At 71.9% G+C, this 44382-nt stretch carries 39 protein-coding genes and 1 riboswitch; of the genes, 26 read left to right on the top strand and 13 right to left on the bottom strand.

Annotated elements, in window-relative coordinates; all coding sequences use genetic code 11:
• Positions 1-219: 219 nt before the first annotated feature.
• The 3 genes from ACZ5PB_RS41360 to ACZ5PB_RS41350 form a co-directional block, all read right to left on the bottom strand.
• Positions 220-621 carry an ATP-binding protein gene (locus ACZ5PB_RS41360; protein ID WP_468698693.1) on the bottom strand — a complete coding sequence of 134 codons (402 nt, stop codon included), beginning with the start codon at positions 619-621 and terminating at the stop codon, positions 220-222.
• A 68-nt stretch (positions 622-689) separates the two neighbouring features.
• Entirely contained in the window at positions 690-1073 is a 384-nt protein-coding gene (locus ACZ5PB_RS41355) for an STAS domain-containing protein (RefSeq protein WP_468698692.1), read from the bottom strand.
• Between the two features lie 200 nt (positions 1074-1273).
• Entirely contained in the window at positions 1274-2239 is a 966-nt protein-coding gene (locus tag ACZ5PB_RS41350) for a GDSL-type esterase/lipase family protein (protein WP_468698690.1), read from the bottom strand.
• Between the two features lie 372 nt (positions 2240-2611).
• On the opposite strand from ACZ5PB_RS41350, the gene ACZ5PB_RS41345 reads away from it, so the two are divergent.
• Together ACZ5PB_RS41345 and ACZ5PB_RS41340 are read left to right on the top strand one after the other, a co-directional pair.
• Positions 2612-4096 carry an amino acid permease gene (locus tag ACZ5PB_RS41345; protein ID WP_468698688.1) on the top strand — a complete coding sequence of 495 codons (1485 nt, stop codon included), beginning with the start codon at positions 2612-2614 and terminating at the stop codon, positions 4094-4096.
• A gap of 18 nt (positions 4097-4114) precedes the next feature.
• A complete protein-coding gene (locus tag ACZ5PB_RS41340; RefSeq protein ID WP_468698687.1) occupies positions 4115-4570 on the top strand; it encodes an Lrp/AsnC family transcriptional regulator in 456 nt (151 codons plus the stop codon).
• 5 nt (positions 4571-4575) lie between these two features.
• Here the strand turns inward: ACZ5PB_RS41340 and ACZ5PB_RS41335 are convergent, their stop codons facing one another.
• Positions 4576-5151 (bottom strand): Repetin, encoded by a 576-nt coding sequence (locus ACZ5PB_RS41335; RefSeq protein ID WP_468698686.1) that lies wholly within the window; start codon positions 5149-5151, stop codon positions 4576-4578.
• Between the two features lie 369 nt (positions 5152-5520).
• Between ACZ5PB_RS41335 and ACZ5PB_RS41330 the strand changes: the two genes are divergently transcribed.
• Together ACZ5PB_RS41330 and ACZ5PB_RS41325 are read left to right on the top strand one after the other, a co-directional pair.
• Complete coding sequence (locus ACZ5PB_RS41330; protein ID WP_468698685.1) at positions 5521-6351, top strand: carbon-nitrogen hydrolase family protein; 831 nt, start codon at positions 5521-5523, stop codon at positions 6349-6351.
• 200 nt (positions 6352-6551) lie between these two features.
• Entirely contained in the window at positions 6552-8246 is a 1695-nt protein-coding gene (locus ACZ5PB_RS41325) for a flavin monoamine oxidase family protein (protein ID WP_468698684.1), read from the top strand.
• Between the two features lie 33 nt (positions 8247-8279).
• Here ACZ5PB_RS41325 and ACZ5PB_RS41320 read toward each other — a convergent pair whose 3' ends face one another.
• Positions 8280-9008: a DUF5995 family protein gene (locus ACZ5PB_RS41320; protein ID WP_468698683.1), complete on the bottom strand. Its 729-nt coding sequence runs from the start codon at positions 9006-9008 to the stop codon at positions 8280-8282.
• Between the two features lie 374 nt (positions 9009-9382).
• Here ACZ5PB_RS41320 and ACZ5PB_RS41315 point away from each other — a divergent pair, with 374 nt between their 5' ends.
• Positions 9383-10501 carry a glycoside hydrolase family 6 protein gene (locus tag ACZ5PB_RS41315; RefSeq protein ID WP_468698699.1) on the top strand — a complete coding sequence of 373 codons (1119 nt, stop codon included), beginning with the start codon at positions 9383-9385 and terminating at the stop codon, positions 10499-10501.
• Between the two features lie 384 nt (positions 10502-10885).
• Here ACZ5PB_RS41315 and ACZ5PB_RS41310 read toward each other — a convergent pair whose 3' ends face one another.
• Both ACZ5PB_RS41310 and ACZ5PB_RS41305 read right to left on the bottom strand, forming a co-directional pair.
• On the bottom strand, positions 10886-12277 hold the full coding sequence (locus ACZ5PB_RS41310; protein ID WP_468698682.1) for a uracil-xanthine permease family protein: 1392 nt from the start codon (positions 12275-12277) through the stop codon (positions 10886-10888).
• Between the two features lie 80 nt (positions 12278-12357).
• Complete coding sequence (locus ACZ5PB_RS41305) at positions 12358-13584, bottom strand: MFS transporter (protein WP_468698681.1); 1227 nt, start codon at positions 13582-13584, stop codon at positions 12358-12360.
• 112 nt (positions 13585-13696) lie between these two features.
• Here ACZ5PB_RS41305 and ACZ5PB_RS41300 point away from each other — a divergent pair, with 112 nt between their 5' ends.
• Complete coding sequence (locus tag ACZ5PB_RS41300; RefSeq protein ID WP_468698680.1) at positions 13697-14860, top strand: ROK family transcriptional regulator; 1164 nt, start codon at positions 13697-13699, stop codon at positions 14858-14860.
• 97 nt (positions 14861-14957) lie between these two features.
• On the opposite strand, the gene ACZ5PB_RS41295 is transcribed toward ACZ5PB_RS41300, so the two are convergent.
• The gene (locus ACZ5PB_RS41295) at positions 14958-17366 is read right to left on the bottom strand and encodes a chitinase C-terminal domain-containing protein (protein ID WP_468698678.1); all 2409 of its coding nucleotides are present in this window, start codon (positions 17364-17366) and stop codon (positions 14958-14960) included.
• A 230-nt stretch (positions 17367-17596) separates the two neighbouring features.
• A riboswitch (FMN riboswitch) is annotated at positions 17597-17727 on the top strand.
• 232 nt (positions 17728-17959) lie between these two features.
• Here ACZ5PB_RS41295 and ribD point away from each other — a divergent pair.
• The 10 genes from ribD (at position 17960) to ACZ5PB_RS41245 (ending at position 26720) form a co-directional block, all read left to right on the top strand.
• Complete coding sequence (gene ribD / locus ACZ5PB_RS41290) at positions 17960-19027, top strand: bifunctional diaminohydroxyphosphoribosylaminopyrimidine deaminase/5-amino-6-(5-phosphoribosylamino)uracil reductase RibD (protein WP_468698697.1); 1068 nt, start codon at positions 17960-17962, stop codon at positions 19025-19027.
• 2 nt (positions 19028-19029) lie between these two features.
• Positions 19030-19671, top strand: a complete 642-nt coding sequence (locus tag ACZ5PB_RS41285) for a riboflavin synthase (protein ID WP_468698677.1) — start codon at positions 19030-19032, stop codon at positions 19669-19671.
• On the top strand, positions 19668-20330 hold the full coding sequence (locus ACZ5PB_RS41280) for a nicotinamide mononucleotide transporter family protein (protein WP_468698676.1): 663 nt from the start codon (positions 19668-19670) through the stop codon (positions 20328-20330). Before ACZ5PB_RS41285 ends, ACZ5PB_RS41280 begins: the two co-directional genes overlap by 4 nt.
• Positions 20327-21733 (top strand): bifunctional 3,4-dihydroxy-2-butanone-4-phosphate synthase/GTP cyclohydrolase II, encoded by a 1407-nt coding sequence (locus ACZ5PB_RS41275; RefSeq protein ID WP_468698674.1) that lies wholly within the window; start codon positions 20327-20329, stop codon positions 21731-21733. Before ACZ5PB_RS41280 ends, ACZ5PB_RS41275 begins: the two co-directional genes overlap by 4 nt.
• A 32-nt stretch (positions 21734-21765) precedes the next feature.
• On the top strand, positions 21766-22251 hold the full coding sequence (ribH, locus tag ACZ5PB_RS41270) for a 6,7-dimethyl-8-ribityllumazine synthase (RefSeq protein ID WP_468698673.1): 486 nt from the start codon (positions 21766-21768) through the stop codon (positions 22249-22251).
• A 35-nt stretch (positions 22252-22286) separates the two neighbouring features.
• Positions 22287-22559, top strand: coding sequence for a phosphoribosyl-ATP diphosphatase (locus tag ACZ5PB_RS41265; protein ID WP_468698671.1), 273 nt, complete (start codon positions 22287-22289; stop codon positions 22557-22559).
• A gap of 75 nt (positions 22560-22634) precedes the next feature.
• Positions 22635-23483, top strand: coding sequence for an ATP phosphoribosyltransferase (hisG, locus tag ACZ5PB_RS41260; RefSeq protein ID WP_468698669.1), 849 nt, complete (start codon positions 22635-22637; stop codon positions 23481-23483).
• A gap of 58 nt (positions 23484-23541) precedes the next feature.
• Positions 23542-24000: a PH domain-containing protein gene (locus ACZ5PB_RS41255; protein WP_468698667.1), complete on the top strand. Its 459-nt coding sequence runs from the start codon at positions 23542-23544 to the stop codon at positions 23998-24000.
• Positions 24001-24255: 255 nt separating this feature from the next.
• Positions 24256-25611, top strand: coding sequence for a hemolysin family protein (locus ACZ5PB_RS41250; RefSeq protein ID WP_468698666.1), 1356 nt, complete (start codon positions 24256-24258; stop codon positions 25609-25611).
• Entirely contained in the window at positions 25608-26720 is a 1113-nt protein-coding gene (locus ACZ5PB_RS41245; protein ID WP_468698664.1) for a hemolysin family protein, read from the top strand. Before ACZ5PB_RS41250 ends, ACZ5PB_RS41245 begins: the two co-directional genes overlap by 4 nt.
• A 348-nt stretch (positions 26721-27068) precedes the next feature.
• On the opposite strand, the gene ACZ5PB_RS41240 is transcribed toward ACZ5PB_RS41245, so the two are convergent.
• Both ACZ5PB_RS41240 and ACZ5PB_RS41235 read right to left on the bottom strand, forming a co-directional pair.
• Positions 27069-28979: an AAA family ATPase gene (locus tag ACZ5PB_RS41240; RefSeq protein ID WP_468698663.1), complete on the bottom strand. Its 1911-nt coding sequence runs from the start codon at positions 28977-28979 to the stop codon at positions 27069-27071.
• Between the two features lie 425 nt (positions 28980-29404).
• Complete coding sequence (locus tag ACZ5PB_RS41235; protein ID WP_468698661.1) at positions 29405-29989, bottom strand: uridine kinase family protein; 585 nt, start codon at positions 29987-29989, stop codon at positions 29405-29407.
• A 228-nt stretch (positions 29990-30217) separates the two neighbouring features.
• On the opposite strand from ACZ5PB_RS41235, the gene ACZ5PB_RS41230 reads away from it, so the two are divergent.
• On the top strand, positions 30218-31630 hold the full coding sequence (locus ACZ5PB_RS41230; protein ID WP_468698660.1) for a peptidase C39 family protein: 1413 nt from the start codon (positions 30218-30220) through the stop codon (positions 31628-31630).
• A gap of 142 nt (positions 31631-31772) precedes the next feature.
• Entirely contained in the window at positions 31773-31925 is a 153-nt protein-coding gene (locus tag ACZ5PB_RS41225; RefSeq protein WP_468698659.1) for an SCO1431 family membrane protein, read from the top strand.
• Between the two features lie 88 nt (positions 31926-32013).
• Here the strand turns inward: ACZ5PB_RS41225 and ACZ5PB_RS41220 are convergent, their stop codons facing one another.
• Together ACZ5PB_RS41220 and ACZ5PB_RS41215 are read right to left on the bottom strand one after the other, a co-directional pair.
• Positions 32014-32973, bottom strand: a complete 960-nt coding sequence (locus ACZ5PB_RS41220; RefSeq protein ID WP_468698695.1) for a DUF6114 domain-containing protein — start codon at positions 32971-32973, stop codon at positions 32014-32016.
• 80 nt (positions 32974-33053) lie between these two features.
• Positions 33054-33611, bottom strand: coding sequence for a DUF6230 family protein (locus ACZ5PB_RS41215; protein ID WP_468698658.1), 558 nt, complete (start codon positions 33609-33611; stop codon positions 33054-33056).
• Between the two features lie 240 nt (positions 33612-33851).
• On the opposite strand from ACZ5PB_RS41215, the gene ACZ5PB_RS41210 reads away from it, so the two are divergent.
• The 4 genes from ACZ5PB_RS41210 (at position 33852) to ACZ5PB_RS41195 (ending at position 39241) form a co-directional block, all read left to right on the top strand.
• Complete coding sequence (locus ACZ5PB_RS41210; RefSeq protein WP_468698657.1) at positions 33852-34493, top strand: TetR/AcrR family transcriptional regulator; 642 nt, start codon at positions 33852-33854, stop codon at positions 34491-34493.
• Between the two features lie 201 nt (positions 34494-34694).
• Positions 34695-35867 carry an acyl-CoA dehydrogenase family protein gene (locus tag ACZ5PB_RS41205; protein ID WP_468698656.1) on the top strand — a complete coding sequence of 391 codons (1173 nt, stop codon included), beginning with the start codon at positions 34695-34697 and terminating at the stop codon, positions 35865-35867.
• A gap of 1034 nt (positions 35868-36901) precedes the next feature.
• Positions 36902-38053, top strand: coding sequence for an Rv3169 family protein (locus tag ACZ5PB_RS41200; RefSeq protein ID WP_468698655.1), 1152 nt, complete (start codon positions 36902-36904; stop codon positions 38051-38053).
• 78 nt (positions 38054-38131) lie between these two features.
• Positions 38132-39241, top strand: coding sequence for a phosphotransferase family protein (locus tag ACZ5PB_RS41195; protein ID WP_468698654.1), 1110 nt, complete (start codon positions 38132-38134; stop codon positions 39239-39241).
• A gap of 6 nt (positions 39242-39247) precedes the next feature.
• Here ACZ5PB_RS41195 and ACZ5PB_RS41190 read toward each other — a convergent pair whose 3' ends face one another.
• Complete coding sequence (locus tag ACZ5PB_RS41190; protein ID WP_468698652.1) at positions 39248-39742, bottom strand: hypothetical protein; 495 nt, start codon at positions 39740-39742, stop codon at positions 39248-39250.
• A 234-nt stretch (positions 39743-39976) separates the two neighbouring features.
• Between ACZ5PB_RS41190 and ACZ5PB_RS41185 the strand changes: the two genes are divergently transcribed.
• The 4 genes from ACZ5PB_RS41185 (at position 39977) to fxsA (ending at position 44174) form a co-directional block, all read left to right on the top strand.
• Positions 39977-40420 (top strand): Lrp/AsnC family transcriptional regulator, encoded by a 444-nt coding sequence (locus tag ACZ5PB_RS41185; protein ID WP_468698651.1) that lies wholly within the window; start codon positions 39977-39979, stop codon positions 40418-40420.
• Between the two features lie 55 nt (positions 40421-40475).
• On the top strand, positions 40476-42134 hold the full coding sequence (locus ACZ5PB_RS41180) for an amidohydrolase (RefSeq protein WP_468698650.1): 1659 nt from the start codon (positions 40476-40478) through the stop codon (positions 42132-42134).
• Positions 42135-42668: 534 nt separating this feature from the next.
• Positions 42669-43436: a polyprenol monophosphomannose synthase gene (locus ACZ5PB_RS41175; RefSeq protein WP_468698649.1), complete on the top strand. Its 768-nt coding sequence runs from the start codon at positions 42669-42671 to the stop codon at positions 43434-43436.
• A 117-nt stretch (positions 43437-43553) separates the two neighbouring features.
• Complete coding sequence (fxsA, locus tag ACZ5PB_RS41170; RefSeq protein WP_468698647.1) at positions 43554-44174, top strand: FxsA family membrane protein; 621 nt, start codon at positions 43554-43556, stop codon at positions 44172-44174.
• The last annotated feature ends 208 nt before the right edge of the window (positions 44175-44382 follow it).

Here is a 44382-nt window from a genome sequence, read left to right as displayed (position 1 = left end):
TTCCCCCCCTTCTGCACCCCCCCAAAAAACCCTCGGGGGGGGCCCCCCCCCCCCCACGACCACCCCCCCCCCCCCACCCCCCCCTCTCCCCCCCCCCCCCCCCCCCCCCCCCCCCCTCCCCCCGGACCTGGGACTCGAACCGACCGGAACCCGAACCGGGAGACGACGACCGGGGGACGACGGGAGACGACTCGGCCTCAGACGGGAGGCGACTCGGCCTCAGCAGGCCGTTCCCGCCGGGCGCAGCCAGATCGCGCGGACCCGCTTCCCCTCCGGCAGTGTGCGGACCTCCACCTGGCCCGCGAGCCGCATCACCATGTGCCAGCCGAAGCCACCGCCGCCGGAGAAGTCCGGTTCACGGGCCACCGGCGGGTCCGGGCTGGAGTCGTCCATCTCGACCACCAGCCTCTCGTGCCCGCCGCGCAGCCGCAGCCGCCACCAGCCGGAGGTGTGCCGTACGGCATTGGTCACCAGCTCGCTGACCACCAGCAGCACCGCGTCGAGATCGGCCCAGGGGCAGTGCTGGGCGAGATACGCGGCGGCGGTGTCCCTGGCCGACGCGCTGTCTCCGCGCGCCCCGCGCGCTCCGTCGGTTCCTTGCGGTGAGTCCAGGACAACCATGGGCGGCTCCTCAGTCATCGACCGCTCGCTTACCCCGACTTCACGAAGTCATGGCTCCTCGGGCCCCCTCAGTTCCGGGCGTGTGCGGCGAACGCCGCCTCCGGGTCCGGGAAGACGCGGAAGACCTCGTCGAGTCCGGTGACCCGGAACACCTTCCCCACCGTCGGGCCGACCCCGCTGACCACGATGTCCGCTCCCGCGGCCAGTGCCACCTTCCGCGCGATGATCAGCATCGTGATGCCGGTGGAGTCGAAGAAGGTCAGCTTCGACAGGTCCAGGACCAGCAGTCTGCCGGGGGCGAGCGGCAGCCGGACCAGGAGGGAGCGCAGCGGGGGCGAGTTGTCGAAGTCGAGGTCGCCGGAGAGGGTGAGCACCACGCCGGTGGGCAGTTCTCGCACGAGGACGTCCAGTTGGCGGTCGGCTTCCGGGGAAATGCCAGGGTTATGGATCATGCGCTGTCCCAGTCCTAGAGGTCGCCGCCGAGGGCGCTGCGGCCGTTCTCCGGGTCGGAGTCCCGGCGGGCGTACGGGGGGCCGGCCGGGCCGGAAGACTCCTGCGGTCCATCCCGTCCCGCCCCGGATACCCCCTGGGGCGCGGCTCATTCGCCCCACCCCACCGGTCATCCCGGAATGCGGAACGCGGAATGCGGCATTCACGGCAGCAGCTTCCCCAGCGCCTGCGCCACCGCCTCCGCGAGCAGCGCGTGTCCGGCGTCGTTGGGATGCAGCCCGTCCGCGAGGTGTCCTGGGCCCAGCAGCCCGTGTCCCGGCAGCAGTGCCAGTCGGTGGTCCCCGGCGGCGATTTCGTCCCGTACGACGCCCTCCAGGGCCTCGCGCAGCTCCGCCAGCGTCGCGCCGAGCGCGTTCGGGGTCCGCTCGGCGGCCGGACGCAGGACGGGGGAGACGACGAGGAGCGGGGTGTGCGGATGGCCCTGCCGTACGAGGGCGAGGAAGGCCCGCACCGTCTCGGTCAGCAGGGGAGCGGTGAACGGGGCGCACCCCCAGCAGTTGGTGCCGAAGGCGAGGGTCAGCGCGTCGGCGGGGACCGCCGCCAGGTGCTGGGCGACCGCCAGCTCGCCCCGCCCGGCGCCCGCGTGGCCCAGGTTCACCGTGTCCAGGTCCAGCAGCCGCCCGGCCGCGGCGGGCCAGGCGTGCGCCGGTCTGGTCGACCACCAGCCCTCGGTGATGGAGTCGCCGTGCACCAGCCAGCGCGGGCGCTGCGGGGCGGGCTCGACGCGGCCCCGGCAGGCCCGGATCCCGAGGAAGTACGGCGACTGCGACTCGGGCGGGTAAACGGTGAACGGGCCGGGGAGCGGCGGGAGTTCGAGACGTACCACCGCCTCCCTGGCCGGTGCGGCCAGCACCTCGGCCACCTGCCGGTCGCCCGCCCACAGCCCGAATCCGTGCGGTACGTCACCGGGTTCCGCGCGGTAGTGCAGCTCGACGGCGTCCGCCCCGTGCGGGACGAACTCCAGCCGCACCCCCACCGGCACCCCGGCGCGCTCCAGCACGTCCCACGGCAGCCGGTCCAGGTCCCCGGGGTCCGCCCGCAGCGGCCGCCCGCCGTCGTCGCGCCACACCACTCCGCGCAGGAACGGCCCGGGATCGAGCCAGGTCATCGACGCCTCCCCTCGGTCCGGCCACACCGGACCCGTGCCCCTCACCCTGCCCGTGCCGAGCGGTGGGCATGAGCGGAACGGCGGTAAAGGCGGGCCGCGAGACCGAGTTGACGTACCGGACAAAAGGGAAATCGAAAGCTGGGGCGCAATAAAAAGCCATCCAAGGCGATTGCGCGCAATGATCATCCGGCAATGCGCAAGGTTGCTGCATTACGGGCGGGAACTTCCGCCTCATAGGCTTCACCGCTGTACGTGGAGTGGCGGGGACCGCCTGCTCGGCGGTTCCCGGGCCCGGGCAGCTTCGTCATGCCCGCGGGACCTGTGCCGCCGTGGTCGCCGCTGCCCGCCCAGGCAGCCAGAAGGAGCCACCCCGTGTTGGATCAAGGCGCAGCGCCACCCGCCGTTCCCCCGTCCGCATCCGGAGCCCGCACCGGATCCCCGCTGATGCGCCGCAAGCCGGTGGAACTGCTGGTCAGTGAGGGTGGCAAGGGCGAGGGGGGCTCGCTCAAGCGCTCGCTGTCGATGTGGCAGCTGACCATGATCAGCATCGGTGCCACCCTCGGCACCGGCATCTTCGTCGTCCTCGGCGAAGCCGTGCCGAAGGCCGGTCCCGCGGTCACGATCTCGTTCGTGATCGCCGGTCTCACCGCGCTCTTCTCGGCCCTGTCGTACGCCGAACTCGCGGGCAGCATCCCGGTCTCCGGCTCCTCCTACTCGTATGCGTACGCAACGATGGGTGAACTCGTCGCCTGGATCTGCGGCTGGTGCCTGGTCCTGGAGTACGGCGTCTCGGTGGCGGCGGTCGCCGTCGGCTGGGGCGAGTACCTCAATGAATTCCTCGACGGGACGATCGGCGTCACCATCCCCGACGCGCTGTCCGCCCCACCCGGCGACGGCGGGATCTTCAACCTCCCGGCGCTCGTCGTGGTGCTGCTCGCGATGGCCTTCCTGCTCGGTGGCGCGAAGGAGTCCGCCCGCGCCAACACGATCATGGTCGCGGTGAAGATCGGCGCCCTGCTGCTCTTCTGCGCGATCGGCTTCCTCGGCTTCAAGTCCGGCAACTACGAGGACTTCATGCCGCTGGGCATGACGGGCGTCAGCGCCGCCGGTGCCTCGCTCTTCTTCTCGTACATCGGCTTCGACGCCGCCTCCACGGCCGGCGAGGAGGCGAAGAACCCGCAGCGCGACCTGCCGCGCGCGATCATGCTCTCGCTGATCATCGTCACCGCGCTGTACGTCCTGGTCGCGGCCGTCGCCGTCGGCGCCCGCAACTGGAAGGGCTTCGAGGGCTCGGAGGCCGCGCTCGCCGGGATCATGAAGGACGTCACCGGACAGGCCTTCTGGGGCACCCTGCTCGCGGCCGGCGCCGTCATCGCCATCGCGAGCGTCGTCCTGACCGTGCTGTACGGGCAGACCCGCGTGCTCTTCGCGATGTCCCGCGACGGCCTGGTGCCGAAGGTCTTCGCCAAGGTCAGCCCGCGCACCAAGACGCCCCGCATCAACACGGTCATCGTCTCGCTCTTCTGCGGCGTGCTGGCCTCGGCGATCCCGCTGGGCAAACTGGTGGACGCGACCAGCATCGGCACGCTCTTCGCCTTCGGCCTGGTCAACATCGCGGTGGTCATCCTGCGCCGGACACGCCCGGACATGAACCGGACTTTCCGGGTGCCGCTGGGCCCCGTCTTCCCGATTCTGGGCTTCGGTTTCTGCGTCTACAACATGTTCGGTCTGGGAACCCCGACCTGGATCGTCTTCGGAATCTGGATGGCCGTCGGTCTCGTGTTCTACTTCGGATACGGCATTCGTCACTCGCGGCTGGCGAAGGGCGGGCCGGAGAAGGTTTCCGCAAACGCGTAGAAAAGTGATCCACCCGCAGTGCGACTGAACGATCTCGACGAGCGCATCGTCCATGCCCTGGCGGAGGACGCCCGCCGCTCGTACGCCGACATCGGCTCCCTGGTGGGCCTGTCCGCCCCCGCGGTGAAACGGCGGGTGGACCGGCTGCGGGCGGACGGCGCCATCACGGGCTTCACGGTCCGCGTCGACCCGGCGGCGCTCGGCTGGGAGACCGAGGGCTTCATCGAGATCTACTGCCGGCGCAACACGTCGCCGGAGGCCATCAACCGTGGCCTGGAGCGTTACCCGGAGATCGCGTCCGCCTCCACCGTGACCGGTGAGGCGGACGCGATCGTCCAGGTCTTCGCCTCCGACATGCGGCACTTCGAACGCGTCCTGGAGCGGATCGCGGGGGAGCCGTTCGTGGAGCGGACGAAGTCGGTGCTGGTGCTGTCGCCCCTGCTGCGCAGGTTCTCCTCGGGGTCGCCCGCCTAGGGTGCTCACCCCATTTCGAACGGGAGCACCTCGAAGTCGCCGGTCTTCGCGTCCACCTTCTCGATCGGCACCGAGCCCAGGCACTTGCCCAGCCCGCGCGGCTGCTCGGTGAGGTGGCCGTTCAGCAGCCAGCTGTAGCCCAGCCGGTCGCCCTCGGGCCGGTCGTCGACGGTGATGCCCACGCGCTTGCCGTACTGCCCCGCGATGTTGCTCTTCGCGACGGTGCCCGTGACGATCGCGACCTTGCCGCCCGTCACCAGGCAGTCCACCTTCACGTCCGCCCACTGCACCTTGCCGTCGGGCCACTGGTGGCGGACGCTGACCGTGCCCTTGGCCTTGTCGGGGAACGCGCCCGCCGGCAGGTGTGCGTCGAAGCCGAACGTGATCACGTGCTCGGGCCGGTCCAGCCGGGCCTTCCCGGTGAGGGCGGCGGCCTCGCGGGGAGCGGTTTGGGTTGGGGTTGGGGCCGACGTGGCCCGGGGAGTGCCGGTGTCCGCTGCCGAGGCGGCGGCGGTTCCCGCCGCTCCGGCCGTGATCAGGAGTGCGGCGGTGAGGGCGGTGAGGCGGGTGCGGCGGTTCATGGCGGGCCCTTTCGGGGTGCGCCTCCGGGGAGCCGGAAGCGTCTTCCTGACACCCGTCACTCTTCCGGTGCCCGGACCGGGGTACGTCGCTCCCGAGGACGGTCGTGATCCGCCGCGCGGGGGAGAGCGGGTACTCCTCGAAGCGGGTGCTCCGTGAAACCAGTGGGCCCGCTTCACCGCATGCTCAGGCCCGCCGGGGCCGTCCAGCCGCAGTCCTTCCCGGCCCCGCGCAACGAATCGCCGCCCCACCCCCCTTCCGCGCAACGGATCAACGGTCGGTCCACAACGCTCGCACCTTGTCCGGGGCGAATCCGCGGCCGTAACGTCATTACGTCTTCCCTCACCCTCCCCACCCGCCCGAGGTCCGCCATGCCGTCGTCCCCTCCGTCGCCGCCGCTCCGCGTCGCCCTGCTCCAGAGTTCCGGGCGTCCCGGGTCCGTGGCCACGAACCTCAAGGTCCTCGACGACGCCGCCGCCCGGGCCGCCGAGGCCGGGGCGGGACTGCTGGTCTGCCCGGAGATGTTCCTGACCGGCTACGCGATCGGCGTGGGCGAGGTCCACCGGCTCGCGGAGAGCGCCGACGGGGAGGGCGCGGACGCCGTCGCCGACATCGCCGTACGGCACGGCCTGGCGATCCACTACGGCTACCCCGAGCGCGACGGCGAGGCGGTCTACAACTCCGCCCAGCTCATCGACTCCACCGGAGTCCGGCTCGCCAACTACCGCAAGACCCACCTCTTCGGCGGCTTCGAGCAGGACGCCTTCACGCCCGGCGAGCGGAGCGTCGTACAGGCCGAGCTCGGCGGGCTGCGGATCGGGCTGATGATCTGCTACGACGTGGAGTTCCCGGAGAACGTCCGGGCCCACGCCCTGGCCGGCACCGACCTCCTCCTGGTGCCCACCGCGCAGATGCACCCCTTCCAGTTCGTCGCCGAGTCCGTCGTGCCGGTGCGGGCCTTCGAGAACCAGATGTACGTCGCTTACGTCAACCGGACCGGCCCCGAGGGCGAGTTCGAGTTCGTCGGACTGAGCTGCCTGGCGAGCCCCGACGGTGCCACCCGGGTGCGCGCCGGACGCGGCGAGGAACTGCTCGTCGGCGACGTGGACGGTGAACTGCTGCGCTCCTCGCGGGAGCTGAACCCCTACCTGCACGACCGCCGCCCGGCCCTGTACACGACCTTGGGCGAGTCCCCAGCCTGATCCCGGCCGAACCGCGCCTGACCCCCGCCCCGCTCGATCCCGGCCGGTCCCGGCCGCCCGGCGGAGGTCGCCACGACTCCCGGCCGGACCACATGCCTCCACGCCTCCCGGGTCCGGCCGGGACCGCACCCGCCCCGCGCGCCCCGTACCCGTATGCCTTCCGCCGCACCACCCCCCGCCCAGCTAGGAGTCCGTACCCCATGACGTCCACGGTGCCCAACGCCGTCCAGCACACCGACGCGCAGCCGCCGATCACCATGTTCGGCCCGGACTTCCCGTACGCGTACGACGACTTCCTGGCCCACCCGGCCGGCCTCGGGCAGATACCCGCGGCCGAGCACGGCGGCGAGGTCGCGGTCATCGGCGGCGGGCTCTCCGGCATCGTCGCGGCGTACGAGCTGATGAAGATGGGCCTCAAGCCCGTCGTGTACGAGGCCGACCAGATCGGCGGCCGGCTGCGGACGGTCGGTTTCGACGGGCCCGAGACCCAGGGGCTGTCCGCGGAGATGGGCGCGATGCGCTTCCCGCCGTCCTCGACCGCGCTCCAGCACTACATCGACCTGGTGGGCCTGGAGACCCGGCCCTTCCCCAACCCCCTCGCCCCCGAGACCCCGTCGACGGTCGTCGACCTCAAGGGCGAGTCGCACTACGCGGTCACCGTCGACGACCTCCCGCAGGTCTACCGCGACGTCGCCGCCGCGTGGAACGCCTGTCTGGAGGAGGGCGCCGACTTCTCCGACATGAACCAGGCCATGCGCGAGCGTGACGTCCCGCGCATCCGCGAGATCTGGGCCGAGCTCGTCGAGAAGCTCGACAACCAGACCTTCTACGGCTTCCTGTGCGAGTCCGAGGCCTTCAAGTCCTTCCGGCACCGGGAGATCTTCGGCCAGGTCGGCTTCGGCACCGGCGGCTGGGACACCGACTTCCCCAACTCCATCCTGGAGATCCTGCGGGTCGTCTACACGGAGGCGGACGACCACCACCGGGGCATCGTCGGCGGCAGCCAGCAGCTGCCGGTACGGCTCTGGGAGCGCGAGCCGGAGAAGATCGTCCACTGGGCGCAGGGCACCTCGCTGGCGAAGCTGCACGGCGGCGCCCCCAAGCCCGCCGTGACCCGGCTGCACCGTACGGCCAACAACGGCATCACGGTCACCGACGCCTCCGGCGACATCCGCACCTACCGCGCGGCCATCTTCACCGCCCAGTCCTGGCTGCTGCTCTCCAAGATCGCGTGCGACGACTCGCTCTTCCCGATCGACCACTGGACGGCGATGGAGCGGACCCACTACATGGAGTCCTCCAAGCTCTTCGTGCCCGTCGACCGGCCGTTCTGGCTGGACAAGGACGAGGAGACCGGGCGGGACGTCATGTCGATGACGCTCACCGACCGGATGACCCGGGGCACGTACCTCCTGGACGACGGCCCGGACAAGCCCGCCACCATCTGCCTCTCGTACACCTGGTGCGACGACAGCCTCAAGTGGCTGCCGCTGACCGCGAACGAGCGGATGGAGGTCATGCTCAAGTCGCTCGGCGAGATCTACCCGAAGGTCGACATCCGGAAGCACATCATCGGCAACCCGGTGACCGTGTCGTGGGAGAACGAGCCGTACTTCATGGGCGCCTTCAAGGCGAACCTGCCCGGCCACTACCGCTACCAGCGCCGCCTGTTCACCCACTTCATGCAGGACCGCCTCCCCGAGGACAAGCGCGGCATCTTCCTCGCGGGCGACGACATCTCCTGGACGGCGGGCTGGGCCGAGGGCGCGATCCAGACCGCGCTGAACGCGGTCTGGGGCGTGATGCACCACTTCGGCGGCACCACCGACGGCAGCAACCCGGGCCCGGGCGACGTGTACGACGAGATCGCCCCGGTGGAGCTGCCGGAGGACTGACCGCGCCGGAGCCGGTCAGTGGTATGCGGCCGGTCAGCGCAGCGGGGTGAGCAGACAGCGGCCCACCAGGCCGACCCCCGCATCCATCCGCTCCGCGAACTCCCGGGCCAGTTCCGGGAGTTCGCGCAGCCCCCAGAGCACCCGGGCCGCCGACCAGGCCGCGTCCCTGGCCCGCTCCAGGCTCCACGTCCCCACCAGATGCGTCAGCGGGTCGGCGATCTCCAGCAGATCGGGCCCCGGCATCAGGTCCTCGCGGATGTGCTCCTCCAGCGCCACCAGGGTCTCGCCGACCCGGTCGAACTCGCCCTCCAGCGCGCCGGGTTCGCATTCCAGCGCCGCACAGGTGTCGACCACCGCCAGGGCCAGGTCGTGCCCGATGTGCGCATTGATCCCGGCGAGCGCGAACTGCAGCGGCCGTACGCCGGGATGACGGCGGTACTGGAACAGCGGGCGCCAGCAGGCGGGCGTGCGGCGCCCCGCGGCGGCGGCGTCGACGGCGGCCAGATAACGTTCCGCGAAGAGCACACCCAGCTTGGCCGCGGCACGGGAATCGGGGAAACCGCCGCCGTCGATCTGCCGGCCGATCTCCTCGGTCACCGACAGATAGACCCGGTTGAAGACCGCGACCCCGTCGGCGGGCGGCCACTCGGCGCGGACCGTGCGCATCCGGTCCACCACGGAGTGCACGCCCGACGGCTGAGTGAGCAGTACGGAGAGCCGTGTACGGTCCCTTTGAACTGCGAAGTGCTCGATCTGTGCCATGGGGGCAGCGTCCCAGTCATAGGCTTTGGGCGATGCAGCCGGGCCGGGGCTTCCCCAGAACGAGGGAACGCGAGCCCCCGGTACCGGGGGGAAAGGGGGGGACAGACACGGTGTCAGGCATACGAGGCCAACGCCGGAAGGACCGCGTCGGAGGCAGACGCGGCGGCAGTGCCGGGAGTACCTCGGGAAGTACGTCCGGGAGCAGTACGTCGACGGAGGCAGTCGGCAGCGATACGGAGCTGCTGGTGAGCGCCGACGCGGGGACAGTGGCGGGCGCGGCCGGGGACGGGCGGGCCGCGCGACGGGCCCGCAAACCGGGCAATTCGCCTGCGAAGAATGACAAACGTGTGAACGCCGCCACCCTGCGCGGCGCGATGGCCGTGGTCGCCTCGGCCGTGGTGGCCGTGGGCACGGTTGCCGGAGTGGTCTCCGCGACGTCGGGCGAGCCGGAGCGCACCACCGCGATCCCCGAGGTCACCAGGACGCCGGAGATGCCGAGGCTCCCCGCGGTGCCGAAGCCGACGGCGGCCACCGCGTCGCCGCTGCCGTCCGCCACCGTGACGAAGAAGCCGGCGCCCAAGAAGACGCCGACGAAGAAGCCCGCACCGCCCAAGAGCCAGAACGCGCCGGTCTCCGGCAGCCTCTACCTGCACCCGGAGTCCCAGGTCCTGGACTGGGTACGGGCGAACCGGGGCGACCCACGCCAGTCGCTCATCCAGTCGAGGATCGCCGCGCAGCCGGCCGCCGTGTGGTTCGCCGAGTACAACCCGGCCACCATCACGAGCCGGGTCCGCGCGGTGACGTCGGGGGCGGCGGCTGCGGGCCGGGTGCCGGTCGTCGTGCCGTACGCGATACCCGAGCGGGACTGCGGCGGGGCCTCCCAGGGCGGGGCGCCGGACTTCGGTTCGTACGACAGCTGGATCAAGAAGTTCGCGGCCGGGCTGGGGAGCGGCGAGGCCATCGTGATCCTGGAGCCCGACTCGATCGCGCAGACCGACTGCCTGAACGACGGCCAGCGCGCCAACCGCTTCGCGGCGCTCTCGCGCGCCGGTCAGGCCATCCACGCGGCGAACCCGAGGGCCCGCGTCTACTTCGACGCCGGTCACTCGGGCTGGCACTCCGCCTCCAAGATGGCGGGCTTCCTGCGCCAGGCCAACGCCGCGACCAACAGCGACGGCATCTTCACCAACGTGTCGAACTTCCACCGCACCGCGGACGAGGTCTCCTACGCCCGCAGCGTCCTGTCCGCGCTGGGCGGTCCGTCCTCCCTGGGCGCGGTGATCGACACCAGCCGCAACGGCAACGGCGCCCCGGCAGCCGGCCAATGGTGCGACCCCTCGGGGCGCGCGCTCGGCCGCCCTCCGACGACGAAGACGGGCGAGTCCCGCATCGACGCGTACCTGTGGGTGAAACTCCCGGGGGAGTCGGACGGCTGCAAGGGGGCGGCGGGGAGTTTCACACCGGACTATGCGGTGGAACTGGCGAACGGGTAGGGGAGGGGGCGGGCTGGGGAGCACCCCCACCTCCTCCCGCCACACGGCACCCGAACCGTTGAACGGTGCCGCGCCTGCGGCGGGCAGATGCCCCTCCCCGCCCCTTCCCTAGACCGCTGGCCGCGGGGCCGGGGGTTCGTTGCGCGCGGGCCGGTGGTGGGTTGCTCGCGCAGTTCCCCGCGCCCCTAACTACGAGTACTCAGGGGCGCGGGGAACTGCGCGGCCAGCCACATCGAACCTGCACATATGACCACCGGCCGTGGCCGGGCCCGCCACCTGCCCTCCCACCCACTCGCCCGTACGGGCCGGGGTCTGGGGCAGCGCCCCAGTTTCGGGAAGGGGCGGGGAGGGGAAAGGCCCGCGCAGCGGACCCCCCCCACCTCGTCAGGGCTTCGAACTCTCGTCGTACGACGACGTCCCCGAATCCAGCAACGGCTCCCGTTCCCCCGAAGCCCCCTTCATATGCGCCGGCGCCAACGCCCTCAACACGTGATACCCCGTGATCACCACGATCGTCCCCAGCGCGATCCCACTCAGCTCAAAGCTGTCCGTGAACTTCAGGCTCACCCCACCGACCCCGATGATGATCCCCGCCGCCGCCGGCACCAGGTTCAGCGGATTGCGCAGGTCCACCTTCGCGTTGATCCAGATCTGCGCGCCGAGCAGCCCGATCATGCCGTACAGGATGACGGTGATCCCGCCCAGCACACCCCCCGGGATGGCCGCCACGACCGCCCCGAACTTCGGGCACAGGCCGAAGAGGAGGGCGAAGAAGGCCGCCGCCCAGTACGCCGCCGTCGAGTAGACGCGGGTGGCAGCCATGACGCCGATGTTCTCCGAGTACGTCGTGTTCGGCGGGCCGCCCACCGCCGTCGACAGCATCGACGCCGCGCCGTCCGCTGCGATCGCCGTGCCCAGCTTGTCGTCGAGGTTGTCGCCGGTCATCTCGCCGACGGCCTTCACATGGCCCGCGTTCTCGGCGATCAGTGCGATGACCACCGGCAGGGCGACCAGGATCGCCGACCACTCGAAGCTCGGTCCGTGGAAGGACGGCAGGCCGATCCAGTCCGCCTTGGCGACTCCGGAGAGGTCGAGGCGCCAGTGCTCGGTGACGGTGCCGCCGACCGGGGAGCTGATCTTGCCGAAGACCAGGTCGAAGAGCCAGGAGATGCCGTAGCCGAAGATCAGGCCGAGGAAGATCGCGATGCGCGAGAGGAATCCGCGCAGCGCCACCACGGCCAAACCGGTGAACAGCATCACCAGCAGCGCCGTCCACTGGTCCTGCGGCCAGTACGTCGTGGCCGTGACCGGCGCCAGGTTGAAGCCGATCAGCATCACCACCGCGCCCGTCACCACCGGCGGCATCGCGGCGTGGATGATCCGCGCGCCGAACCGCTGCACCGCAAGCCCTGCGAGGAAGAGTGCCGCGCCCACCACGAACACCGCACCGGTGACCGTCGCGCTGTCGCCGCCGGTCGCCCGGATCGCCGCCGCCACACCCACGAAGGAGAGCGAACAGCCCAGGTAGGACGGGACCTTGCCCTTGGTGGCCAGCAGGAAGATGGCCGTCGCGACACCCGACATCATGATGGCGAGGTTCGGGTCGAGGCCCATCAGGACCGGCGCCACGAAACTCGCCCCGAACATCGCCACCACATGCTGGGCACCCAGCCCCGCCGTGCGCGGCCAGGTCAGCCGTTCGTCGGGGCGGACGACGGCTCCGGGCGTCGGGGTGCGCCCGTCACCGTGCAAGGTCCAGCGGACGCCGAGGCCCATGGGTACTCCTGTTCAGCTTTGCTTCTGGTCTAAGGTGACCGTTTTCGATCGAAGCAAATGCTATGGCTGAAAAGGAGTGCTCACTTCCCGGTCGTCGGCGTCGATGTCTGCGTCGGCGTTGGCGTCTGTGTCGGCGCCGGTTCCGACGGGGTGGCCTCCCGGCCCGCCCCGCGCAGCACCTGAGCACCCACCACCAGCCCGAACGCCAGCACCGTCACCAGCCCGAACGACACCACCAGCGAGGTCGCGTCCGCCACCGCGCCGATCGCCGACGGGGCGATCAGACCCGAGGTGTACGTGATCGTGGCGACGCCCGCGATGGCCTGGCTGGGATGGGGGCCACTGCGCCCCGCCGCCGCGAAGGCGAGCGGGACGACCACCGCGACCCCGAGCCCCAGCAGTCCGAATCCGGCCAGCGCCAGCGGCACGTTCGGCGCCAGGACCACCAGCAGTCCGCCGACGGTCGCCGCCGCGCCGCCCACCCGCACCGTGGGCACCGGGCCGAACCGGTCCACCACCCTGTCGCCCGCGAGCCGCGCCACCGCCATGGTCAGCGCGAACGCCGTCGTGGACGCGGCCGCCAGACCCGGGTCGGTGTTCAGGACGTCCCGCAGGTAGACCGCCGACCAGTCCAGGCTCGCCCCCTCCGCGAACACCGCGCAGAAGCCGACCGCACCGATGACCAGCGCCGACTTCGGCGGCAGGGTGAAGCGCGGCGGAGCCTCCGCCTCCGGAGCGCTGTGCAGGTCCAGTACGCCCTGGCAGGCGAGCAGTCCGAGCGCGGTCAGCACGAGCGCCGCGAGCAGGTGGTGCAGCCGGGCGTCGCTGCCCAGGTGCGCGGCGAGCGTGCCGCCCGCCGAGCCGATCAGGGCGCCCAGGCTCCACATGCCGTGCAGGCCGGACATGATCGACCTGTTGAGCCGGTTCTCCACCTCGACGCCCAGCGCGTTCATCGCCACGTCCGACATGCCGGCCGTCGCCCCGTACACGAAGAGCACCGCGCAGAGCGTCCAGATGTTCGGTGCCAGCGAGGGCAGGGTGAGGGCCAGGGTCCACAGCGTCAGCAGGCCGCGCAGTGCGTTGCGGGCGCCGAAGCGGTGACTGATCGCCCCGGCCAGCGGCATCGCCACCGAGGCGCCGATCGCCGGGAAGGCGAGCGCCAGACCGAGCTGGCCCGCGCTGATCGAGGTGTGGTCCTGGATCCAGGGGATACGGGTGGCGAAGCTGCCGGTCACCGCCCCGTGGACACAGAAGACGGCCGCGATGGCATACCGCGCCCGCTTCACCCGTTCCGTACCGAATTCCATGAGTCCCCTCTTGTCCCTGCTCGTGTGGTCGATCCGTGGCGCCGTCCCGCCGTATCGCGCCGTAAACTATCAGGAAGCCTGCCTGATAAATAGATCTGAAAGGATCCGGCCCATGCCCGCCTCTCCGAGCACCGCCCGCGCCATCAACGACCGGCGCGCCCTGCACCTGCTCCAGGAGGAGGGCCCGTTGACGGCGGGACAGCTCAAGTCCCTCACCGGCCTCTCCCGGCCCTCCGTGGCCGACCTGGTGGAACGCCTCCAGGACGCCGGGCTCGTCGCCGTCGTCGGCGAGACGGGTACCGAGCGGCGCGGGCCCAATGCACGGGTGTACGGGATCGTCGCCGAGCGCGCCCACCTCGCCGCCCTGGACGTACGGACCGGCAGCGTCGGCGTGGGCGTCGCCGACCTCCTCGGCCGCACCCTCGCCGAGGCGACCCTGCCCATCGCCGGCGACGTACCCACCGAAGCGGCGGTGGAAGCGGCCGTCGCCCTCCTGGAGCGCACCGCCCGCACCGCAGGGGCGCCCGCGCTGCACAGCGTCGGCATCGGCGCACCCGGCCTGATCGACCCGGCCACCGGCGAACTGCGCGACAGCTCCGGGCTGCCCGCCTGGCACCGCAGACTCGTCGCCGTACTCCAGGAGCGGCTGCCCGCCGCCGTCCTCGTCCAGAACGAGACCAATCTCGCCGCCGTCGCCGAGCAGCGGCTGGGCGCCGCCAGGGGCCACGACACCTTCGTGTTCCTGTGGCTGGGAGAGGGGGTGGGCGCCGCCGTCGTGCTGGACGGGAAGCTGCGCAGGGGGGCGTCCGGCGGTGCGGGCGAGGTCGGGTTCCTGCCGGTGCCGGGGACCAAGGGGCTGCCCTCGGCCACCGGCTGCGACGGCGGATTCCACTCCCTCGTGGGCGGCACAGCGGTCTGTGAACTCGCGGCGGCGCACGGGCTGCCGACCGGCCCCGACGCGCCTGCCGTCATCGCCGCCGCGCTGGCGGCGGGGGAGCGGGCCGAGCCCTTCCTCGACGCGCTCGCCGAACGTCTCGCCCTCGGGGCGGCGGCCGTCGTGGCCGTCCTCGACCCGGGCTGCCTGGTCCTCGGCGGCGACATGGGCCTGGCGGGCGGCAAGGCCCTGGCCGACCGGGTCGAGGCCAGGCTCGCCGAACTGTCCCCGCTGCACACGGAGGTACGGGCCGGAGAGCTCGGCGGCGGCGCGGTCCTCGACGGGGCGCTGCTGATCGCCCGCGAGGCGGCCCAGGACGAGCTCTTCGGCCCGGCGTCGTAACCCTTCGGGACTGTGCGGGGCCCGCGGGTGGAAGTAACGCACTCCGCCCCGGCCCGTGCGGGGACGGAGGGCCGGGGCGGAGCGCAGGGGGGAAGCGTCAGCAGGCTCCTAGGTCCTGCCAGACACCCCATTCGCCGGTGGTGCCGGGCTCCGCGCCCTGCGTCCACCACTTGGCCTTCCACTGGTGCGCCTTGTGCGACACCGTGGCTCCGCTGGTGTACGGGGTGGCCGCCGCGTAGGCCGGCGCGGTGCAGGCGCCCGGGGTCGGGGTCGGGGTCGGCGTCGGGTCGGGGCCGGGGCCCGTACCCGTGCCGGGCTCGACGGTCTCCGTGCCGCGTGCCAGGTCACCGGCGAGCGCGTACGAGGTGCCGCCGATGTTCACCGTCCAGTTCCAGGGGGTGGAGACGGGCAGGTAGTAGTTGAAGGACAGGTCGACCGAGGCGCCGGGGGCCAGCGTCTGCCAGGCCGGGAGCTTCAGCGAGGCCCGGTGGAAGTCGCCCTTCAGACCGCCGGCGTTGCTGCCGGTGTGGTCGCTGCTGATCACCTTGGTGCCGAAGCCCGACTGGTCGGACGCGTTGGCCGGGGCCGTCGTCGCGTAGTCGAACTGGAACTCCGTACCGCCCGGCAGCGTCGTCTTCGTGTTGTTGGTGATCTTCAGCTTCGGGGTGATCGGGTAGTTGGAGTCGCCGAGCTTGAACTCGCCGAACTCGACGCCGATGTTCACGGCCTTCTTGGGCAGTGCCTTATTGGAGACCGTGGCGCCGTAGGGCTTGGCCGCCTTGAACTTGTCGTACATGAGCGAGGTGAGCGTGGAGCCGGTCTCGTACTGGCCCTTGGCCGCGTTCCAGCCGTAGTCGCCGGCCAGCTCCCAGATCATGGTGCCGCCGATGCCCCGGTCCACCACGTAGTCGGCCTTGGCGCCGATGGACTGCTCGTCCTCGGTCGACAGGAAGACCTTGTTCTCGGCGTTCCACAGCCACGGCGCGACCAGCGAGGAGTCGTACTTGCGGACGTAGGTGCCCGAGAGCTTGGTGCCGGAGGGGAAGCCGTACTTGGTGACGTAGTCGCCGACGATCCCCTTCTCCAGGTTCTTCGCGTGCCACATCGGGTTGGAGCCCGCCGGGGACTCCTTGCCGTTGTCGTCCTTGTCGTGCCACAGGTTGTCGATGCCGACCGCGCCGTCACCGCACTTGGTCAGGCCCGATCCGGCCGGGCAGCTGGTGGCCGCCGCCTTGCCCCACAGGCCGTCGGTGCCGCCCTGCACGTTCTTGTGGCCGCGGGTGTAGTACGGCAGGCCCACGTTGATGCGTCCCGACGGCATCGAGCCGCGGAAGTAGTGGTACGCCCAGTCGGTGTTGAGGTAGCCGATGCCGCCGTACTGGGCGCTGCCGTAGACGTTGGCGGCGGCCAGTTCGCCGTCCTTGCCGTTGTCGAAGAGCGCGGCGTTGGGGCCGACGTACTCGTTCCAGGCGCCGTGCAGGTCGTAGGACATGATGTTGACGTAGTCCAGGTACTTCTGGACCTGGAAGGTCTCCATGCCGCGCAGCAGATAGCCGGAGGAGGGGGCGGCGACGGTGAGCAGGTAGTGCTTGCCGTCGGTGGCGCCCGCCGTGTCGAGCTTCTCGCGCAGGGTCTTCATCAGCGCCGCGTAGCCCTTGACCAGGCCGCCGCGCCGGGCGTTGGAGATGCCGAAGTCGGCCGGGTGGCCCGCGTCCTTCATCGAGGTCGGGTACTCGTAGTCGATGTCGACGCCGTTGAAGCCGTACTTCTTGATGAAGGAGACGGCCGAGTCGGCGAAGGTGTTGATGCCCGCCTGGTTCACCGAGCCGTCGGCGTTGGTGGCCATCGTGTAGAAGCCGCCGGAGGCGACGCGCTTGCCGTCCTCGCCGAAGTAGCCGCCGGTCTCGGCCCAACCGCCCACCGACACCAGGGTCTTGACGTTCGGGTGCTTCTTCTTGAATTTGTTCAGCAGATTGAAATGGCCCTTGTAAGGGAGCGCCGGGTCCATCTCGGCGCCCGCGACGCCCGGCCAGGTCATCCCGGTCGCGGCGTTCTTCTCGCCGTCGGCGCCGACGGACAGCTTGTGGGAGCCGTCGATGTGGCCGAACGCGTAATTGAGGTGGGTGACCTTGTCCCAGGGGATGTCGGACGCCAGGTAGGAGGGCAGTCCGTCCTTGCCGGTGCGCCAGCCGGTGAAGTAGCCGATGACGCGGCGCTGGTGGTCGGCGCCCATCTTCTCGCGGCCCTCGGTGTCGTAGACCGAGCAGTAAGGGACGTCCACGCCAGGGGTCTTGTAAAGCCCGTCGGGCCGACAGGACTCGTTGTCCACGACGGCTGGAGCTTCGCCGGAGGGCGAGGCCTGGGCGGAGAGGGTGCCGCCGAGGAGGGCGGTGAGCGCGGCGGTCGCGGTGCCCGCGGCCAGCAGCACCGACCGGGCGGAGCGCAAGGAGCGCACGGACCGCGCGGGTCCGGCGTCATTGGATCTTGTACGAGTGGGGGACAGCACGTCAGGTCCTCCTGTGGAGGCTCGGGCGTCACACGACGGAACGGGGATGGGGCCGTGCAGTGCCCGGGGCGTGCGCACACCGTCGGGCTGTCTCCTGGGAGGTGACGCAGACGTTAAGAGGACTAGACCAGCCGGGTCAATAGGTCTGGACCAAATGCTGTGAGTCAGCCCACAAGCACGTTCGGGTAACGCCCGCGATCAGTCGTGGCACACTGGCCGTGTACCAGCAGCAGCGCACTCCGGGGTCGGTGTAATTCCGAACCGGCGGTTATAGTCCGCGACCCGGTCACCTCCAGTGACCGGTTGACCAGGTGTAATTCCTGGACCGACGGTGAAAGTCCGGATGGGAGGCAGTGCGCGGCGGGCCGTCACAGGTCTTTTCGGTACGCCGCCGTCGGCGGGCTCGACCCGGTTTTCTCCCGGGCGGAGCCCTCTTTCCCGGCTCGGCGTGGCCGTTGTCGTACCCCCGTGACGCACCCGTTTTCTCTGTCGTCATCGACAGGCCCCGGAGTCCGTGCCCGAAGAGGCAGGAGGACCCGGTGGCAACCGCCGCAGCCGCAACACCGCCCCACGACGCACCCGACGCGTGGGCCATGCGCCGTGCCGTCGAACTGGCCGCGCGCGGACTCGGCGCCACCAGCCCCAACCCGGTCGTCGGCTGCGTGATCACCGGCCCCACCGGCACCGTCGTGGGCGAGGGCCACCACCAGCAGGCGGGCGGCCCGCACGCCGAGGTGCACGCCCTGCGCGAGGCCGGGGAGAAGGCCCGGGGCGGCACCGCCTACGTCACCCTGGAGCCCTGCAACCACACCGGTCGCACCGGCCCCTGCGCCCAGGCCCTCCTCGACGCCGGAGTCACCCGGGTCGTCTACGCGGTCGCCGACCCGAACCCCCAGGCCAAGGGCGGCGGCGACACCCTGCGTGCGGCCGGCGTCCAGGTCGAGCAGGGCCTCCTCGAAGCCGAGGCCGCCGCCGGGAATGCCGCCTGGCTGACCTCCGTAAAGCTGCGTCGTCCGTACGTCCTGTGGAAGTACGCGGCCACCCTCGACGGCCGGATCGCCGCCGCCGACGGCAGCAGCCGCTGGATCTCGTCGGCCGACTCCCGGGCCGATGTGCACCGGCTGCGCGCCGAGGCCGACGCGGTCGTGGTCGGCTCCGGCACCCTGCGCGCCGACGACCCGCACCTCGCCGTCCGGGGCATCGAGGGCGCGGTCCAGCCGCTGCGCGTCGTCGTCGACACCCACGCCACCGTCAAGCCCGGCGCCCGGGTCCTGGACGACGCGGCACCGACACTGATCGCGGTCGCCGAGGACGTGGCCACCGACCTCCCCGACGTCGTACGGCTGCCCCGCAGCGGCGCCGGACTCGACATCCCCGCCCTGCTCGGCGAGCTGTACGACCGGGGAGTGCGCTCCGTGCTCCTCGAAGGCGGACCGACCCTCGCCGGGGCCTTCGTCGCGGCGGGCGCCGTGGACAAGGTCGTCGGCTACCTCGCCCCCGTACTGCTCGGCGCGGGCCCCGCCGCCCTCGCCGACGCAGGAATCACCACGATCGCGGACGCGTTGCGCCTCCATGTGACCGAGACGGTCCGCATCGGCCCCGACCTCCGTATCAGTGCTGTACCCACCACCGCCGTCCCCACTGCCTCCAAGGAGCGCTGAGCGTGTTCACCGGAATCGTCGAAGAACTGGGTGAGGTCACCGCCGTCGAGAACCTCGGCGACTCCTCCCGCTTCCGCCTGCGCGGACCGCTGGTCACCGAGGACGCCAAGCACGGCGACTCGATCGCCGTCAACGGCGTCTGCCTCACCGTCGTCGAGGCCGCCGACGGCGAGTTCACCGCCGACGTGATGGCCGAGACCCTCGACCGGTCCAGCCTCGGCGCCCTCGCCGTCGGCTCCCGGGTCAACCTGGAACGCCCCATGGCACTGGGCGGACGCCTCGGCGGCCACCTCGTCCAGGGCCACGTGGACGGCACCGGCACCATCGTCGACCGCAAGCCCTCCGAGCACTGGGAGATCGTCAAGGTCGCCCTCCCGGACGGCCTCGCGAAGTACGTCGTCGAGAAGGGCTCGATCACGGTCGACGGCGTCAGCCTCACCGTCGTCGACGCGGGCGACGACCACTTCACCATCAGCCTCATCCCCACCACGCTCGCCCTGACCACCCTGGGCATCAAGAAGGCCGGCGACCCGGTGAACCTTGAGGTCGACGTCCTGGCCAAGTACGTCGAGCGCCTGCTCGGCACCCGCAGCGACACCACGAGCGACACCCGCAGCGACACCTCCGAGGAGACCGTGAAGTGAGCGCCCTGTCCTGGCTCAACTCCGAAGCCTTCACGGCCTTCGGCCAGCACATCCTGTGGTCCGACATGATCGGCAACACCGTCGGTCTGCTCGCCCTCGCCCTCGGCTGGCGGCGCTCCATATGGACCTGGCCCGCCCAGTTCGCCTCCGGCCTCATCCTGGTCGCCGCCTACGCCTCCGTGCACCTCAGCGGCGGCGTCGGCAAGCAGCTGCTGGTCATCGGCGTCGCCCTGTGGGGCTGGCGGCAGTGGCAGCGCGGCAAGCAGCAGGCCCAGGACGGCACGATCGCCGTCCGCTTCGCCACCTGGCGCGAGCGCGGCCTCCTGCTCGGCGGCGCGGCCCTCGGCACCCTCGCCGTCGGCGGGCTGTTCACCCTCTACCCGTCGCTGTCCTGGAGCCCGTGGGCCGACGCGTACATCTTCGTCGGCACGCTGGCCGCGATGGTGGCGCAGGCACGCGGACTGGTCGAGTTCTGGTTCGCCTGGCTGCTGGTCGACCTGGTGGGCGTACCGCTCGCCTTCAGCAGCGGGCTCGCCTTCTCCGGATTCGTGTACGTCATCTACCTCGCCCTCGTCCTGTGGGGCATGCGCGACTGGTGGCTCCGCTCCCGCCGCGCCGCCGCCGCACCCGCACCCGCACTGGAAGGAGCACCGGCATGACCACCGCCCCGCCCCGCCCCGGCGGACCGGCCACCACGCCGTTCCCCGCCCCGTACGACACCCCGGAGGCACCGGTGCACGACGCCCCCAAGAACGACAGGGACGCCCCGGACGACCGGCAGGACCTGCTCCTCGACCCGGTCCAGCGGGCGATCGACGACATCGCGGCCGGCCGGCCCATCGTCGTCGTCGACGACGAGAACCGGGAGAACGAGGGCGACCTGATCGTCGCAGCCGAGAAGATCACCCCCGAGATCGTCGCGTTCATGATGAGCGAGTGCCGGGGCCTGATCTGCGCCCCCATGGAGGGCCAGGAGCTGGAGCGGCTCGCCCTGCCGCAGATGGTCGAGCACAACACCGAGTCGATGCGCACCGCGTTCACCGTCTCGGTCGACGCGGGCCCCGCCCACGGCGTGACCACCGGCATCTCCGCCGCCGACCGGGCCGCCACCCTCCGGCTGCTCGCCTCCGGCGACAGCACACCCGGCGACTTCGTCCGCCCCGGCCACATCTTCCCGCTGCGCGCCCGGCCCGGCGGCGTCCTGGCCCGCAACGGCCACACCGAGGCCGCCGTCGACCTGGCCCGGCTCGCCGGACTGCGCCCCGCCGGAGCCATCGTGGAGATCGCCGACGCGGACGGCGTGATGCTGCGGCTGCCCGAGCTGATCCCCTTCGCCCGCAAGCACGGCCTGACGATCATCTCCATCGAGGACCTGATCGCGTACCGCCGCGCCACCGAGCTCCAGGAAGAGCCCGCCCCCGAGGTGCCCGACCCGACAGTGGTGCGCGAGGCGGAGGTCCACCTCCCCACCTCCCTCGGCGAGTTCACCGCGTACGGCTACCGCGCCACCGCCGACGGCGTCGAGCACGTCGCCCTCGTCCACGGCGACATCGGCGACGGCGAGGACGTCCTGGTCCGGGTCCACTCCGAGTGCCTGACCGGCGACATCTTCCACTCGCTGCGCTGCGACTGCGGCCCCCAGCTGGACGCCTCCATGCGCCGCGTCACCGAGACCGGCCGCGGCGTCGTCGTCTACCTGCGCGGCCACGAGGGCCGGGGCATCGGCCTGCTGTCCAAGCTGCGCGCGTACGAACTCCAGGAGCGCGGCGTCGACACCCTCGACGCCAATCTCGAACTGGGCCTGCCCGCCGACGCCCGCGACTACGCGGCGGGCGCGCGCATCCTCGCGGACCTCGGTGTGCGCAGCCTGCGTTTGATGACGAACAACCCGGACAAAATCACCGCGCTGGTACGGCACGGCCTCACCGTCAGCGCACGCGAGGCCATGCCCGTCACCGCCGGCGAACACAACCTGCGGTACCTGCGCACCAAGCGCGACCGGATGGGCCACGACCTGCCCTGGCTGGACGGCGTCGCCGCCCCCACCTGCGGCAACCAGTAACTTCACACCACCACACAGGAGAGCGAGCAAGCGTGAGCGGCAAGGGTGCACCCGAACTGAGCGTCAAGAACTGCAACGACCTGCGGGTGGCGGTGATCGCGGCACAGTGGCACGAGAAGATCATGGACGGCCTGGTCGACGGCGCCCTGCGCGCCCTGCACGAGCTGGGCATCGACGAGCCGACCCTGCTCAGAGTCCCCGGCTCCTTCGAGCTGCCCGTCGTCGCCAAGGTCCTCGCGGGCCGCGGCTACGACGCGATCGTCGCCCTGGGAGTCGTCATCCGTGGCGGCACCCCCCACTTCGAGTACGTGTGCCAGGGCGTCACGCAGGGCCTCACCCAGGTCTCCGTCGACACCGGTGTCCCGATCGGCTTCGGCGTGCTGACCGTGGACACCGAGGAGCAGGCCCTGGACCGTGCGGGGCTGGTCGGTTCCCAGGAGGACAAGGGGCACGAGGCGGTCACCGCCGCCGTCGCCACCGCGACCACACTGCGCACCGTCGCCGAACCCTGGCGCTGAGTGCCGCAGGGGCACCCCGTACTCTAAGGACCATCATGGCCAACAAGACTTTCGAAGAGCTCTTCTCCGAGCTCCAGCAGAAGGCCGCCAACGGCGACCCCACCACCTCCCGCACCGCCGAGCTGGTGGACAAGGGCGTCCATGCCATCGGCAAGAAGGTCGTCGAGGAGGCCGCCGAAGTCTGGATGGCCGCCGAGTACGAGGGCAAGGAAGCCGCCGCCGAGGAGATCTCGCAGCTGCTGTACCACGTCCAGGTGATGATGGTCGCGCGCGGGATCTCGCTCGACGACGTCTACGCCCACCTCTGAGCACGTCTCTCCTCTCCTCCGATTTCTTCTTCGACTCCTTTCGCACCGCCCTTCGCACCAAAGGAAGCTGACCTCATGCTGCGCATCGCCATCCCGAACAAGGGCTCCCTCTCCGGACCTGCGTCGGCGATGCTCCATGAGGCCGGCTACCAGCAGCGCAAGGAGTCCAAGGAGCTCGTCCTCGTCGACCCGGCGAACGAGGTGGAGTTCTTCTACCTCCGCCCCAAGGACATCGCGATCTACGTCTCGGCCGGCCGCCTCGACATCGGCATCACCGGCGAGGACCTCCTGATCGACTCCGGGGCCGGTGCCGAGCCGATCCTCCCGCTCGGCTTCGCCCGCTCCACCTTCCGCTTCGCCGCCAAGCCGGGCACCGCGACCTCGCTCGAGGACCTGACGGGCAAGACGATCGCCACCTCGTACGAGGGCATCGTCGCCAAGTTCCTCGCCGAGCGCGGCATCGAGGCGTCCGTGGTCCACCTGGACGGCGCCGTCGAGACCGCCATCGAGCTGGGCGTCGCCCAGGTCATCGCGGACGTCGTGGAGACCGGCACCTCGCTGCGCAACGCGGGCCTGGAGGTCTTCGGCGAGCCGATCATGACCTCCGAGGCCGTGGTGATCCGCCGCACCGGAGCGGCGACGGAGGACCCCAAGGTCCAGCAGTTCCTGCGCCGCCTCCAGGGCGTCCTGGTGGCCCGCTCCTACGTGATGATGGACTACGACTGCCGGGTCGAGCACCTGGAGCAGGCCGTCGCCCTCACCCCCGGCCTGGAGTCCCCGACCGTCTCCCCCCTGCACCACGAGGGCTGGGTCGCGGTCCGCTCCATGGTCGCCGCCAAGGAGGCGCAGCGGATCATGGACGACCTGTACGAGCTGGGCGCGCGGGCCATTCTGACGACGGCGATCCACGCCTGCCGCCTCTGAGCCGGCGCGGCACCCGTTGCCGCAGCACCCGTTTCACTCGTACGTACGCAAACGAAGGATGCCGTCCGCCGTGCCGCAGCCCGAACTCCCCGCCCTTCCGGTCACCTTCAGGCCCCACCGGACCCGGGTGGTCCTGCTGACCATAGGCGTGCTGATGTTCGCCACCATCTCGGCGGTCGGCCTTCTCCTCGACACGCTCAGCGGGGGAGAGCGGGCCAGCTTCGTCTTCACCGGCGCGCTCCTGTTCGGCGTGCTGATCCTGCTCAGCAGGCCCAAGGTGGTCGCCGACGAGAGCGGTGTCACCGTGGTCAACCTGACCACCAAGCGGCGGCTCGAATGGGCCGAGATCGTCAAGGTCAACCTGCGTCCCGGTGACGCCTGGGTCTTCCTCGACCTCAGCGACGGCACCAGCCTCCCCGCCCTGGGCATCCAGCCCGGCATCGCCAAGGAACAGGCCATCCGCGACGCCCGCGCCCTGCGCGCGCTCGCCGAGGCACGCGGCACGCACAGCGAATAACCCACCGGGCCGACGGCACCGGGCCCGGCGGATATTCCGCACCGGCCGGTCGCGATACTCACCGGCTGAGCCCCTGCCCCTCACAGGGCAGTCCTGTTTACTCTGAGAGGTGGGGCGCCGAGCGCGCCCCGCCCCGCCCACACGGCCCACTCGGCCGGCGGGGTCGTACCTTCGACCCAAGGAGTGACTCCCTCCAGCAATGGACGGATCGTCCGGCAGTACTTGCGCCGCCCCCTCTCTTCCTGAGGCGGCGGCATGACCATCCCGCTTCTGCTGCTCGCAGCGGCATTCCTCCTGATCCTCGCCAACGGCTTCTTCGTGGCGGCCGAGTTCGGCCTCGTCACGGTGGAGCGTGCGGACGCCGAACGCGCCGCCGCGGCAGGCGACAAACGAGCCGGCCGGGTCGTGAAGTCCCTGCGCGAACTGTCGTTCCAGCTCTCCGGCACACAGCTCGGCATCACCCTCACCTCACTCGTCGTCGGCATGCTCGCCGAGCCCGCGCTCGCGGCGCTCCTCGACGGGCCGCTGACCGCCACCGGTATCCCGGCGGGCGCCGTCTCCGGCATCAGCGTCGTCATCGGCATGCTGCTGGCGTCCGCCGTGCAGATGGTGATCGGCGAACTCGTACCGAAGAACTGGGCGGTCTCCAAACCGCTCCAGGTCGCCCGCTTCGTGGCGGGCCCGCAACACCGCTTCTCGACGGTGTTCCGGCCGGTGATCTCAGCTCTGAACAGGGCCGCAAACAGTCTCGTGAGGATGCTCGGCGTCGAGCCCACCGACGAGCTGGCGTCCGCCCGCACCCCGGGCGAACTGGTCTCCCTGGCCCGCCACTCGGCCCGGGCCGGGACCCTGGAACAGGACACGGCCGACCTCTTCGTACGGACCCTCTCGCTCGGCCACCTCACCGCGCAGCACGTCATGACGCCGCGCGTGAAGGTCAGCTCGCTCCAGGCGTCCGCGACCGCCGCCGACGTACTCAACCTCACCCGGGCGACCGGGCTTTCGCGCTTCCCCGTCTACCGGGAGCGGATCGACGAGATCGTCGGCATGGTGCACCTCAAGGACGCCCTCGCCGTGCCCGCGCACGAGCGGATGCGGGTGCCGGTCGGCCGGATCGCGGTGGCCCCGCTGCTCGTACCGGAAACGCTCCCCGTGCAGCCGCTCCTGGAGCGGCTGCGCAGCGAGCAGCCGATCGCGGTGGTCGTCGACGAGTACGGCGGCACCGCCGGGGTCGTCACCCTGGAGGACATCGTCGAGGAACTCGTCGGCGAGGTCCGCGACGAACACGACGCCGAGGGCGCCGACCGGCCCGAACTGGCCGCGGGCGCCCCCGCCGAGGACGGCAGCCCCAGCTGGGAGGCCGACGGCAGCTGCCGCGTCCTGACCCTGCGCCGGATAGGACTCGACGTGCCCGACGGCCCGTACGAGACGGTCGCGGGCCTGGTCGCCGACCTGCTCGGCCGGATCCCGGCCCCCGGCGACCGGGCCGAACTGCCCGGCTGGAAGCTGTCCGTACGCCAGGTGGACCGCTACCGCGCCGAACGGGTGCGGCTGGTCCGCACGGCACCGGCCGCGCCCGCCGCCAAACAGCTGATGGAGGCGGCCCGATGAGCGCCCTGCAACTCCTCTTCGCCCTCCTCCTCGTCCTCGCCAACGGCTTCTTCGTCGGCGCCGAGTTCGCCCTGGTGTCGGTACGCCGAAGCCAGATCGAGCCGCTCGCGGCGGGCGGCTCGGCACGGGCCAAGCAGGTCATGTACGGGCTGGAGCACCTGCCGCAGATGATGGCGGCGGCCCAGTTCGGCATCACGGTCTGCTCGTTGACGCTGGGCGCGGTCGCGGAACCGACGGTCGCGCACCTGCTGGAGCCCGTCTTCCACGCGGCGCACGTGCCCGATCCGCTGATCCACCCCCTCGGGTACGCCATCGCGCTCGCGGTCGTCGTCTCGCTCCACCTCGTGATCGGCGAGATGGTGCCGAAGAACCTGGCGATGGCGGCCCCGGAGAGGACCGCACTGTGGTTCAGCCCCGGACTGGTCGCCTTCGCCCGCCTCTGCAGGCCGGTGACGGCGGCTCTCGGCTGGTGCGCGCAGCTGATCCTGAGGCTCTTCCGCGTCGAGCCCAAGGAAGAGGTCGAGTCCGTCTTCACGAGCGAGCAGCTCAACCGCCTGGTCGAGGACTCCGGCCAGGCCGGACTCCTCGAACCGGGCGAGCAGGAACGCCTGGAGGACGCCCTGGAACTGGGCAGCCGCCCGATCACGGACGTACTCCTGCGCAGGGCACAACTGGTCACCGTGGACCCGTCGGTCACCCCGCGCCGGATCGAGGACCTGACCGTCCGCACCGGCTACTCCCGCTTCCCGGTCTGCGCACCGGGCCCGGCGGGCGCCTTCATGGGCTACATCCACGTCAAGGACGTCCTGGACCTGGACGAGCCGGAGCGCGCCGTGCCGCAACAGGTGTGGCGCCCGATGACCACCCTGAGGGCCGAACTGCCGCTGGACGACGCGCTGTCGGTGATGAGGCGTGCGGCGACGCACTTGGCGCAGGTGGCGGACGGGGCGGGGCGGGTGCTGGGGCTGGTCGCCCTGGAGGACGTACTGGAAACCCTGGTGGGGGAGGTACGCGACCCGGCGCACAGGTCGGCGCCGGTGGCGGCGGTGCCCCAGGTGCGGCTGGCCCAGCCGAGGAATGAACGGGAGGCGGACTTGCTGGCGGGCTGAGGTCCGCTGCGCGGGGCAGTTCCCCTCCCCGCCCCTTCCCGAAACTGGGGCTCCGCCCCAGACCCCGGCCCGTACGGGCGAGTGGGTGAGGGGGCAGGTGGCGGGCCCGGCCACGGCCGGTGGTCAAGGTGCGGGTTGTTAGTGGCTGGCCGCGCAGTTCCCCGCGCCCCTGAGTACTCGTAGTTGGGGGCGCGGGGAACTGCGCGAGCAACCCACCACCGGCCCGCACATCCGACCCCCTGGCCCCGCGGAGCGGTTTAGGGAAGGGGCGGGGAGGGGCAAAGCCCGCCGCAGGCGCGACACCGCCCGACGCCTCGGGTGCCACGCGGCGGCAGCCGCAAAGTCCGGCTACAGCCCCCCGCCGCCCGGCGGTTCCACCACGCCCGGGCCGCGGCCCGACAGGACCTCCCCGTACGCCTGCATCAGGTCCGGCAGCCGCAGCGTCGCCAGGTCGTCGCGCGTCGGGGTCGACGCGTACCCCGACAGCCTCAGGTCCCGGTATGCGCAGCTCTTCTCGTAGAGGGTCCGCAGGAAGCGGCCGTTGCCGAGTTCGTCGATCCAGCCCTGTTCGACCACGTGTCCGCTGATGCTCCGGAGCTCCTCCAGCGACTCCTCGTCCCACGCGTCGCCGTTCTCGCCGGCGAGTACGTCGCCGATGCTGGTCAGCTCCAGCGGGCGGTAGCTCGGGAAGTCGACCCTCGTGGTGAAGCGGGAGGAGAGGCCGGGGTTGGCGGCCAGCAGACGGTCCATGCCCTCCGGGTAGCCGGCGAGGATGACCACCAGGTGGTCGCGGTTGTCCTCGGCGCGCTTGAGGAGGACCTGGAGCGCCTCGTCGCCGTACGCGTCGCCCTTGCTGTACCCGGAGTTGGCGAGGCTGTACGCCTCGTCGACGAAGAGCACGCCGCCCATCGCCGAGTCGATGAGCTCATTGGCCTTGACCGCCGTCTGGCCGAGGAACTCGCCCACCAGGTCCGCCCGTTGGGCCTCCACGAGGTGGTCCCCGCCCAGCAGCCCCAGGGCGTAGAAGACCCGGCCGAGGATCCGGGCGACGGTCGTCTTGCCCGTACCGGAGGGGCCCGAGAAGACAAAGTGACGTTTCGGCGGCTGGACCGGGAGGCCCTGCCCGGCCCGCAGCCGCGCCATGTTCAGCTGGGCCGAGAGCGCCCGCACCTGGCGCTTCACCGGCTCCATGCCGACCATCCGGTCCAGCTCGCCCAGCGCCTGTTCGAGGAGTGCCGGGTCGGAGGGGCCGGCCGGGAAGGGCGGCAGTCCGGCGGGGAGCGGCGGGCCCGCCTTCTCCCGTACGCCCATCGGCGTTCCCGGGGGCACGGTCCCGCCGAACGGCAGCTGTCCGTCGCCGCCCATCCGCAGGTCACCGCCGCTCTCCAGGGAGTCCAGCTCGCCCTGGGCGTCCAGGCTGTCCTGGCCGAGGCCCGCGGTGCCCGCCATCGAGACCGCGGCGAGCCCGGCCGCCGACTCGTCGTACCCGTCAAGACCGTCGCCCTCGGCGATCGCCGCGAGCCGGGCCGCGGTGTCCATGAAGGCCGGGTCGACCCGGTGCACCGCCCGGTACAGCGGAAGCGCCGCGGCACTGCGCCCGGTGCCCTCGTGCGCCCGCGCGAGCCAGTAGCGCAGCTCCTTGCGCTGCGGCTGCTCGCTGCGGCAGCGCATCAGGGAGGCGGAGAGCAGCGGCTCCGCCTGGCCGTACATTTCGAGGCGCACCCGCGCCATCCCGCCGAACAGCCCCGACTCGATGCCGAGCAGCGGATCGTCGACGAGCGGGTCCGTGAGCCGGACCAACTGCTCCCAGTCCTTGACCAGATACGCCCGGCAGGCGTGCAGGAAGCGCACCTGCTGGTCGGTGTCCACCGGCGGCAGCCCCGCCAGCGCCCGGTCCAGCTCCGGCACGTGCCGCCCGTCCAGCCAGTGCGAGGCGTGCGCCAGGAGCAGGTCGCGCGGGCTCTCCAGTACCGGCTGGACCCACCAGCCCAGCCAGTACCAGGAGTTGAGCGTTCTGCGGTGCCGGGTGCGCTGCTCGCCGAACCGCTCCCGGTGGCGGTACATCCGTAAGAGCGCCGTCGTGGTGTCGATGCGCAGGGCGTGCAGGCCGAGCCAGCCGTCCGCCATGCCGGGATCCAGTCGTACCGCGGTCCGGAATTCCTCCTCCGCCTGCGGATACGCCCCCATCGTGTAGGCGTCCACGCCGCGCAGCCAGGCGAGGTCGGCCGGGGCTCGCGTGCCCTGCGTGCCGAAGTCCATCACGTCCCCCACAGACCGTGCCCCCCGTGATGTGCCGACGGGCGAGTGCCGGTGGCTGTTTGCCGTTGGCATTTGCCCGAATCGCTGTGTCCCGGACGGGAATTGACCCCACCGAAGGGCATCGTACCTGGGCAGGGGGCAGCTGAATAAGGGTGGCGCGGACCCCGCACGGATGGTCACCCTGGGTGAGCGATCCGGGTCTACGCGCGCCTCGCTGGGCGTGGAGAGGGCAGAACGAAGCCCCCGATCACGGGGGAACAATCGGGGGCTTCGTGTCTGCGGGCGGCTTCGAAAAACCGCACAATGAGAACGTAAGACCTGTACGCCCCCTGGGTCAAGCAGAGTTGGGGCACTGACAGGGGCACTTTTCCGCCCTGTTCGCAGGGGCGGGGCAGGCGATTACGGAACGTGACGGATCGGTTCGCTCACGCGGTCGCGGAGGCCCTCTGCTGCCACTCGTATCCCTCGGGCACCTGCCGTACCAGGGTGTCGGCGAACGGACGGGACGGGTCCGCCGAAAAATGTTCCGACTCCGCCTTCGTCCAGCCGTCCCAGAACGCGGACTGGGCCGTTCCGTCCCGCTCCCGGCCGCGCCGCCACGAGGATTCGGCGTCCATGTCCATCCAGAGGAGGTGCGCGAGGAGGGGGCGCAGCGCGCGCCGCCCGGCGCCGACGCCCTCGACGAGGACGACCGGGGCGGGCGGCAGTTCGTACGCCGCGGGGCCGAAGCGGCGGAGGTTCCAGTCGTACGGTGCGTACCGCGCGCTCTCGCCGCGCGACAGCGGCCCGGTCACCTGGGTGAGCAGCCGCTCCGTCCACTCGAAGAGCTCGTCGTGGGTGGCCAGATCGTCGAGGTGCAGTACGGGTGCCCCGCCGAGCGCGTCGGCCAGGCGGGCGGCGAAGGTGCTCTTGCCGGAACCCGCGTGCCCGTCGACGGCGACCAGCCGGACCGGGCCGCAGGACGGCGGCAGGGCGCGGAGCCGGGTGGCGAGGGGGGCGATGCTGTTCATCCGGCCCACCCTAAGATCCGGCGCCCGGGGCCGCCCGGCGAGGGCCCGGTCCGCGTGCCGTCGCGGGTCGAGGGGTGCGGGGTCGCAGTATGGGGCGGACCCGGGGTGCGGGCCGCCGCCACGGGGTAGCCATAGCGACTGCTGCCTGCTGCCCGTTTGCCCGCTGTCCGTCCGCCGCCCACCGCCCGATGCGACCGTGACCACTTCAACAGACTGGGGTCCTCGACCATGGCCAGACCCGATGAGTACCGCACCGATCAGCACGGCACCGAGCCCGCGCACACCCCGCGCCGAGCCGTCCTGACCGCCGCCGCGCTCGCGGCCGGCGCCGCTGCCGTGCCCGTGCTTCCGTCGTCCTCGGCCGCTGCGGCGGCCCCTGCGCCCGCCCGTGAGGAGTCCCGTCCCGTCGGTATCGACAACCGCTTCTGGACCACGTACACCGACTGGCGCTCCGGCACCGGCGCCGGCACCCGTGCGGTCGGCGGACGGCGGCCCGGCCTGGTGATCGGCGCCCCGGACGGGCTGACGGAATACCGCGACCCGCACACCGGGCGGACCGCGGCCTACGAGTACGCCGTGTGGACCTCGCCGCCGCACCACAGCCGCGTGCCCGCCACCGAGATCATCGCCTCCTGGAACGCCGACACCCCGCCCGGCACCTGGATCGCCGTCGAACTGTCCGCCGAGTACACCGACAAGACCCGTACGCCCTGGTACGTGATGGGCCGCTGGACCGCGGGTGACGCCGAGGCCGACATCCGGCGCACCTCCGTCGACGACCAGGCCGACGGCCGCAGCGCCGTCTCCACCGACACCCTCGGGGTCACCGACCCGGCCTCCGGCAACCGGCTGACCTGCTACCAGCTGCGCCTGACCCTGTACCGGCCGCCGGGCTCGGACAGCACGCCTAAGGTGTGGCGGCTCGGGGCGATGGCCTCCGACGTCCCCGACCGGTTCACCGTCCCCGCCTCCGCCCCGCGCCCCGCGCGCGAACTGCGGGTGCCGCGCCACTCGCAGGAGATCCACAAGGGCCAGTACCCGGAGTACGACAACGGGGGAGAGGCGTGGTGCAGCCCCACCTCCTCCCAGATGGTCCTGGAGTACTGGGGCCGCAGGGCCACCCCCGAGCAGCTGGCCTGGGTCGACCCCTCGTACGAGGACCCGCAGATCTGCCACGCCGCCCGTCAGACGTACGACTACCAGTACGACGGCTGCGGCAACTGGCCCTTCAACGCCGCGTACGCCACCACCTACCGGGACATGAACGCGGTCATCACCCGGCTGGGATCGCTGGAGGAGCTGACGGTCCTGGTGAGGGCCGGCATCCCCGTCATCACCTCTCATTCCTTCCTCAAGGAAGAGCTGACGGGCGCCGGGTACGGCACCGCCGGGCACCTGATGACCGTCATCGGCTTCACCGACGCGGGCGACGTGATCGCCAACGACCCGGCGGCCCCCACGAACGACGCCGTCCGCCGCGTGTACCGCAGGCGCGAGTGGGAGAACATCTGGCTCCGCACCAAGCGCCACGGGGCCGACGGGAAGATCAAGAGCGGTCCGGGCGGGGTCTGTTACGTCTACTGGCCCGTCGACCCGACCCCCGCACAGCGCCACGCCCTGCGGAGGACCGGGCTGCTCTGAGGGCCCGCAGGTCTCGGGGCCCCGGGACGGTGACCAACGTCATCTGTACCGGGGCCCGCCCCGCTGGCAATGTGGAAGCAGTGGTTCCGTCCCGGGCCCACCGTTCCGGCCTCCGGCCTCCCTCCTGCCTCTGCGAGTCCCCATGACTGCCTCCGCCGCCGCCCTGCCCGACCGTATGCGTGCCCGTACCGGCGGCCCCGGCGACCTCGACGGGCCGAAGCTGCTGGAGCAGGTGCTCGGCTGGACCCTGGTGGTCGTGCTCGCGATGCTCGTCACGGGTGCGGGTCTGCTGTGACCCCGTAACCGCCACGGGGCCCCGAGGGCCGGTCTGCCGGTGGTGGTGCGGTCGCGGTGCGTGCGGTCGCGGTGCGTCCGGTCCCGGATCAGGACGCGCCGAGCGTCAGGCCGTTCGTGACGATCGAGTCCGAGGTGACCATGGCCTGTTCGGCGCTGACGTCCGTCATGAAGACGAAGGGCGGCACCACCGGCGGCACCGGCAGCCGGTCCGGCGTGAAGGTCAGACAGAGCAGCCCCTCCAGGCACCCGCTGAACTTGGTGAGGTAGAGGGTGACGTTGCCGCTGAGGTCCAGGGTGTCGGCGCCCAGGGCGAGTTCGTTCCTGCCGTCGCGGGTGCTGAGCCGGTAGTCGGTGAGGGAGGCGGCCTTCATCCTGAGCACCATCACCTTCAACGGGCCGTCGGCGGTGCGGACCTCCTGCACCCCGGCCAGCAGGAATCCCTGCGGGGCGAAGAGGGTGGTGGTGACGGTGGGCGGGACCCGGGGCGCCGTCGGCCCGGCCGGAGCGGCCACCGCTTTCTGTACGGGCGTGCCCAGGGCGGCCAGCAGGACCACGGGCAGCGCGACGGCGAGGGTGCGCGGGCCCTGCTGCCGTACGGGAGGGGGCTTGCGCCCGCCGACGCCGGACTCCCCGGAGCGCTCGGCGGACTGCTCTCCCGACTGCTCTCCCGCCCCCCTCGCGGGCTCCCCCTCCGGCAACGGCTTCCAGCCGAAGCCCATCGCACTGCCCGCGATGCCCAGCAGCGTCCCCACCAGGAACCCGCCCAGATTGGTCGCCGCGAACGAAAGCACCGACAGGATCAGCGCGTTGATGCTCACGTAGTGCCGGGTGTGCGGCAGGAACCACAGGAACAGCGCGGCCGCGATCAGCGCGAGCCCGATGCCGAGGGCCGCCAGCCCGCCCAGCCCCAGACTGACCAGGATCGTCAGCGGCGACAGCGGGACGAGCAGCAGCTCGGCCCCGGCGCAGGCGAGCAACACCCCTGCCCAGAAGGGACGTCGGCGCCGCCAGCTCCGGAACCGGTGCCGCCGCTCCTGCCAGGGCAGCCACTGGTCGAGCCGGCCACGGAGATGCGGGCCGCGTCCGCCGCCGTCGTTGTCGCTGTCATCGCCCTGGCCGCCGCCGCTCAGAAGCACTTCTTGCCGTCCAGGCTGACGTCCAGCTTCAGGCCGCGCAGCCGGAAGTTCCCGCCGGTCGCGGACCAGGCGTGCGACCGTACGCCCACCACCTCGATGTTCCCGGCCTGGAGACCGAACTTGCCCGCCTCGCCCTTGATCCCCGGCACCGCGTCCAGCGTGGAGGCGTCCCGGCCGATCTGCGCCGTGCCGAAGGTGGCGTCGCCGGTCAGGTCCTCGCCGTCGATGATCAGGTTGCTGGCGGTGACCTCGCCCGCGTCGCCACCCGCCGTCAGCTTGAACACCACTGTGCCGACAGGGGTCTTGACCTCCGCCGACTGACAGATGTCGGAGAGCCGTGCGTTCCCGATGCCCAGCAGGGCCACCGGATGGCCCTTGCCGTCCACGGACCGGTCGGTCTGGACGTACGACGACAGGCCGCTGCTGGTCAGCTTGCCCGAGGAGACCTGGAAACTGGTGCCGGAGACGGCGAAGGACGCGGCGAGCGCACCCTGCCCCATCAGTGCCGCCATCGTCCCGACGGCGAGCACCGCGGGAACGGCCAGCACGGCACTGCGCCGCCAGGCCGTTCTGCCTTCGGGCAGTTGTTGCGGGGGTTGTTGCCGGGGCTGCCGTGGGGACCTCTGTGCGGACTGTTTTCCGGCCGGTCGCCGCCACGGCTTGTGCGCTGCGCTCACTGGGTCCTCCCGTACGTCGCAGACATTGCGCAGGGGGAAGTGCATGAGGAGCGGAGGGCGGCCCGTGGAATACTGCGGCCATCCTTCCGGAGTGGGAGACTAGGGCCTAATTTGAATAAGAGTCAACAGCGCGGAGCGACCGGGAAATCCCAGGCGCGCAGAGCCGAACTCATCGCAACCGGGCGGAAGTTGTTCGCCGACACCTCCTACGACGCCCTGTCCATGGACGACATCGCACGCCACGCGGGCGTCGCCAAGGGCCTCATCTACTACTACTTCACCAACAAGCGCGGCTATTACCTGGCGATCGTCCAGGAGTCCGTCGCCGACCTGGTCGCCCGGGCCGGCAGCCACCCCGAGCTCCCGCCCGCGCAACGGGTCAGACGCACCGTCGACGGCTATCTGCGCTACGCCCAGCACCACCGGGCGGCGTACCGCACGATCGTCACCGGCGGGGTCGGCTTCGACGTCGAGGTCCAGTCGATCCGCGACACCGTCCGCGAGCAGCTGATCGCCACCCTCGCCGAGGGGGCGTACGGCCACAGCGGCGTCCCGCCGAAGGCCAGGCTCGCGCTGCTCGGCTGGATGACCGGTGTCGAGGGCATCACCCTCGACTGGGTGGGCGACGACCGGGCGCTGCCCCGGGAGGAGGTCTGCGAGCTGCTTGTCAGGCTGCTCCGTGCCACCCTGGAGACAGTCGCCGAACTGGTTCCGGAGTGCCCGGCACCGCCGCTGGACGACACGGTCGCGTAACACCGGCCCGCCCTGTCCGGCCTGCGGCTTTTCGACCCGTGACGGAAAGGGCGGGATCCGGCATACTCAGCCGCCTCAGCCCCGCACATTCCGCTTCCGTAACCCGGAGCGGTGGTTCAGGCTGGCAGGAGATACACCCGGCGGCGCCGCCACACCCTGCGCGCGCGCCCGCCGCCGCGCCCGACAGGGAGGACGCCGCACATGCCCGACCGCGCTCCGCAGCCGGTGGAACGACAGCTGCCCACCGAGGAGTCCCGCGATCTGTTCGCGCTCGTACGCGACATGATCCAGCGGGAGATCGCTCCGCAGGCCGCAGCGGAGGAGGACGCCGGGCACTTCCCGCGCGAGGTCTTCTCCCTGCTCTCCGAGTCCGGCCTGTTGGGCCTGCCGTACGACTCGGAGCACGGCGGCGGCGACCAGCCCTACGAGGTCTACCTCCAGGTGCTCGAAGAGCTCGCGGCTGCCCGGCTGACCGTCGGCCTCGGCGTCAGCGTGCACAGCCTCGCCTGCCACGGGCTGGCCGGTTCCGGCACCAAGGAGCAGCAGGCCGCCCACCTGCCCGCCATGCTCGGCGGCGGCCTCCTCGGCGCGTACTGCCTGTCCGAGCCGGCCGCCGGCTCCGACGCGGCCTCGCTGCGGACCAAGGCGGTCCGCGACGGCGACGACTGGGTCATCACCGGCACCAAGGCGTGGATCACCCACGGCGGGATCGCCGACTTCTACACGGTCCTCGCCCGTACGGGAGTGGATGGGCCGCGTGGCATCACCGCCTTCCTGGTGCCCGGCGACGCGGCGGGGCTGAGCGCCGCCGCTCCCGAGAAGAAGATGGGCATGAAGGGCTCGCCCACGGCCCAGCTGCACTTCGACGGCGTACGGGTGCCGGACGCGCGCCGCATCGGCGAGGAGGGCCAGGGCTTCGCGATCGCCCTGTCCGCGCTGGACGCGGGGCGTCTGGGCATCGCGGCGTGCGCGATCGGGGTCGCGCAGGCGGCACTGGACGAGGCGCTCACCTACGCCACCGACAGGCAGCAGTTCGGCCGGCCGATCGCGGACTTCCAGGGGCTGCGGTTCATGCTGGCGGACATGGCGACGCAGATCGAGGCGGGCCGGGCGCTCTACCTGGCGGCGGCCCGGCTCAGGGACGCGGGCCTGCCGTTCTCGCGGCAGGCGGCCATGGCGAAGCTCTTCTGCACGGACGCGGCGATGAAGGTCACGACGGACGCGGTGCAGGTCCTGGGCGGGTACGGGTACACGGCGGACTTCCCGGTCGAGCGGCTGATGCGCGAGGCCAAGGTCCTCCAGATCGTCGAGGGCACGAACCAGATCCAACGCATGGTCATCGCCCGCCACCTCACCGGCCCAGAATCCCGCTGACCCCCCCCTGCCCCACGGACGGCACCTCCACCTGCACCCCCCGAGCCCCCTTGCGCGGCGAAGCCGCCCCTACCCCGCCCGCTCCCTCGGGCGGCGGCGCCGCCCCTACCCCCGAGCCCCCTTGGGCGGCGGTGCCGCCCCTACGCCGCCCGCCTCCTTGGGCGGCGGGGCCGCCCCCCGGGGGCGGGACGGGCGGGCAAGGGGGCGGCCCCCGGCGGAGCCGAACCCTCCGGCCCCGTCCGGCCTACGCCTTGGCCCTCGCTCCGCAGCAAGTGGCCCCCTCGCTCCGCGCGGGGGAGTGGCCGCTGCGCGGGGCCTCACCCCACCCCGCCCCTTCCCGAAACCGGGGCTCCGCCCCGGACCCCGGGTCCGTGCGGGCGGGCGGGGGTGGGCGGGTGACTGCGGGGGCTGCGCCCCGGCCCCCAAGTGGCAGCCCGGCCAGGGTGGGTGGGGGAGGTGCGGGTCGAGTGCGGCTGGCCGCGCAGTTCCCCGCGCCCCTGGTGGGGCGAACCCCTGCGAGGGTTGCCGGGGCGTTGCCCCGGGCCCCGGCGGTGGCCGCTGGGGCTGCGCCCCAGGCCCGGGTGGCAGCCCGGTGGGGGCGGGTGAGGGTGTGCGAGTCGTTCGTGGCTGGCCGCGCAGTTCCCCGCGCCCCTGAGGGGCGGCCCGCCGAGTGCCATGGCCCCGCGCCCGCGCGGCGGAGCCGCACAGTGTTACAGCCCCGCGCCCCTGAGGGGCACGCCTGCACAGTGCCATGGCCCCGCGCCCGCGCGGTGGAGCCGCCCAGTGTCACAGCCCCGCGCTCCTGAGGGGCGCACCCGCAGAGTGCCATGGCCCGTGCCCGCACGGTGGAGCCGCACAGTGTCACAGGCCCCCACCCCGCCCCCACCCCGCACCCACCCCGCCCCAACCCTGGCCCCCACCCCACCCCCTGACGTACCGTCAGAAATCTCACCGGCCGGGCCGCACCCCCGCGCCACCACCACCCCGTGCCGCCCACCCCCTCAGCCAACCCACCCCCCACCAGGAGGACCGCCATGCCCACCGACCGCCCCGTTCCGCTGGACGAATACCCCATCCACCAGGCCCCGTTATCCATGAAGCACGTCGTCACCAGCGACCGGAACGCCTACGACCGCTGCATCTTCCACATCGTCGACCACACCGGCCACGCCCTCCTCATCCTCGGCCTCGGCGTCTACCCCAACACCGGCGTCATCGACGCCTACGCGACCCTCCGCATCGGCGACGACCTGCACGCCGTCCGTGCCTCCGACGCCCTCCCGGACGACCGCACCGACCTCTCCGTCGGCCCGCTGCGCATCGCCGTCGACGAACCGCTGCGCCGCTTCACCCTCACCTGCGACTCCGACCCGGCGGACCCCGACTCCCTCTCGTACGAGATCAGTTGGACCGCCGACTTCCCCGCCGTCTGGGAGCCGCACCACGTCCAGTACCGGGGCGACCGCCTGATGCTCGAAGGCCGCCGCTTCGTCCAGGCGGGCAGCTGCACCGGCACGATCCGCGTCGGCGGCGAGGAGATCCGCCTGGCGCCGGGGGAGTGGACCGGAACCCGCGACCGCAGCTGGGGAGTCCGCCCCATCCCGGGCGAGGAAGGCGGGCGCGCCGCCGAGGAGTTGCGGCCCGAGGGCTTCCACTGGCTCTGGGTGCCGGCCCGCTTCGAGGACCGCTTCGTCATGGTCATCGTCCAGGAGGACGCCGACGGCCACCGCACCCTCAACGAGGCCCTCAGCGTCCGCAGGGAGACCGGCGCGGCCGCAGCCGCAGGTCACCGTCACGACGTCCAGCTCGGCTGGCCGCAGACCGACATCACCTACCGCCCCGGCACCCGCCATCCCACCCGCGCCACCGTCCACCTCACCGACCAGAACCGCAAACCCCTCGAACTCGGCGTGGAGATCCTCGCCTCCTCGCCCCTGGCCGTCGGCGCCGGCTACCCGCCCGCGGCCGACTGGCAGCACGGCACCTGGCAGGGCCGCGGCTGGACCGACCGCCGCACCTACGACCTCTCCTACCCGGCCGCCCACCCCATGGCCGCGTACGGCGTCATCGACCACGCCGCGCGCTTCACCCTCGAAGGCCGCACCGGCTACGGCATCTTCGAGCACGGCAGCTTCGGCCGCCACGACCCCAGCGGCTTCACCGGCTACGACTCGACCGCCCCCTGATCAAGGCACGTTGCCAGACCCCGCCATGCCAGGCCCGACACGCCAGGCCCCGCCCTTCCCGCCCAGAGGAGTACGGACATGGTCTCCGCACCGCGCCCCCGCACCACCACCCGCGACCCCGAGGAACTGGGCCGCCGCCTCACCACCTGGTTCGGCCACCGCTTCCCGGGTGCACGTGTCACCGGAATCCACGTCCCGGACTCCAACGGCATGTCGAGCGAAACCCTGCTCTTCGACCTCGACCACCCCGAGGCCCCCGTCACCGCCTGCGCCCTGCGCCTCGCGGCCGACCCGGCGGCGTACACCGTCTTCCCCGTCTACGACATGGCCCGCCAGCACCGCGTGATGAGCCTCGTCGGCGCGCACACCGACGTACCCGTGCCGCGCGTCCTGTGGCTGGAGGAGGACCCCGGACCGCTCGGGGCCCCCTTCTTCGTGATGGCCCGCGCCGAGGGCAGGGTGCCGCCCGACGTCATGCCGTACACCTACGAGGGCAACTGGCTGCACGCCGCCACCGACGCCGAACGCGCCACCCTGGAGGCAGCGAGCATCGGCGTCATCGCCCGCCTGCACGACCAGTTCCCGGCGAAGGAGGCCGAGTTCCTGCTCCCGGACGTCGAAGGCAGCCCGCTGCGACGTCATGTGACGGCCCAGCAGATCTATTACGAGTGGGTCGTCGACGGACTGCCCCGCTCACCCCTCATCGAGGAGGCGTTCGGCTGGCTGGAGGACCACTGGCCCGCCGACGAGGGCGAGTCCGTGCTGTGCTGGGGCGACGCCCGGATCGGCAACATCATCTACGACGGCTTCGAGCCCGCCGCCGTACTCGACTGGGAGATGGCGGCCCACGGCCCCCGCGAACTCGACCTGGGCTGGACCGTCTACCTGCACCGCTTCTTCCAGGACCTCACGGTCTCCTTCGGGCAGGACGGACTGCCCGGCTTCCTGCGCCGGGACGCGATCGAGGAACGGTACGCGCGGCTGACCGGCCACACTCCGCGCGACATGGAGTTCCACACCCTCTACGCAGCCCTGCGGCACGCCATCGTCATGCTGCGCATCGCCTACCGCCAGGTCCACTTCGGCGAGGTCCGGGTCCCGGAGAACCCGGACGCGCTCATCCTGCACCACGCGTCACTTCAGGCCATGGTGCGCGGCACGTACTGGAGCGAACAGACCGACGGCTGACGGCGGTTACGCCGCCCGCTGGCGCGGCACCTTCAGCGGACGCGAGCCCGGACCGCCGACGTGCGAGAAGGGCTGCGTCCGCCAGTCGAGCCCCTGAGGCAGCGTCAGCAGCAGCGCGGTGTCCTGCTCCTGGACCTCCCTGGTGGCGTCGGCCGGCCGCGCGTCGGCCGCGGGCCGCCCCGTACCGGCACAGGCCGTCAGACCGAACGGGTTCCACGGCGTGGGGCACTTGGCGTGCTCGGGGAGTACGTCCTCCCCGGCGAGCAGTGCGATCGGCTGGGTGCAGTCCGGGCAGATCACCCGGTACATCTCGAAGGTGTCGTCCGATCCCGAGTCCGAGTCCGGGTTCGAGTCCGGATCCGGGTCCAGGTCCGGGTTCGAATCCGGGTCCAGCGCCCGGCCGGCCTTCCGGGTGACGGCGTCGAAGGAAGCGGCGTCAGTGATATCCGCGATATCGGAGGGCTCCGGTTCGGAACGACCGGTGCGCTTCAGGCTCTGCATGGAGACTCTCCCCCTCAAGGTGGGCCGACAAGGCACTGCGGGCCTCGACCACAGCAAGCACTTCCCTGCGCGCCTGCGCGATAACCCCACAACCGAGAAGGACACGGCCACAACCCTGTGGCCTTCGTCACATGCCCTTCGCAGATGCCTGCCGCCGCCCTCCCTCGTACCACCAGGCAAGACGCAGGGCGCTCACGTGTCACACCGGCCCCGCGCCCTGTAGGTTCTTGGCCCATGGAGGAGTTGGATCGTCAGATCGTGGACCTGCTCGTCAAGGACGGGCGGATGAGCTACACCGACCTGGGCAAGGCCACCGGCCTGTCCACCTCGGCGGTGCACCAGCGCGTCCGCAGACTGGAGCAGCGCGGAGTGATCCGCGGATACGCCGCGGTCGTGGACCCGGAGGCCGTCGGGCTGCCGCTCACCGCGTTCATCTCGGTGGCACCGTTCGACCCCAGCGCCCCCGACGACATCGCCGAACGGCTGGCGGGCATCGACGAGATCGAGGCCTGCCACAGCGTCGCGGGCGACGAGAACTACATCCTCAAGGTGCGCGTCGCCACCCCCCTGGAACTGGAGCACCTGCTCACCAGGATCCGCACCCTGGCCGGCGTCTCCACCCGTACGACGGTCGTCCTCTCCACCCCGTACGAGGCCCGGCCGCCCCGCGTCCAGTAACCCTGGTCGTCACCCTGGTCACGAGCGCCCCGCGCCCTGCGCGAGACTGGTCCCCATGACCGAGCGCACCGCCCCCTCCGCCCCCTCTTCCGACACCCCCGCCGACCGCACCGTGCTGCTGCGCGGCGGCGAGGTGCACAGTCCCGCCGACCCGTTCGCCACCGCGATGGTCGTAGAGCGCGGACATGTCGCCTGGGTGGGCTCCGAAGGGGCGGCCGACGCCTTCGCGAGCGGGGTCGACGAGGTGCTCGACCTCGAAGGCGCACTGGTCACCCCGGCGTTCACGGACGCACATGTGCACACCACGTCGACCGGCCTCGCGCTCACCGGCCTGGACCTCTCCGCGGCCCGTTCGCTCCCCGAGGCGCTGGAGCTCGTACGGGCCCACGCCGCGGCCCGCCCCTCGGGCGAGGTCCTCCTCGGCGCCGGCTGGGACGCCTCGCGGTGGCCCGAGCAGCGCCACCCCTCGCGCGCCGAACTCGATGCCGCCGCCGGTGGACGCCCGCTCTACCTGCCCCGTATCGACGTCCACTCCGCCGTCGTCAGCACCGCCCTGCTCGACCTGGTCCCCGGCATCACCGGCCTGACCGGGTATCAGCCGGACGCCCCGCTCACCGGCGCCGCCCACCACGCGGTGCGCGCCGCCGCGCACGCGGCGGTCAGCCCCGCCCAGCGCACCGCCGCCCAGCGCGCCGCGCTCGCCCACGCGGCCTCGCTCGGCATCGGCTCCGTCCACGAGTGCGCGGGCCCCGACATCTCCTCCGAGGACGACCTGCTCGGACTGCTCGAAGTGGCCGCCGCCGAACCCGGCCCGCGCGTCTTCGGCTACTGGGCCGAAGCGGTCGCGAACGCGAAGGACGCCCAGCGCATCCGCGACCTCGGGGCCATCGGCGCCGCCGGGGACCTCTTCGTCGACGGCTCGCTGGGCTCGCACACCGCCTGCCTGCACCAGCCCTACGCCGACGCCCCGCACACCGGCACCGCCCACCTGGACGCCGCCGCCATCGCCGCCCATGTCGTCGCCTGCACCCTGGAGGGCCTCCAGGCCGGCTTCCACGCCATCGGCGACGCCGCGCTGACCGCCGTCGTCACGGGCGTGCGCGCCGCCGCCGAACAGGTCGGCCTCGCGCGCGTGCGCGCCGCCCGCCACCGGGTCGAGCACGTCGAGATGCTCACCCCCGAAGCGCTCGCCGCCTTCGCCGATCTCGGCCTCACCGCCTCCGTGCAGCCCGCCTTCGACGCCGCCTGGGGCGGCACGGAGGGCATGTACGCCCAGCGCCTGGGCGTCGAGCGGGCCCGCACCCTCAACCCGTACGCCGCCATGCTCAAGGCCGGCATCCCCCTCGCCCTCGGCTCCGACAGCCCGGTCACCCCGCTCGACCCGTGGGGCACCGTCCGCGCCGCCGCGTACCACCGCACCCTTGAGCACCGGGTGTCGGTGCGCGCCGCCTTCACCGCCCACACCCGGGGCGGCTGGCGGGCCGTCGGCCGCGACGACGCGGGCACCCTGGTGCCCGGCGCACCCGCCGACTACGCGATCTGGGAGACCGGCGACCTGCTGGTCCAGGCCCCCGACGACCGGGTCGCCCGCTGGTCCACCGACCCGCGCTCCGGCACGCCCGGACTCCCCGACCTGTCGCCGGACGCCGCCCTTCCGGTCTGTCTGCGCACCGTGGTGGGCGGTCACACCGTCCACGTAGGGCCGAACGCATGACGCCCGGCGGGTTCCATACCGCCGATCGGTGCGGCGCGCGCTGCCGTAGAGTTCTTCGCTCCCTCCGCACTGACCTGCTGATTTGAAGAATCGCCGCAGGTCGCACGGGTGTTGACAGAGAGCGGCCACCGGCGGGTAGGTTCGGCCGGGTCCACCACGAAACGTCCGGCCGGAAACCTTCCACGCAGTCGTCGAACGCCGCTGGGTCATGGGGACGGAGTGCCGCACCGGCACCCCGCCCCGGGAACCAGGTTCAGCGCCCGCGCCTCGGGGGCGAGGGAAGGTTTTTTCCGTCCGACGGTGCGACCCGGGTAGGGCCCGGCGTTCAGTAGACAACGGCGAGGATGTCCGCAGCCGGCGGGCACCTGGTCGGCCCGAAGGACGCCGGGCCCCCATCCGCAGCTCTCCGTCCCGGCCCCGCTCCCCACCCCGTTCACGGAACCGGCCCAGGACAAACGAAAGACCCTGCCCTCCGTGCCGATGAGCGCTCGCTATGGTGGGTCCCTCTGTGTACGGGCGTGAAAAGGGGCAGTAGTGAACGACGGCGGTCAAAAGCGTTACGGCCCGCTCGGCAATGTTCTGGTGATCATTCCGACCTTCAACGAGGTCGAGAACATCAAGCCGATCGTCGCCCGGGTCCGGGAATCCGTTCCCGAGGCGCACGTCCTGGTCGCCGACGACAACAGCCCCGACGGCACCGGAAAGCTCGCCGACGAACTCGCGGCCGCCGACGACCAGGTGCACGTCCTGCACCGCAAGGGCAAGGAAGGCCTCGGCGCCGCCTACCTCGCGGGCTTCCGCTGGGGCATGGACAACGGCTACGGGGTCCTGGTCGAGATGGACGCCGACGGCTCCCACCAGCCCGAGGAACTGCCGCGCCTGCTGACCGCACTCAAGGGCGCCGACCTGGTGCTCGGCTCCCGCTGGGTGCCCGGCGGCCGCATCGTGAACTGGCCCAAGTACCGCGAGTTCATCTCGCGCGGCGGCTCCACCTACTCGCGCCTGCTGCTGAACGTCCCGATCCGCGACGTCACCGGCGGGTACCGCGCGTTCCGCCGCGAGACCCTCGAAGGCATCGGCATCGAGGAGGTCGCCTCGGCCGGCTACTGCTTCCAGGTCGACCTGGCGCGCCGTACGGTCGAGGCCGGGTACCACGTGGTCGAGGTCCCGATCACCTTCGTCGAGCGGGAGCGCGGTGACTCCAAGATGAGCAACGACATCCTGGTCGAGGCGCTCTGGCGGGTCACCGCCTGGGGCGTCGAATCGCGCGCCAACAAGCTGCTCGGCCGCAAGCCCTCCTGACACCCCGCCGCAAGCCCTCCTGGGCCCCTTGGGCCGCCAACCCCCGCGGGACGCCTCCGTACGCCTCCTCACGCCCTCTTTACGCCGTTCAGGCGCCCTGCCAGGCACACTGGGGGCATGACGACCGGCACCCCGCCCCCGACCGCCCCGACGACCGCCCGCAAGCGCTCCCGCGCCCGTACGTTCGTACCTCTCGGCATCGCCGCCTGGCTGGTGCTGGAGATCTGGCTGCTGACCCTCGTGGCCGGTGCGGCCGGCGGGCTGACCGTGTTCCTGCTGCTGGTCGGCGGGGTCGTGCTCGGCGGCGCCGTGATCAAGCGGGCGGGCCGCCGCGCCTTCAAGAACCTGAGCGAGACGATCCAGCGCCAGCAGCAGGGCGGTGGCGCGTACGACCCCCGCGAAGAGCAGGGCCGCAAGGGCTCCGGCAACGGCTTCGTGATGCTCGGCGGGCTGCTGCTGATCCTGCCCGGCCTGATCTCCGACGTGCTCGGGCTGCTGGTCCTGCTGCCGCCGGTGCGCAAGGCGCTCGCGCGGTTCGCCGAGAAGTCCCTGGAGCGCCGGATGAACGCCGTGCAGCAGCCCGGCAGCCTCGGCGACGTCTTCCAGCAGGCGAGGATGCACCGCCCCGACGGCAAGGTCGTCCAGGGCGAGGTCATCCGCGACGACACCCCGGGCAGCTCCCGGCAGCCGTACCCGCCGCGCCACGACGACGGCCCCCGGACGCCGCTGACGCCGTGAGGACCGACTCCGCACACGACAAGAGCCGCGGGGGGGGGGGGGGGGGGGGGAGGGGGGGGGGGGGGGGGGGGGGGGGTTGTGGGGGGGGGGGGGGGGGGGTTCCACCCCCCCCCCCGGGCCCGCCTATTGACCTTGTGGGTCGGTCCGTACGTCGGCAGGTACGAGAGCCCGTACGGACGCCGCCAGGTGCTCGCGGAACCAGCGGTGC

It is taken from the genome of Streptomyces sp. NPDC032721, from assembly GCF_055579625.1.
This window is presented reverse-complemented; position numbering and strand designations above follow the sequence as displayed.

Excerpts from the sequence above, each read along its gene's own strand:
- ACZ5PB_RS41275 (WP_468698674.1), top strand. The coding sequence starts at position 20,327 with ATGACCACCGCCCCGCCCCGCCCCGGCGGACCGGCCACCACGCCGTTC.
- ACZ5PB_RS41240 (WP_468698663.1), bottom strand. The coding sequence starts at position 28,979 with ATGGACTTCGGCACGCAGGGCACGCGAGCCCCGGCCGACCTCGCCTGG.
- ACZ5PB_RS41305 (WP_468698681.1), bottom strand. The coding sequence starts at position 13,584 with ATGGAATTCGGTACGGAACGGGTGAAGCGGGCGCGGTATGCCATCGCG.
- ACZ5PB_RS41205 (WP_468698656.1), top strand. The coding sequence starts at position 34,695 with ATGCCCGACCGCGCTCCGCAGCCGGTGGAACGACAGCTGCCCACCGAG.
- ACZ5PB_RS41315 (WP_468698699.1), top strand. The coding sequence starts at position 9,383 with ATGGCCGTGGTCGCCTCGGCCGTGGTGGCCGTGGGCACGGTTGCCGGA.
- ACZ5PB_RS41360 (WP_468698693.1), bottom strand. The coding sequence starts at position 621 with ATGGTTGTCCTGGACTCACCGCAAGGAACCGACGGAGCGCGCGGGGCG.
- ACZ5PB_RS41255 (WP_468698667.1), top strand. The coding sequence starts at position 23,542 with ATGCCGTCCGCCGTGCCGCAGCCCGAACTCCCCGCCCTTCCGGTCACC.
- ACZ5PB_RS41355 (WP_468698692.1), bottom strand. The coding sequence starts at position 1,073 with ATGATCCATAACCCTGGCATTTCCCCGGAAGCCGACCGCCAACTGGAC.
- ACZ5PB_RS41320 (WP_468698683.1), bottom strand. The coding sequence starts at position 9,008 with ATGGCACAGATCGAGCACTTCGCAGTTCAAAGGGACCGTACACGGCTC.
- ACZ5PB_RS41245 (WP_468698664.1), top strand. The coding sequence starts at position 25,608 with ATGAGCGCCCTGCAACTCCTCTTCGCCCTCCTCCTCGTCCTCGCCAAC.
- ACZ5PB_RS41225 (WP_468698659.1), top strand. The coding sequence starts at position 31,773 with ATGACTGCCTCCGCCGCCGCCCTGCCCGACCGTATGCGTGCCCGTACC.
- ACZ5PB_RS41265 (WP_468698671.1), top strand. The coding sequence starts at position 22,287 with ATGGCCAACAAGACTTTCGAAGAGCTCTTCTCCGAGCTCCAGCAGAAG.
- ACZ5PB_RS41330 (WP_468698685.1), top strand. The coding sequence starts at position 5,521 with ATGCCGTCGTCCCCTCCGTCGCCGCCGCTCCGCGTCGCCCTGCTCCAG.
- ACZ5PB_RS41195 (WP_468698654.1), top strand. The coding sequence starts at position 38,132 with ATGGTCTCCGCACCGCGCCCCCGCACCACCACCCGCGACCCCGAGGAA.
- ACZ5PB_RS41235 (WP_468698661.1), bottom strand. The coding sequence starts at position 29,989 with ATGAACAGCATCGCCCCCCTCGCCACCCGGCTCCGCGCCCTGCCGCCG.
- ACZ5PB_RS41200 (WP_468698655.1), top strand. The coding sequence starts at position 36,902 with ATGCCCACCGACCGCCCCGTTCCGCTGGACGAATACCCCATCCACCAG.
- ACZ5PB_RS41185 (WP_468698651.1), top strand. The coding sequence starts at position 39,977 with ATGGAGGAGTTGGATCGTCAGATCGTGGACCTGCTCGTCAAGGACGGG.
- ACZ5PB_RS41250 (WP_468698666.1), top strand. The coding sequence starts at position 24,256 with ATGACCATCCCGCTTCTGCTGCTCGCAGCGGCATTCCTCCTGATCCTC.
- ACZ5PB_RS41230 (WP_468698660.1), top strand. The coding sequence starts at position 30,218 with ATGGCCAGACCCGATGAGTACCGCACCGATCAGCACGGCACCGAGCCC.
- ACZ5PB_RS41310 (WP_468698682.1), bottom strand. The coding sequence starts at position 12,277 with ATGGGCCTCGGCGTCCGCTGGACCTTGCACGGTGACGGGCGCACCCCG.
- ACZ5PB_RS41335 (WP_468698686.1), bottom strand. The coding sequence starts at position 5,151 with ATGAACCGCCGCACCCGCCTCACCGCCCTCACCGCCGCACTCCTGATC.
- ACZ5PB_RS41190 (WP_468698652.1), bottom strand. The coding sequence starts at position 39,742 with ATGCAGAGCCTGAAGCGCACCGGTCGTTCCGAACCGGAGCCCTCCGAT.
- ACZ5PB_RS41325 (WP_468698684.1), top strand. The coding sequence starts at position 6,552 with ATGACGTCCACGGTGCCCAACGCCGTCCAGCACACCGACGCGCAGCCG.
- fxsA (WP_468698647.1), top strand. The coding sequence starts at position 43,554 with ATGACGACCGGCACCCCGCCCCCGACCGCCCCGACGACCGCCCGCAAG.
- ACZ5PB_RS41350 (WP_468698690.1), bottom strand. The coding sequence starts at position 2,239 with ATGACCTGGCTCGATCCCGGGCCGTTCCTGCGCGGAGTGGTGTGGCGC.
- ribD (WP_468698697.1), top strand. The coding sequence starts at position 17,960 with ATGCGCCGTGCCGTCGAACTGGCCGCGCGCGGACTCGGCGCCACCAGC.
- hisG (WP_468698669.1), top strand. The coding sequence starts at position 22,635 with ATGCTGCGCATCGCCATCCCGAACAAGGGCTCCCTCTCCGGACCTGCG.
- ACZ5PB_RS41300 (WP_468698680.1), top strand. The coding sequence starts at position 13,697 with ATGCCCGCCTCTCCGAGCACCGCCCGCGCCATCAACGACCGGCGCGCC.
- ACZ5PB_RS41180 (WP_468698650.1), top strand. The coding sequence starts at position 40,476 with ATGACCGAGCGCACCGCCCCCTCCGCCCCCTCTTCCGACACCCCCGCC.